Origin of the sequence: Kribbia dieselivorans NBRC 106261 (assembly GCF_001552435.1) — a bacterium.
Lineage (GTDB): Bacteria > Actinomycetota > Actinomycetes > Actinomycetales > Dermatophilaceae > Kribbia > Kribbia dieselivorans.
Window position 1 is genome coordinate 1 of the sequence record NZ_BCRE01000047.1, and the last position, 40430, is coordinate 40430.

Sequence of the window (40430 nt, forward strand, 5' to 3'; positions counted from 1 at the left end):
GCGAGGGGGTTCGAGCCGGAGGGGTGCAAGATGGGGCCCATGAGTCTTGAGGACATGACCGGCGCCGCGTTCGCCGGGCCCGATGTGGTCGTCGAAGAGGGCTGGGGCCAGGGGCGCGCCACGTTCGGCGGCGTCGTCGCCGGTCTCCTGGTGGCCCGCATGCGCGGAGAACTGGCCGACCCGACCACGCCCCTGCGCACGATCTCGGTTGTGTTCGTCGCTCCGGTCGCGCCCGGCCCCGCCCGCATCGAGGTCGACGTGCTGCGCACGGGCAAGTCGGCCACCCTGCTGCGCGGCTCGCTCATCCAGAACGATGTCGTCGCCGCCACGGCCCAGGCGGCGTTCGCGTCGAACCGCACCAGTGCGGTCCGACTCGATGCGGGAGCCCGGACCCCGCACCCCGAAGCACCCGCGGTCGAGTCCGTCATGCGGTTGCCGTACATGCCCGGCGCGACCCCGGACTTCTTCGCCAAGGTGGCGCTGCACCCCACCCAGGGCGGTTTCCCGTATTCCGGGTCGGCCGAGCCCGACTTCTCCGGATGGATGCGCCTGGACGAGACCGTCGCCGAGTTCGAGGTCGAACACCTCGTCGCGCTCATCGACGCCTGGCCTCCGGCGATCACGCCGATGCTCACCGAGCGCGTGCCGGCGAGCACGCTGGCGTGGACGGTCGACCTGCTCGAGACCCCGGCGCCCACGGCCGGCGGCGACCACTGGTTCTACCAGGTGCGCACCGACGGGGCCCACGACGGGTACGGCCACACCCGGGCCCTGGTCTGGGACACCGACGGTCGGTTGGTCGCCACGAGCCAGCAGACGGTCACCGTCTTCGGATGACCGCCTCGCGGCCGAGGACCGCTCGCGCCCTGTCGACGATCTACGCGGTGGCCACGGCCGTCGCGCTGATCCTGACCCTGCTGTCGTCCGGGTTGCACGGCACGACGTGGGCCGAGCGCGCCTTCGGGTTGCTCAACGTGCCGGTCGCGCAGTCGCTGCTCTCCGTGGTCGTGCTCGCGCTGACCTCGCGCGCGCTGATCGCCCGGAAGCGGGTCGGGTTGGTGCTCGTGGCCGCCTTCCAGGTGATCGGCATCGTGCTCGGGCTGGCGGCGCTGTTGCCACGCGGCAGCACCGGGTGGTTCGAGGTGTGGCAGTCGCGCACCGGGTTCGGGCGCGCGCTGGATGTGGCCGCTGTCGTCACGGGTCTGTTCGCGCTGTGGATGCTGTGGCGCGTGCGTGGGGAGTTCCGCGGCCGGCTGCGGATCCGGCGAGCCGGTCCGGCGTTGATGATCCTCGTCGTCGGGTCGTTGGCCACCGTGGCCGTGACGATGGCGCTGATGGAGATCGCCCGGACCGAGGGACCGACCGTCGAGGACGTCGCCCGGGCCGTGCTGGCAGCGCTCGGCGGGGAGACGATGTCCGAGCACCTCGGCATCCCGGGGTGGTTGATCCACGTCACCGCGGCGATGGCCGCTCTGACGATCCTGGCGGCCGCCATCGTGCTGCTCGGACCCACTCGCCCGACCCGCACGTGGACCCAGGACCGCGAGATCGCCATCCGCGCGCTGCTGCAGCGGTACGGCGCGGCCGATTCGCTCGGCTACCTCGCGACCCGGCGTGACAAGAACGCCGTCTTTGCGCCCGACGGTCGTGCGGCCGTGACGTACCGCGTCGTTGCCGGAGTCTCGATCGCCTCGGCCGACCCGATCGGCGAGCCCACCTCGTGGGACGCCGCGGTGCGCGCCTGGCTGACCGACGCGCGTGTCCACGGTTGGGTGCCCGCCGTCATCTCGGCGAGCGAGGCGGGGGCGCAGGCCTACGCCGCGGCGGGGCTGCGGGTGGGGCGCATGGGCGACGAGGCGGTCCTGACGCCCTCCACCTGGGACCTGGGCAAGGCCTCGATGCAACCGGTCGTGCGCGCGATCCGGCACGCACGGCGCTCCGGTCTGGTCGTGTCGTTCGCCCGTCAGGAGGAACTGTCGCCAGACGAGCTGACCGAGGTGACGCGCAGCGCCGACGCGTGGCGCGGGACCGAACCCGACCGCGGGTTCTCGATGGCGCTCAACCGCGCCGGTGACGCCGCCGACGGGCGCATCCTGCACGTGCTCACCCGTGACACCCACGGCACCCTCATGGGGCTGCTCTCGTTCGTGCCGTGGGGCCACAGCGCAGTCTCGCTCGACGTCATGCGCCGCAACCCCGACGCGCCCAACGGGGTCACCGAGTTGATGATCGGCGATCTGATGACCCACGCCCGCACCCTGGGGGTCCAACGCGTCTCGCTGAACTTCTGCATGTTCCGCGACACGTTCGAGGCCGCCGGGCAGGTCGGGGCCGGGTCATTCGTCAATGGCCTCGCGGTCGTGCTCGGGCAACTCGACCGCTTCTGGCAACTGGAGCGGCTCTACGAGTTCAACCGGCGCTTCGACCCCGCGTGGGTCACGCGGTTCTATGCGTACGACGATCCGGCGTCATTGCCGCAGGCAGCGTGGGCCGCCGGGGTGGCCGAGGGGTTTCTGCCGAGCCTGACCGCGCCGGTGAGCAGCGGTGAACTCGACGCGCCCCACGTGGCCCAGGCGCGGGCGCTCGATGACCTGCCGGCGCTCGACTCCGTCGTGACACGCGCGGCGACGCAGCAGGAGCGGGAGCGTCGTCGCCGGTGGCAGGCGATGGGGCAGGCCGGGCTCGACCCGAATCCGGTCGGTGGGGGCGAGCCGGCCGACACGCTCGCCGACCTGGCGCGGGTGTGGGCGGCGGGGCGGAGCGTCGAGGTGGTCGCCCGGGTGCGATGGATCCGCGATCACGGCGGCGTCGTCTTCGTCACGCTGACCGACGCCGGGGTCGAGGTGCAGGCGCTGCTTGAGTCCGGCAGTGGCGCGCAGCCGCTCGACCGGGTCCGCCGGTTCGTCGACTCCGGTGACCTCGTGCGCGTGGCGGGGGTCTTGGGGGAGTCTCGCAACGGGACTCCGAGCATCATCGTCACCGGGTGGCGGATGGAGGCCAAGGCGCTGCGGCCCGTGCCGTTCACCGGGCTCGAATCGGCGCAGGCGCGGCTGCGGGATCGTTCGGCCGACCTGCTGGTGCACCCCGATCAGGCCGCGCTGCTGCGGCAACGGTCGGCCGTGGTGGCGGCGGTGCGACAGGTGCTGCTCGAGGACGGGTATCTCGAGGTCGACACTCCCGTGCTGCAGGCGGTGCACGGTGGGGCGACCGCGCGCCCGTTCCAGACGTGGAGCAACGCGTACGGGTTGGAGTTGTCGCTGCGCATCGCGCCGGAGTTGTACCTCAAGCGTCTGCTCGTCGGGGGGCTCGGGCCTGTGTTCGAGATGGGCCGCAACTTCCGCAACGAGGGGGCCGACGCCACCCACAACCCGGAATTCACCGCGCTGGAGGCCTACCACCCCAACGCGGATTACATGGCCATGGCCGCGGTGACCGAACGACTCGTCAAGGCGGCCGCGCAGGCCGTGCACGGCGCTCCGGTACTGCCGTTGCCGACCGCCGCGCAGGCCCGGGTCGGGCTCGTGGGCGTGGAGTTGCGTGATGTCAGCGCGCCGTGGCCGGTCGTGCGGGTGCTCGACGCCGTCGGCGAGGCGCTCGGCGCTGCGGTGACGATCGACATGGCACCGGCGGAGTTGCGTGGTCTCGCCGCCGCGAGTGGAGTCCGGTTGCACCCGCGCTGGGGGACCGGCGAGATGATCGAGGAGTTGTACTCCGAACTCGTCGAACCGGCGACGACCTATCCGACGTTCTTTGTGGACTTTCCACAAGCGACGTCTCCGTTGACGCGCCCGCATCGGTCGGTTCCGGGGCTGGTCGAGCGTTGGGACCTTGTCGCGGCGGGGATGGAGGTGGCCACGGCGTACAGCGAACTCACCGACCCGGTCGACCAGCGGGCGCGCCTCATGGAGCAATCCCACAAGGCGGCCGCCGGCGACCCGGAGGCGATGGAGGTCGATGAGGACTTCCTGCGCGCGCTCGAACTGGGCATGCCGCCCAGCGGTGGCCTGGGGATGGGCATCGACCGGCTCGTCATGCTGGTGACGAACACGCCGATCCGGTCGGTGCTGGCGTTCCCGTTCGTGCGCCCCACGGGTCAGGAGACCTCGGTCAGCGACCCATTCGAGACGTCGTAGACGAACCCGCGCACGACGTCCTTGTGCGGGACGAAGGGGTTGGCGGCGATGCGGGCCAGGGACTGGCGCACGTCGGCGGCCGGGTCACGGAACGACTCGGGAGCCCACGGCGGGCGGATGCCGGTGTCGGACTCGATCTGCGCCTTGAACTCGTCGTCGGTGAACGTGAGCATGCCGCAGTCGGTGTGGTGGATGAGCATGATCTCGCGGGTGCCGAGCAGGCGCTGGCTGATCGCCAGGGAGCGGATCTCGTCCTCGGTGATGACACCGCCGGCGTTGCGGATGACGTGCGCCTCACCCTCGGACAGGCCGAGCAGGCCGTAGGGGTTCAGGCGCGCATCCATGCAGGCGACGATGGCGACGTGCCGGCCGGGAGGCATGGGCAGGTCGCCCTTGTCGAAGGAGGCGGCGTACGCGCGGGCGCTGTCGAGCAGTTCGTCGATGACGGTCATGTCGGGTGCCTTTCGTCGTGCTGGGGAGGGAGTCTCACGCTACTCCCACCCGCCGAGTGATGGTTTCGGGCCGCCCCACGCGTCGGGAAGCGGCCCGAAACCATCACTCGGCGAGGGTGGGCATCACTCGAGGCGCTGGCGCAGCTCGGCCTTGAGGATCTTGCCCGCCGCGTTGCTCGGCAGCGCCTCGACGACGTGCACCTGCCGCACCTTCTGATAGGGCAACACGCGGGCGGCGACGTGCGCCATGAGGCCGTCAGGGTCGATCGTGGCACCGGGCACCCCCACGACGAAAGCGACCGGCTCCTGCCCGACGGCACCGGCGGGGCGACCGACCACCGCCGCGGCGTCGACGTCCGCGTGCTCCAGCAGCACGGCCTCGAGTTCCCGGGGGTACACGTTGTAGCCCTTGTAGATGAGCATGTCCTTCGAGCGGTCGGAGATGTGAACGAAGCCCTCGTCGTCGACGTACCCGATGTCGCCCGTGTTGACCCAGCCGTCGACGTACTGCTCCGCGGTCTCCGCCGGTCGGTTGAGGTATCCATCCGTCACCTGGGGGCCGCGCACCCAGAGTTCGCCGCGCTCACCCGGCGCCACGGCGATCCCCCCGACGCGTGCCTCCACCTCCGTGTCGCACACCGGCAGCCCGGCGCTACCAGGTTGATTCCGCCCGCCGCGCACGACGACACCCGCACTCACCAGGCACGTGCATTCGGTGAGCCCGCAACTCTCCACCGTCACGGCACGTGGAAACAGTTTCGCCAGCGCGGCGAGCGTGGGTGCGTCGGTCGGGGCCGCGCCCGTCGCCACCACCCGCAGCGATCCGAAGTCGTGGTCGCGCCCGGCGGCCGCCGCGACGAGGCCGTGCCACATCGTGGGGCTGCCCGTGACGTAGGTGGTCTGGTGTCGATCCATGAGGTCGAGCATGAGCGGAGCGTCGAAGCGCCCGAGGAGCACGTGCGTTGCGCCGCACAGGTGCAGCCACGTCATGTTGACGAGCGCATGCGTGTGGAACAGCGGTGAGACCACGACCGTCGAACACGCGCCCGGGGCCACCGGCGGGTCGTCGACACCCGGCAGTGGGGTGAGCGCCACCTGCCCGCCTCGGCCACCGAGCGTGTGCCCTGACCGCCACGCCACCATCTGGGCGACGTTCGCGACGATGTTGCGATGCAACATCCGCACGGCCTTCGGCACTCCTGTGGTGCCGCCGGTGAAGGCCAGGTGGGCAATGTCGCCGTCGGTGGTGGGTACCTGCGGGCGGGTGACGGGTTGACCCTCGATGAGGTCGTCGATCGAGATCACGCCGTCCGGTAGGTCGGCCCTCCCGGGTGCCGCCGTGGTTGCGGGGACCACAGCGAGGGTGCCGATCGAGGTGCCCACGGCCGTCTCCGCCAGCGCGTGGGCGTGCGCCGGGTGGGAGATCGCAGCGGTGGCACCGGTCAGGGCGATCTGATGACGCAGGACGGCCTCGGGCTGGAGCGGGTTGGTCGGCACCACGATCGCGCCGGCCAGGTGGATCCCGAAGTATGTGGGCAGGAACCACATCGAGTTGGGCTGGTGGAGGAGCACGGCATCGCCCGGCTGCACGCCCTGTCCACGCAGCCCGTGGGCGATCCGGCAGGCCAAGGCGTGGAGCTGCGCAAAGGTGAGCGACTGCGCTCCGTCAACCACGGCGAGCCGATCGCCATACCGGGCCGAGGCCCAGGTGTGCAGGTCAGCGACCGTGTGGTCGGGGTATTCGAGGTGGCGCGGGACCCCCGTGGGCCAGTACCCCGTGGTGTGCTCGGGGCCGTGTGCAAGGTCATCGCTGATCATGGTGGGCATCGCTCTCTCCGGAATCGAGGTCAGTGCGTGGCGCCGAGCAGGCGGGTGCGGTCACGGTCGGGGTCGATCAGCGCCATGGCGGCCACGGCGCCGAGCACGGCCAGCACCCCGAACAGCTGGAAGGACCGCCCGTACCCCTCCGCGGCACTGGCGGAGGCGGCGACGATCAGGCCCGTCACGTAGGGCGACACGAGACCTCCGATCGACTGAATCGCCAGGAAGATCCCCAGCGTGCCGGCGAGTTGACGCGGCCCGACGATCTGGGAGAGCCCGGCGTTGATGAGCGGGAAGATACTGGCCCCGAACCCATAGCCGATCGTGATGACGGCGACCGCGATGACCGGGGTCGAGATGTAGGGCAACAAAGCCATGGCGAGGCCACACACCAGCAGCAAGACGCCCGGCACGACGCCCCGGACCAATCGCGCAGACGTGCCGCGCCCGATCAGCCGGTCAGCCACCGGGGTGAGCAGCGCCATCACGACCAGCGCCGCGATGCTGGGGAAACCGAAGATGACCCCGGCCCGCACCCGGCTGTAGCCCAGCCCGAGTTCCAGGTACGACGGCAGCCACGTGAGGATGACCGACACCAGCGCGTACATGGGCATGACGGCCAGGGACGCCGCGACGAACGTCTTCGACGTGAGCACCTTGACCCACGGCACCTGGGGCTGGTCGACCTCGCTGCCGACGCTGGTTGCGGTCGACTTGTCGGACCCGTACGGGCCCACCCGCCAGGTGGGCAGCCACACGAGGGTCCACAGCAGACCCACCGCGGCGAGCAGAACGAAGGCCGACTGCCAGCCGTGACGAACCATCAGCAGCGCCAGCAACGGGGCGATCGCGAACTTGGAGACCGAGGCGCAGGCGGTGATGCAGGCGGAGGGGACGGCTCGCTTGGCCGGCGGGTGCCACGAATAGACGGCGGTGTGGACCAACGCGCTCGAGGGCCCCTCGAGGAAGCCGAGCAGCATCCGCGAGAGCAGGAGCACGGTGAAGGTGCCGGAGATCACGAGCGGGAACATGGCCACCGCCCATCCGATGGCGAGGAGGGCCAGGGACCAGCGCAACGCGAACCAACGGTTGAGCAGCCCGGCCAGGAATCCGCCGATGGTGAAGGCGAGGAAGAAGGCGCTCCCCACCAACCCGATCTGCGAGGCGCTCAAGCCCAGATCCTCGGCCAGCGGTTGCGCGGCCAATCCGAAGACCGCCTTGTCGGCCCAGTTGATGACGTAGAGGCCGACCAGAAGTCCGGTGAAACCCCACGCGGTGACCCGCGAGGAGTCCCGTGGGGCGTGCGGTGTGACGTCGGGCGGCGCGGTGGTGGTGAGAGCCATGTTTGCCTCCTTGCAAACTCGGTGCCTGGCTCGGCGGGCACGGCGCCCGGCGGTGGCAGATCCACTCTGGGGTGGATCGGCGGGGTAGGACAAAGACCCGTCGGCGCACGCGCCGTTAGGCAGAGGGCATGGCCCCCAGCCGCACCAGTGCGAGCTGAGATGCCGAGGCCACGTGCCGACCGTCACCATCGAAGAGCTCGCCGGTCCCGTGTGCACGTCCGTGGGCGACCGTGGCGACACGGCAGTCGTACTGGTGCCACGCGTCGAGGTGCACGTCCGCGTGGAAGGTCAGGGCATGGGTGAGGCTGAGAATGCGCGAGCCGGGCGCATGCCGGATCGCCTTCGCCGTCGTAAACGCCGGCTCGATCAGACACATGTCGCTGACGTAGGCGACGACGGCGGCCCGAAGCACGCGGTCGTCGGGAAGTGGCCCCTTCGTGCGCAGGTGTGCGGTGACGCGGTCCGTCCGGGGACCGAGCTCCGTGTAGGGCGGGGTCACCGCGTGCCGCACCCGCACCGGCCTGGACATGCGCCACCACAACGGCACGCGAATATCCCCCGGGAAGCGATCCTCGAGGTCGAGCAGGTCCTCGGGCGGCGGGCTGGGCCAATGCTGCGCGCTGGACGACGAGGGCAGGTCGTCGCGCACTTCTCCCCACAGGGTCATGGCGGAGAAGAGTTCACGTCCGTCGTCGTCGAGAAGCCGGGCTCGGCGGGTCGAGAGTGAGGTGGCGTCGGAGACGTGAGTCACCTCCCACCGCAGTGGCCGTTCGGGCGGCACGGCCCGCACGAAGTCGGCCTGCAGGCTCAGCGCCTGCTGTCCGACGGGGACCGTCCGTCCGCCGGCCACGATCGCCTGGGCGAGCAGCAGCCCCCCGAACATGCGGTCGGACGGGTGCGGTTGCGGTCGACCCTCCCACCGACTCGTGGGCGCTGCTGGGTCGCCCACACAGGCCAGGTCCAGACAGTCCAGGAGCTCGGGCATGGTCATCTCGGGGGTGTGCGTGCGTAGGTCCACCACGCCCATGGTGCCGCTGTCGGAGCGCCGTGGGCAGTCTTGGATTGATATCCATCCACACAGAGCGACTACGGTGATCGGTATTGGCCATGACCGTGAGCGGTGCGCGAGGCTGGGTTCCTTCCCCAGAATCTGTGACCCGGAGGCCACGTGGACATCCACCACCTGCGCTACTTCTTGGCCGTTGCCGATCACGGCGGGGTGTCCGGGGCCGCGGCGGCGCTCGACGCCGCGATTCCCACCGTCTCGGGCGCGCTGCGGAGTCTCGAGCGTCAACTTGGCCAGCCACTCTTCGAACGTCTCGGCGGTGGGATGGTGCTCACCGCTGCCGGGCATGCGTTGGTCCCGGCAGCGCGGCGAACGCTGCGGGCCGTGGACGCTGCCGCGGTGACCGTGCCCAGCGCCGACGGTTCGCTGCACGGGCGACTCGAGATCCATGTGTTGCCGGCGCTCGCCATGGGTGCCGTGCCTGAACTCGTCGCCCGCTTCCGGCGGCGCCACCCGCACGTCCAAGTGGACCTCGCACGTCTGGCGGACGAGCGGAAGACGCGCTCTCTGCTCATGGACGGCCGAGCCGAACTCGTCGTCGCCCCGTTGCCCTTCGTGGACGGTCACCGCAGGACCCCGACCGACCGCCAACTCGACACCGTCACCGTTGGCACCCAGGAGTTCTGGCTGGCCTACCCGGGGGACACACCCCTGCCGGCGCATGATCCGATCGGGTGGGAGGAGGTTCCCGACGTGCCCCTGGTGGTCGTGCCGGCCGGTGACACCCTCGCCAACGAGGTGACCAGGACCCTGGCCGCGGCGGGGCGGACACCCCCGACCTCGGCCGTGCTGACCAACCGCGAGGCTCGGCTGTCCTTCGTCCTGGGTGGAGTGGGCGGCACGTTCCTCGAGCGTGGGCTGGCCGGTTTGGCGCGGGCTCGGGGCGCGCAGGTCCGGGCACTCACGCCACCGCTGCTGCGTCCCTTCGGCCTGGTCCTCGACCCGGCCAGGCTCTCCCCGGCGGCAGCCGCCTTCGTCGCTCTTGCTCGGGAGGCGGGTCAGTCGGCCTCGGCCAGCGCGAGCCTGGTGAACGCGGAGGCCGCCGGCGAGAGCTGACCGGGTCGGTGAATGACCCCGACCGGGTACGTGGGGTCGGGGTCGAGCCGCCGGTGCGGGACGTGCGTCAACAGCCGCTGTGCGAGCCGCTCGGGGACCAGGGTCGCACCCGCTCCTCGGCCCACGAGATCCCAGACCGCGGCTCGGTGGACACAACGCACGGCGACCTCACCGATGGCCGTGGTCAGGACGGGGTCGGACACGACCGGGGCGAGGTGGTCATCGACCTCGAGCACGAGTGGGAGGGCCCGCACCGCTTCGATGGGAATCGGGTCGGGCAGGTCCGTGGCAATGGCCTCGGGGACCACGAGGACGGTCCGCTCGGTCCACAGTCGGTGTTGCACCAGACGTCCGGTATCGGCGGTCAGCGGGAGCAGACCCACCTCCGCGTGGCCCCTGAGCACGGCGTCGACGACGCCGCCGGCGCCGCCGGGGTCCTCGACCGACAGGGTCACCCCGGGGTGGCGGGAGCGCAGCGCCCCGGCCTGTTCGGGAAGCCTGGTCACCGTCAGGGTCGGATCCGCCGCGATGGTGAGCCGACCGCGCTCCAGCCGTTGTACCTCGTCCACGGCTCGGCGGGCACCCTCCGCCTCGCGGAGCGCGGTACGAGCCGGCCCCAGCAGGGCCTCACCGGCGGCGGTGAGCTGGACTCCTCGAGGGGTTCGCTCGAACAGGTCGGCGCCCACCTCCGCCTCAAGGCCGTGGATGGCCCGGGAGAGGGACGGCTGCGCGATGAACAGTGCCTTGGCCGCCCGGGTGACCCCACCGTGCTCCGCCACGGCGACGAAGTACGACAGGGTTCGCAGGTCCATGAACCCTCACTGGGGGGCGAGGAGCGCGTCGATCTCGGCGTCGTCGTACCCGATCTCGGCGAGGATCTCCCGGCTGTGCTGCCCCAGGGTCGGCGGGGCAGTGCGCAGTTCCGGCCGCTCACCGCGGAACATCACCGGGAAACGAATCTGCTCCAGATCGCCGGCCTGCGGGTGCTCGACCGTCCCGATCATCCCCAGGGCTGCGGTCTGCTCGGAGGCGTAGATCTCGTCCAACGACCGAATCGGTGTGGTCGGCACCGACGCCTCACCCAGCACCCGACACCAGTGCTCGACGGTCTGCGTCGCGAGCGTGGCCTCGAGCTCGGCATTGAGGGCCTTGCGGTTGACGACCCGGTCGGCGTTGCGCGTGAAGCGGGGGTCCTCGAGCAGGTCGGCCCGGTCGATGGTCGTGCACAGACTGCGCCACATGACCTCGTTGCCCACGGCGATGACGAAGTAGCCATCGGAGGCCGGATAGGCCTGGTACGGCACGAGATTGGGGTGTCCGGAGCCCAGTCGACGCGGCCGTTCGCGGGTCGCGAAGTAGCCCGTGCCCCAGTTGATGTGCAACGCGAGCTGCGTCTCGTACAACGAGGTCGTCACGTACTGACCGCGACCGGTACGCCCCCGCTCGACGAGGGCGGCGAGCAGGCCGATGGTGCCGAACAGCGCCGCGCTGAGGTCGGCCATGGCGAACCCGGCCTTGAGCGGCGGGCCGTCCGGCTCACCGGTCAACGACATCAGCCCGGCCGAGGCCTGGGCGACCATGTCGTACCCCGGCTCGAGCCGCATCGGGCCCGACTCTCCGAAGGCGGAGATGTGCAGCACGACCAGCGAGGGGTACTGCTCGGAGAGCTTCTCGAAGCTGTAGTCGCGGTGCAGCGAGCTCCCGGGCCGGAAGTTCTCGACGACGACGTCGGCCTGGGCGATGAGCCGGTGCACGGCCTCCTTGCCCTCGGGCGACTTCAGATCGAGGGTCACCGACCGCTTGTTCCGGTTCGTCGACAGGTAGTACGTCGCATCCGGGCCGTTGAACGGCGGACCCCATTGGCGGGTCGGGTCGCCGCCGTCGGGGTGCTCGACCTTGATGACATCGGCGCCCATGTCGGCCAGCGACATGGTCACGTACGGCCCGGCGAGGATCTTCGAGAGGTCGACGACCCGGATCCCCGCCAGCGGGCCGACAGGCTGGTCGGCCGACGGTGACGGAGCCGTCGTGTGAGGACTCGTCTGCTCAGACACCCGCGCTCACCTCCGCCCGAGTGGCGAAGGCGAAGGCCTCCGCGGCGGTGTCGGCGTCCACCGACCCGCCGTCGGCGACCACCTCGAGGTGGTGCAGGGCCGGAGCGCCGAGGAGGGTGCCGGTGAGGAGTCGCTGCAGGTACGTGTGGGCGACGAGCAGCTTGCGGTGCCCTAGGCCCGCGGCGATCTCGCGCTGCGCCTGCTCGAGCAGCAGGGTGGCCATGACGGTGTGGCTCAGGTCGTCGGTGTGCGCCCCGGCCGCTGCCTCCTGGTCGAAGGCGGACGCCGCGAGGATCTCCTGGCTGCGCTCCAGCAGGTCCTCCCACCGGCGCCGCAGGACGTCGGCCGCGGGTCGCACGGCCGGGTCGGTGAGCGCGTCGAGTCGGGTCACGAACGTGTCGACGAGGGTGACGTGCGCCTGCTTGCGGTTCATGGAGCGCAGCACGTCGAGGGCGATGACGTTGGATGACCCCTCCCAGATCGAACCCAGGTGGGAGTCGCGGACCAGACGGGCATTGACCCAGTCCTCGATGTAGCCGTTGCCGCCCCGGACCTCCATCGCCTCACCGGTCACGGTCCGGGCACGCTTGCAGATCGTGTGCTTGGCCATGGGGGTCAGGATACGGATGAGCGTGCGGGCGGTCTCGTCGCCGGCGTCGGAGGCCTCCAACTGGAGCGCTGCCTCGAAGACCATGCCGAGCGCGGCCTCCGCGTCCACCATGAGCGGCAGCAGCGTGGCTCGCATCAGCGGCTGGTCGAACAGCGGTTTGCCGAACACGACGCGCTCGCGGGTGTGGTCGATCGATTCGCGCACCGCGCGGCGCATGAGCCCGCTCGCGCGCATCGCGTTGGACAGGCGCGAGACGTTGAGCATCTCGGCCATCTGGAGGAACCCGCGGGTCAGGTCGCCGACCGGGCGAGCCCAGGCGCCCTCGAGGGTCACCTCACCGCTGGCCATCGACTTCGTGCCGAGCTTCTCCTTGAGTCGGTTGATCCGGTAGGCGTTGCGGCTGCCGTCGGGGCGGTGCTTGGGCACGAGGAACATGCCCAGGCCGCGGGTGCCCTCGCCCTGCCCGGGAACGCGAGCCAGGGTGAGGATGACGTCGGCCGAGACGTTGGAGCAGAACCACTTGTCACCGGCGAGGGTCCAGTGGTCGCCGTGGTCGGTGGCGATGGTGTCGGTCAGGCCGACGTCGGTGCCGCCCTGCCGCTCGGTCATGAACATCGCTCCGGTGGCCAGGGTGTCCATGTCGGTGCTGCTCAGCGCGGCGATCTCGTCGGGGAAGTTCTCCGGGTCGAACAGGCGCAGCACGCGGGCGGCGGAGTCGGTCATCGAGACCGGGCACATGAGGCCGAACTCCGACTGGACGAACAGGTACGACAGGGCGTACTTGATGATGGCCGGCGTCTTGGTCTCCCAGCCGTGCACGCCTCCGTGGTGGGACATCGCGGCCAGACCGTAGCGACCGTAGGCCAGGTCGCACATGCGCTCGTACGAGGGGTGGTAGTCGATCTCGTCGATGCGCTGACCGTCACGGTCGAATTGGCGGAGCTGCGGTTGGTTGCGGTCGGCGGTCGCGGCCAGGGCGTCGATCTCGTCGGCAGCCACCGCGCCCAGTTCAGCGATGACGGGCTCGATGCGGGCACGGTCGGCTGGTGAGAGGAGGGAGTCGAGCAGGGGACGCAGGGCGGGGTCGCGGTCGGCGAAGTTCATGGTGGGTCCTTTCAGAGGGCGGTGCTGGTGGTGGGCGGAATGACATTGGCCGTGCTGGCGGTGGTGCTGTCGCTGACCTCGGCGGGCTGCCCGTGGCGGGCCCGTCCGGAGGTGCGGGCGATGAGCGCGAGCACGCTGACGATGGAGATGAGCACGTAGGCGAGGCCGAGGATGACGACGCTGACGATCGAGCCGGTCTGGGTGAGGAGGAACTGCGAGACCAGCGGCGCGGTGCCGGCGAAGATCGTCGTGCTGAGCTGGTAGCTGAGCGAGATGCCGGTGTAGCGCACGTCGGGCGGGAACACCTGGGAGAGGATCCCGGCGACGGCGGAGTAGCACATCGCGTGGGGGAAGGTGGCCAGGCCCATTCCGACGATGGCCCAGAACATCGATCCGGTGTTGATGAGCACGAACATCAGCGGCAGGAGGATGAGCTCGGGCAGCAGCATGAGCAGAACGGCCTTGCGCAGGTCGACCTTGGTGGCGAGCACTGCGCCGAAGGGCTGGACGATGACCTGGATGACCAGCGCGATGGAGATCACGGCGAGGAAGTCGGATCGCCCGAAGTCGAGTTCCGTGGTTGCCCAGGACAGCGCGAACGTCGTCTTGACGTACGTGACGGCGACACCGGCCGTGACCGCGCCGCAGCCCAGCAGAACGATCGTGCGGTGGTTCTTGAGGATCTCGGTGATCGGCAGGGCGGCGGTGCGCTTGCTTTCGAGCAACTGGGTCATCTCCGGGGTCTCCTTGAGACGCAACCGGATGAACAGGCCGACGAGGATCAGCAGCGCCGAGGCGAGGAAGGGCAGGCGCCAGCCCCAGGAACCGAACGCGGCGTCGGAGAGCTGGGTGACGGCGAGGAACGAGAGCGTGGCGAGGAGGTTGCCGACCGGCGATCCCTGCTGGGCGAACGCGCCGTAGAGGATCTTCTTGCCGGGCGGGGCGTACTCGGTGGCGATGAGCACCGCTCCGCCCCATTCGCCGCCGACGGCGACGCCCTGGAGCATGCGCAACAGGATGAGCAGGATGGGTGCGGCGGCACCGATCGTGGCGTAGCTGGGAAGGAGTCCGATGCCGATCGTCGAGACACCCATGATGAGCAGGGTCGCGACGAGGGACTTCTTGCGCCCGTACTTGTCGCCGAAGTGGCCGAAGATGATGCCGCCCAACGGCCGGGCCAGGAAACCGACCCAGAAGGTGCCGAAGGCGGCGAGGGTGCCGATGGCGGCGTTGTCGGTGGGGAAGAAGACCTTGCCCAGCACGAGTGCGGCGGCGGAGCCGTAGATGTAGAAGTCGAACCATTCGACGGTCGTGCCGACGAACGCGGTGATGCCGGCCTTGCGCGCCTCCGCCGGGGACGGCGTTGGCGGATCGTCGAGGGGAGCCGGTGAGGTGTTGCTGCTGGACATGATGGGGGAGCTCCTTTGCTCTGGTCGAAGATCCCCGACGTGATCGGACGATCACCGTCGTTCGGGAACATGCACCACCATGGCCGCCGTCATTGATTCCTGTCCAACACTAAATGTCGTGGTCGGAATGACGGATATAGTCTCAATCTGGAGTGGGGAGCACCTCTTCGGCCACCTCGAGGACGCGCTGCAGGGCCGTTGATGCCGCGTTGGCTCGCCAGGCCAAGGCGATGGGCAGGATGATGGCGGGGCCGTGCAGCCGACGAAAGGCGACGTGTTCGAGTTGGATGTGGCGCGCGGAGTCGACCACGAGGGCGACACCGACACCCGCGCCGACGAGGGTGAGCAGGTTGTAGGCATCGGGTGCCTCCTGCGCGACGCGTGGGGCGAAGCCGGCGGTCAGGCAATGGCGCAGCGTCGCCTCGTGGATCGCGGAGCCATGCGCGGCGGGGAACGTCACGAACGGTTCTCCGGCCAGTTCGGCGAGGTCGATGGTTTCGTGGAGCGCCAGGCGATGGCTGCTGGGCAGCGCGACGACCAACTCCTCCCGACTGATGACGCGCATCGAGACGTCCGGGCGTTCGACGTACGAGACGAATCCAAGGTCGAGATCACCAGAGGCGATCTGGCCGAGGGCCTCGCCGGAATAGGTCTGGCTCCGCAGGACCAGGTCGATGCCCGGCAGTTGGGCCGTGATCTCTCGGGTCAGCCGGGGGAGGGCGTCGTAACTGCTCGCGCCGGCGAAGCCGATGGTCACGCGACCGACCTCGCCGGCCACCGCGGCGCGCACCGACCGACGCGCGACCCCGGCCGCGGCGAGGACGTCACGGGCCGGGCCGAGCAGCGCCTCACCGGCCGGAGTGAGCCGGACCGAGCGGGTGCTCCGCTCGAAGAGCACCGCGCCGAGGTCGCGTTCGAGCAACTTGATCTGCTGGCTCAGCGGCGGTTGGGCCATGTGCAGGCGAGCCGCGGCGCGACCGAAGTGCAGTTCCTCGGCGACGGCGATGAACCCCTCGAGATGACGAAGCTCCATGGGGTCAGCGTGGCATGGCTGGTGCGGGATGGGGCGCGGCCCGTTCCACGGGTGTAGTATCTGCGTATGGATGCAGATACGCAATCGATCACCCCGCCACCGGAGCAGGTCGAGTTTGCGGTCGAGGTCTTTCGCATGCTCGCCGACGGCACGCGTATCCGGCTGCTGTGGGCCCTGCGTGATGACGAGCTGCCCGTGAACGAACTCGCGGAGCGAGTAGGGAAGCCCGGTCCGGCGGTGTCGCAGCATCTGGCCAAGCTGCGCATGGCGCGCATGGTGCGTACGCGGCGCCAGGGCAACCAGGTGTTCTACCGCGTCGAGAACGATCACGTCGCCCGGCTCGTGGCCGACGCGATCCAGAACGCCGAGCATGCCGCCGATGAGGTGCCCGCGCACCACCGCCAGCAGGGGGAGCGATGAGCACCGACCAGCACGACGTCCACCACCACCACGATCACGAGCCTGACCACGGCGATCCCCATGACCACGGAGACGCGCACGATCACCCGCACGAGCACGCCTCCGGTCTGTGGGGTCGATTGACCCACGCGCTGCGCCCGCACTCCCACGACGCCGCCGACTCGATCGACGACGCCCTCACCTCGAGCGAGCGCGGCATTCGAGCTGTCAAGATCTCGCTCGTCATGCTGGGCATCACCGCACTGGTGCAGCTCGTCATCGTGTACTTCTCCGGGTCGGTCTCGCTGCTGGCGGACACGATCCACAACTTCTCCGACGCGTTGACCGCGATCCCGCTGTGGATCGCCTTCGTCCTCGGCCGGCGCGCCGCGACGAAGCGCTACACCTACGGATTCGGCCGGGCCGAGGACCTGGCGGGGCTGTTCGTCATCGCGATGATCGCCCTCTCCGCGGTGTTGGCCGGGTGGCAGGCGATCGACCGGTTGCTCCACCCGGCGCCCATGGACCACGTCGGTTGGGTGGCGCTCGCCGGCCTGTTCGGATTCCTCGGCAACGAGGCGGTGGCGTTGTTCCGGATCCGTGAGGGCAAGGCGATCGGGTCGGCGGCGCTCGTGGCCGATGGCTACCACGCGCGCACCGACGGGTTCACCTCACTCGCGGTGTTGGTCAGCGCGGGCGGAGTCGCGATCGGCTGGGATTGGGCGGACCCGGCGATTGGTCTGGTCATCACCGCAGCGATTCTCATGGTGCTGCGGACGGCGGCGCGCGAGGTGTTCCGGCGACTGATGGACGGCGTTGAGCCGAGTCTGCTGGAGACGGCCGAGACCACGCTGGCGGCGGTGCCGGGAGTCAGCGAGGTGCGCCGCGTGCGGATGCGCTGGATCGGTCACGAGCTGCACGCCGATGCCGAGCTCGACGTCGATCCGGCGATGCCGTTGCAGGAGGCGCATGAGTTGGCGCACCGCGCGGAGGATGACCTGCGCGGGGCCGTGCCCAACCTCGTCGCCGCGACCGTGCACGCCTATCCGATCCACGAGCCCGGGAGCCACGGCTCCTAGTCGGCAGTTCAGGATGGTTTCATGACGCTGCGCGACCGGACATGGGGGAAGGGCGCGCCACCGGTCGTCCAGCGTGCCCTGACCCTGCTGCGGCAAGTCGGTCGGGTGGCGTTGCAGATCCTTCTCGCCGTGGCGGTGATCGCGCTGATCGGCGTCGGCGTCGATATGTGGCTGTCCCGCGCGGACGGCCCGGGCGAGGGCAAGACCCCACTTCCAGCCGAAGCCCTCTGGGTTCCCTGGGCGGCGGCCGTGGGCGCGGCCGTGTTCCTGTGGTGGAAGCGACGTCAGTGGCGACGCGAGCGTGACGACCGCGACTCGAACCCCACCGCCAGGCCCACGGCAACGGCCTCGGGTCGGGTGACCTTCTTCATCATCACAGGACTGCTGTTCGCGTGGTTCGCCGGCAACGGGGTCGTCTTCTGGGTGCAGCGCGACGCTCCAGTGGTCTGGGGAACCTTCACCCAGACGTCGTCCATGTGCGGCACGGTCGGCCGCGCTGCCCTGCCTCGACGATGCGGGCCCGGCCCCACCGGGCGATGGGTCAGCGATGACCGGAGCGTCGTGCGCAACGGCATCCGACTCGGTGGCCTCGTCGAACCGTGGAGCGCGGTGGGTGAGGGTTCGACGGTGCGCGCCGGGTGGCGGCCTCAGCCGCTGTCGCTGCCGGCCTCCGAGGACTCGGTGGCGACCAGTCTGTGGATTCACACCAGGGTGTGGCAGGCGTGGGCGGCGGCCGGGGCGGTCGTCGCGCTCGCCTGCGTTGGCACATGGCGGGCCATGAAGGGCTCACGCGCGGGCTATCGAGGGAGACACGGCCCCGCCTCCGATGTGTGAGTTCGGTCGAGCGTCACAGGAAGCGGGCCAAGGTGGCACGTAATAACCTGTGACGCTGCCGCCTTAGGTGTGACGCTGCCGTTCTCGCGGGGCGCAGGAGGCCCGGATCGGCCTACTTCGGCGGCAACGACGACGCGTACGTCACGCCGACGCCGACCCAGCGGGCCAACTCGTCGTCGCCGGCGACGGCCGCGGGCGCGATGTCCAGCCAGCCGTCCATCGCTCGACCGCGCATGACCATCTTCTCGACGCCCGGTGCCTCTACCAAGGCATCACTCCGAGCGGGATCGACGCGCAGCATCATCCCGCCGTTCGACCCGGCCGCCACCGCCATGTTGCCGCCGACCATGAACCCGAGCCCGCCGAACATCCTCTTCTCGGTGTACTCCACCTCGGAAAGCGCGGTCCGAATCCGATTGGCCAGTTCCTCGTCGTACGCCACGAACTCAGTATGCCGACGTCACTGCCAGAATCGACGTCCATGGACATCCTGCGCTCCGTGCCGCTCTTCATCCTCGCCGCCATCGCGGAGATCGGTGGGGCCTGGCTGGTCTGGCAGGGCGTGCGCGAACACCGCGGCTGGCTGTGGATCGGCGCCGGCGTGATCGCCCTGGGCCTGTACGGCTTCGTCGCCACCCTCCAGCCGGACGCCAACTTCGGGCGGATCCTCGCGGCCTACGGCGGCGTCTTCGTCGCCGGATCGCTGCTGTGGGGCATGGTCGTCGACGGCTTCCGCCCGGACCGGTGGGACGTCACCGGCGCGCTCATCTGCCTCGTCGGGGTGGCCCTGATCATGTACGCCCCGCGCAGCGCGTGATGCGACTCAACGACCTCGGCCAGCCCATCGGCGATCCGGTCGCGTGGTTGGGCGCGCGGACCCCCGAGGGCGAGACCCTCGAGGGCCGCTTCGTGCGCCTCGAGCCGCTGGCCGCCGAGCATGCCTCGGCGCTGCTCGACCTCGCTCGCCACCGCGAGTTGTGGACCTACCTCGGCGACGACGCTCCGACCACGTTCGACGAGGCGCTCGCCAAGACCGGCCCGCGCGACGGCTGGATCACGTACGCGATCATCGATCGGACCACCGGGCGGTTCCTCGGCCGTGCCGGGTACCTGCGCATCCAGCCCCAGGTCGGGTCGATCGAGGTCGGCGGCATCGTCTACGACCCGGCTCTGCAGCGGACCCGCGCCTCCACCGAGGTGCAGTACCTCCTGGCCAGGCACGTCTTCGAGGACCTCGGCTACCGCCGCTACGAGTGGCGCTGCGACGCCCTCAACGCGCCGTCGCGCCGCGCGGCCGAGCGGCTGGGCTTCGTCGACGAGGGCACGTTCCGCAACGGGCTGGTGAACAAGGGGCACAGCCGTGACACGGTCTGGTTCTCCATCACCGACCTCGAGTGGCCGCGGATCGCGGCCGCGTTCAGGGCGTGGCTCGACGACGCCAACGTCGACGCGCGCGGTCGTCAACGACACAGACTGGCGGAGCTTCGTGCGGCCGGGTCTCGCATGGATGCCGAGGTGGGGCAGCACACCACACCCGCGCCCACGGCGCTCCGTCAAGCGACGCGGGTCATCGAGACGAACGCCCTCGGCCAACCCGTCGGCCCCAGCGTGGACTGGCACGGTGCCCGCGCCCCGACCGGCGACCCGCTCCAGGGGCGATTCGTGCGCCTGGAGCCACTGCGCTCCGCCCATGCCCCGGCGCTGCTCGAGTTGGGTCGCGAGCGGGCGGTGTGGACCTACCTCGGTGACGAACCACCCGCCGATCTTGCCGCCGCGACCGCCCTGACGCAGCCCGCGCCCGGCACCGTTGCCTACGCGATCCTCGATGTCGCGAGCGGGGAGTTTCTCGGCCGGGTGAGCTACCTGCGCATCCAGCCCGAACTCGGCTCCCTCGAGGTGGGCTATGTGCTCTATTCGCCCCGGCTGCAGCGCACCTGTGCGGCGACCGAGGTGCAGTATCTGCTGGCCCGGCACGCGTTCGACCTCGGCTACCGCCGGTACGAGTGGAAGTGCGACAGTCTCAACGCCCCGTCACGTCGGGCGGCGCTGCGCCTCGGGTTCGTCGAGGAGTGCACGATGCGGCAGGCGCTCGTCACCAAGGGGCGTAACCGGGACACGACCTGGTTCTCGATCACCGATGCCGAGTGGCCACGGGTCGCGGGTGCCCTGGAGGAATGGCTCGACGATGCCAACATCGACGCCACCGGCAGGCAGGTCCGCTCGCTGGTCCAGGTACGCGCCGAGCTGCGTTGAACCCGGTCAGGTCCGAACGGCGCGGATGATCGCCGACGAGGCCGACGCGTGCACCCGGTGCGTGGGGCGGGCCTCGAGGTCGGCCGGCAACTGCTTGAGGTAGCCCTTGCGGAACTCGACGTTCTCGACGCACGCCGTCGCCCACTTATCGATGAGTGTCAATGTACGGAGGCGGAAGCTCAAGCGCCCGAGAGTTGCCCGGAAAGTCGGGCTGTCCGCCCTGTTGCCCGGGACGCCGGGCGCAGCACTGTCGTGGTTGTCGGGAAACACCCCTTCAGGACGGGCCGGAGACACCGGTCCCCGAACCCAAGGACACCACCATGACCAACACACTCGACCACACGCAGTCCGGCTACTCTCGGATCGCCGACGATGCTCCGCGCCAGCCGCGTGGACGGGCCTGGGCCCTGACCGGGGCGGTCGCCGGGGTCGCTGGTGCCATCGGCATCATCGCCTCGATGAGCATCGACGCGGTGTATTCCCCGAGTTCTCAGGGCGACCCCGCCGCGATCGTGACGCGACTGGGCGAGCTCACGACGAACATGCTCGTCTTCCACACGGCCATGATGGTTGCGACCGTGCTGCTGATTGTGTTCGCGGCCGGGTTGCGACACCGGCTGTCCACGTCCTCAGCCCCGGGCAGCCTCTTGCCCGACGTCGCGGCCGGCGGTCTCATGCTGACCGCCGTGGCCGGACTCATGGGCACCGGCCTGAACACCGAGTTCATCTTTGCGGTCGCCGACCCGGGCACCGCGCTCGTTCCCGAGGCCGCGGTGATGTACGGCCACTGGGTCGGCACCATCCCGTGGCTCTGGGTCGGTTCCGGGATCACCGGCGTGGCCCTGGCCTTCGCCGGGCTGCGGCAGGGCGCCGTTCCCCTGTGGCTCGGGTGGGTCGGAGCCGTGCTCGGTGGGCTGACCCTGCTGTTCGGCCTCTCCCCGCTGCAGTACATGGCCGGGTTCACCGGTCCGGTGCTGGTGGCCGTCGTCGGGCTGGGATTCCTGTTCGGTGACCGCGTCGTCCGTGCCTGAGCGACCTTCCTGCGCGAGGTGCCCACCCAGATCCGGCAATCGGAGGGACAACCAGATGTCCGAGTCCTACGCTGCCCCGAGGATGGACACGACACTGACGCCGCACCCGGCCACCGGGCTGCCCCGAGCGGCGACCGCCATCGCGGTCGCCGCTTGGGCGTTGGCGGTCGTCGCGACCGGTTTGGTCGTGACCGCTCGCGCACCGATCGACCTCGGCACGTGGTTCTTCGCCGTGGACGTCACGGTGGCCGCGGTGTACGGGACGGTCGCCGCGGTGACGTTGTCGCGACGCCGACACCCCGTGCCGTGGCTGCTCGCGCTGGCCGCGATCGGTGGCGGGCTGGCTGCCCTGGGCTACGCCTGGATGGTGTTCACGAGTCGCCACCCCGGGCTGCCGGAACTGCCGCTCGTCGTCCAGTTGCAGAACACCGCGTGGGTGCCGGGCACCCTCGCGCTGTTCCTCGTCGTGCCGTGGCTCGTCCGCGACCACGTGCTCCGCTGGGAGGCCATCGGGTTGGTCGCCGGCGTCGGACTCGTGGTCGCCATGGAGGCGCAGCGCATCCTCCTCGGCGGCCGGTGGGATCCGCAGTTGTACATCGCCGTCTGTGTCTTCGGTGTCATCACGGCCGCCGTCGTCGCCTGGCGCCACCGCTACGGTCCGGTCGAGGAACGCAACGGGCTGGCCTGGCTGGCCCTCGGCACGCTGATCCTCGCCGTGTCCTTCCTGCCGCTGGCCGTGCCACCCGGTGTCTGGTCCGTGCCGATCGCGACCATGCCCGCCCTGCATCTCGCCTCGCAGGCGGTATTCCCCGCGGCCGTTCTCGTGGCGGTTCTGCGCGGGCGCATGTGGGGGCTGGGCCTGGTCGTCAGCCGGGCCACCCTCTCGGCGCTGCTGGCGGTGGGTCTGCTCGTGCTGTACCTCGTCGTGACCCTGGTGCTGGCCACGATCCTGCCCGGCCAGGGCGCGGCTCACCTCATCGGCGCCGGCATCGTCGTCATCGCCGTTCAGCCGGCACGTATCTGGCTCGGTGGGCGCGTGCACCGACTCGTCTACGGGGCCGCGGCCAGCGACCCATCGGGGCTGGTGCAGCGGTGGGGTAACCGCATGGGCGGGGCCGGCAGCGCCGACGACCTGTTCACCGGGCTGGCCCGCGATCTGGGGACGGGATTGCGGCTCGAATCGGTCACGCTCCGCGCCCCCAAAGTGGCCCCGGCCCGTTGGGGCGAACCCACCTCGACACCGACCTCGGTGCCGTTGATCCACCGCGGCGAACGCGTCGGCACCCTCGAGGTCACCGCCCCCGCCGGTGAGTCCCTGGGATCGCGTGGGGAACGGATGCTCGCCGAGTTCGGCGCGGTCGCGGCGGCGGCGTTGGCGGTGCGGCAGCAGGCCCGCCAGGTCGAGCAGGCTCGCGCCAGACTGACGCGGGCACGACTCGAGGAGCGTCGTGTCATCCGCCGGGAGATCCACGATGGGCTCGGGCCGTCGCTGGCCGGACTCCGACTCGGTCTTCAGGGCGCACGGAACCTGCTTGGTCGCGACGATGCCACCGCCGGCGAACTCCTGACCGCCTTGCAGACCCAACTGGACGATCTGGTTCAGCAGACCCGCGAACTGTCCCACCACCTGCTACCGCCGGTGCTCGACGAGCTCGGCCTCGCCGCAGCCCTGCATGAACTGGCCGCGCGGCACGACGAGACGGAGCTGACCGTCGAGGTCGTCACCGAGCTTCCGCCGGAACTGGACGCAGCTCTCGCGGCGGCGCTCTACGGCATCGCCAGCGAGGCGTTGACGAACGTCCACCGCCACAGCGGCGCGCGGCATGCCTGGATCGAGGGTCGTCTGGAAGCCGGCGGCAGCCTCGTATTGGAGGTGCGCGACGATGGTTGCGGCATCCCGTCCACCGCGGTGCCCGGTGTCGGCACCCGCTCGATGCGTGAGCGGGCCCAGGAGCAGCGTGGCACCCTGACCGTCTCGCCAAGGGCCGGTGGCGGCACGGTGGTGCGTGCCGTGATCCCGGACAGGAGCAGCGATGAGTGAGGATTCCAGCGTCACCCGCGCCACGGCGATCCGGGTGGTCGTGGTCGACGATCACCCTGTCTTTCGGCTGGGCATGGCCGCGCTGCTCGGCTCCCTGCCCGGTGTAGAGGTGGTCGGTCAGGCGGCTGATGAGGCAGAAGCAGTCGCGGTCGTGGCCGGTGCCGCCGTCGACGTCGTGCTCATGGACCTCCATCTCGGCGAGGACTCGGGCATCGAGGCGACCCGCCGCATCGTCCACGACGATCCCGCGGTACGCGTGCTCGTCATCACGATGCAGGAGGATGACGAGTCGGTGGTCGCGGCCTTGCGGGCGGGTGCTCGCGGCTACTTGCTGAAAGGGGCGTCGCCGGAGGAGATCGAGCGGGCCTTGCGCGCGGTGGCCAATGACGAGGTCATTCTCGGGCCCAAGATCGCGGCCCGGGCGCTGTCGACGGTCACGGCGGGTCGGAGCGCCGTTCGCGTCCCATTCCCCGATCTCACCGCTCGTGAGCGTGAAGTGCTCGACCTCGTGGCGCGCGGCTACGACAACCCGACCATCGCGCGGCGGCTCGTGCTCAGCCCGAAGACGGTGCGCAATGTCGTGGCCAACGTCCTGACCAAGATCGGGGCTGCGGACCGCTCGGCTGCGATCGTCGCGGCTCGCGACCAGGGCCTCGGCTGTGCCCCGGAGTGACTCGTCGTCGGCTGAACCCGGTCAGGCCTTGCCCACCTCCGCAGCCGCCTGCCACAGCCGCTCGCGCTCGCGCGGGTGAGCAGCCTGCTCGATGAGGTTGTGCGCCTGCTCGCGCTCGTCGTGACCCCACATCCGAGCCACACCCTGCTCCGTGATGACCGCGGAGTGTTGGTAACTCGTGACCGGAGCGGGGATGAGCGGCACGATCGTCGAGACGTCGGCGCGGGGGTGCCAGGAGCGCAGCGCCATGAGCGCCTGCCCACCCCTGGAGTGGATCGCGCCGACGGTGAAGTCGGTCTGCCCGCCGAACCCGGAGTAGATCCGGCCGTGGACGCGGCTGGCGTTGGCCTGATCGAACAGGTCGACCTGGAGCGCGGTGTTGATGCTCGTCATCCGTGGCTGCTTGGCGATCTCGGCCGGTGCGTTGGTCGTCTCGGTGCGCGTCATCCGCACCCGGGGATTGTCGTTGAGCCAGTCGTAGAGTCGCTGGCTGCCGAAGACGAATGACGTCACCAGCGGGTGGTCGCGGTCGAGTGCTCCGGCCTCCTCGAGCGCGATGGCGCCGTCGCTGAACATCTCGGTCCAGAGGCGTAGGCCGCGGCGATCGGCGAGTCCGGCCAGGGAGGCGTCGGGGATCTCGCCGATGCCGGCCTGCAACGTCGCTCCGTCACCGACGAGTGAGGCGACCGAGTCACCGATCTCCGCGGCGTCGGCGCCCGGGGGCGTGGGGTCGTGCGTGGTCAGCGGTGAGTCGACCTCGACGGCGACGTCGATGAGTTCGGTCGAGATCTCGGCGTCGCCGAAGGTCCACGGCATGCGCGGGTTCATCATGGCGATGACGAGGCCACCACGCTCGCGGCACGCCTCGATCGCGCCGGGCAGGATGTTGACCTCCAGCCCGAGGCTGACGTGGCCGTGGCTGGGCGTGGTCGTGTGGATGAGCACGATGTCCGGCGGCAACTGTTCGGTGAACAGGTGAGGCACCTGCGACAGGCGGCAGGGCACGTAGGACAGTCTCGGGTGACGTCGGAAGCCCGGCCCCACGAAGGTCGTCTCCGGGATGACACCGTCATGCAGGTCCATGCCCGGTTGGGCGTTGAGCGCGTGCAGGTGGCAGTTCGGCAGCGCCGAGACGACCGCGTCGACGAGCTCGACGGGGCTCGCGAAGTTGCCGCTGACGACGATCCGGGGTGTGGTGTCGGCGAACCGCGCAGCCTCGCGGGCCGCGCCGTCCAAGGTGGTGATCCGCATGCCGAAAGCCTCTCAAACCTCGGTCTCCTACGCGCCAGTGGCCCCAGCGAGTCCGAGCGGTTGAAATCTCTCCATGTTGACGACTCGCGACTGCAACACGAGGGGATCAGCGGTCGAGCCGATGCTGCCAATAGCCGGGTTTCCGGCGTTCATGCGCGTACGCGAGGATGACGAAATCCGACTCGGTGAGGTAATAGAGCAGACGGTAGGGGAACACCCCGACCGCCATGCTCCGCACGGTCGGAGTGTCCGCCCAGCCGGCGAACACGGGCGCTGAGCGGGGCCAATCGCGTATGCGGGCTATCGCGTCGTCAATCGCGTCGTAGAAACTGTCGCCCAACCCTGGCTCTCGGTCGTCGTACCAGAACGCGGCTTCGCGGAGTTCATCGCGAGCTTCAGGGTGCTCTCGCTTTTCCAGCCTCACGCGCGGCGAGCTGCCAACTCGGCTCGCAACTGCGCGTGGGACTCATCAACATCCAGCAACTCGGACTTGCCGCTTTCGATGTCGGCGATGCGACGGCGAAGTTCGGCCCGCCATGACGCATCGACCTCAGCCTGATCGGTACTCGCATCGCCCGCGTCGAGGCTCCGCAGGCCGCGATGGATCACCGCAGCGCGATCCTGCTCTCCGAGAGCGAGGAGCGCCTGCTCGACCTCCGAAACGGTCATGGACATGACGTCAGTGTAGGCCGACGCACGGACACAAGCCGTGAGTTCCTGGCCCGCCGCCACGAGGGACGGTGCCTCGCTGCGTGATCAGCGCCGGCAGTCGGCGGCGAACGTGATGTCCGTGTTGACGACCTTCTGACCCTGGTCCTTGAAGGTGTGATCCATATCCAGCTCGAAGGTGTTCAGCAGCTTGTTGGAGTTGAGGTCGATCTGGAGACGCTGAATGTCGGTGGTGAAACTGAAGTTGCCATAGCGCCCATCGGCGACCTGCACCTCGCGCACGTCGTTGATGTACTCACGGCCGGTGCGCGAGGCCATCGTGTAGCTCCGGTCGAGCACGGTCCCGTCAGCGGTGCTGATCACCACGTCGGTGCGGGGATCCTTCGACGGCATGATGTAGTGCAGGCCCGAGGTCTTCGCACGTAGCCGACCGTCATCCATGGTGAACAGCGCGTCCATGAAGAATGGCTCGGAGCCACCGCCTGGCTTGAGGATCTCGTACGAACCGCCCGACATACGCACCCGCAGCCCGTCGCGGCGTGCCGCGACGATGACGTCCTCGATCTGGTGCTCGGCCGGGTCGAGGATCGGGTACAACAAGGGCACCAACGAGCCCCAGAACTCGCCTTCCATGACACCGCAGCCTGTGTCAGGTGCGATACCGGGGAAACGCCGGTCGTCGAGTTGGTCGTCGTAGTCGATGTGCAACGCGGCACCGGCCTCGTGGCGCGCAATCATGCTGTTGCTCTTGCGGTCGATCTCGATCTTCCACGGTGAACGCGCCTCGCGCGAGTAGGTCAACGTTGCGGGGTCGGTGTCGAGCGTGACCGGGTGGGGCACGACCGCGGTCGGCGGGACCGCCACGCGGTTGCCCGGCTCGGCGTCGGCGGTCGGCGCAGCAGCGAGCATGAAGGCGCTGGCCATCAGCCCGAATGTTGACGCAACAGCGACTCGGGATACGTGGCGGTGGGACATGAGGGTTCGAGGAGGCATGGGAAGACTCCAGTTCGAGAATGTGCGGAGTCTCCAACGTAGGGGCGGAGATCAGCCTCCAAGTGGTCGCCGGGTGAACCCTTGGTGAAACCTCACACCGTGCGGGTCAACCACCAGCGCCCCGCAGAGCCGGCGATCGTCGCAGGACGCCCTGCCGTGGCGTCGTTATGTACGGGTGGCGTCGTTATGCAGGCGTGGCCCACGACCCCGGTCGCCGGCCAGGCGGGAACAACGACGCCAGGCGGAAACAATGACGCCAAGCCGGAACAACCACGCCGGGCTGAAACAATGACGCCATGCGCCACCTCATCATCGGAGCCGGGATCGTGGGCCTGGCGATCGCCCGTGAACTGCAGCGCACCCGCCCCGGCAGCGAGGTCGTCGTGCTCGACAAGGAGCCGCGCGTCGCCGCCCACCAGACCGGCCACAACTCCGGGGTCGTCCACGCCGGCGTCTACTACCCACCCGGCTCGCTCAAGGCGACGCTGTGCCGCCGCGGCGTCGGACTCCTGCGCGACTACACCGCCCAGAAGAACCTGCCCTACGACGAGGTCGGCAAGGTCGTCGTCGCCGTCGACGCGCCGGACCAGGACCGCCTGGTCGAGGTCCACCGCCGCGCCGTGGCCAACGGCGTCCCGGGCGCGCGACTCATTGGCCCATCCGAGCTCCGTGAGCTTGAGCCCCACGTCGTCGGCGTCGCGGCGCTGCACTCACCGACCACGGCGATCGTCGACTTCGTCGCGGTGACCCAGGCGCTCGCCGACGATGTGACCACCGGCGGGGGACAGGTCCTGCTGGCCCACGAGGTCGTCGGTGTGCGCCGCACCCACGACCGTGTCGAGGCGCTGGTCGACACACCCGACGAACAGATCCGGATCGGCGCAGATCGCCTCATCATCGCCGGCGGTCTGTACGTCGATCGGCTGGCCCGGATGGTCGGCGGCTCGCCGGACCCGCAGATCGTCCCGTTCCGCGGGGAGTACCACCTGCTCGCCCCGAACCGCGCCCACCTCGTGCGCGGACTCGTCTACCCCGTGCCGGACCCGCGCTACCCCTTCCTCGGCGTGCACCTGACCCGCCGCATCGACGGCACCGTCGACGTCGGCCCGAACGCGGTGTTCGCCACCGCTCGCGAGGGCTACACGCACTGGGACGTCAACGCGCGCGACCTCGGCGAGGCGATCGCGTGGCCGGGCATGCGATCGCTGGCCCGGCAGCATTGGCGCACGGGGATCGCCGAAATGGCCGGATCGCTGTCCCCTCGCCGATTCGCCGACGCGGCCCGGCGCTATGTTCCCGAGCTGTCCGACGACGACCTGCGCCCGGGCAGCGCGGGCGTGCGCGCGCAGGCCGTCGGGCGCGACGGGAGTCTCGTGGACGACTTCGTCATCGAACAGATCGGTCCGGTCACGGCGATCCGGAATGCCCCGTCACCGGCCGCGACGTCGAGCCTGGCGATCGCCGAACACGTGGTGGCGCACCTGCCCGCGTGAGTCGCCACCCGGCGATCTGTAGCGCGCCGACGCAGGCGGTGCACACCGGAGCGACGATGGCCAGGACTCCTGCCGTGGTGGCAGACATCTGGCCCGGGTCGGGTGGGGTGGCGGCCCCGGCGGCGGTCGCGACGACCAGCGCGTCGATCAGCGCCAGGGCTTGGGCGCCGGCCCCGACGGCCGCCACCGCACGCCACGGCCGGTCGACGCCGCGCAGCGCCAGCTGCCACAGACCCCAATCCCGCAGCATCCACGCGAGCCCGAACACCGTCAGGGGCAGCCACGCGGCCGCGAACACCCCATGCACCGTGGCCGGCAGGGCCGCGTGGACCAGGCCGAGCAGGGCGACGACCCACACCTCGGAGAGCAGGAAGGTCCAGCCGACGGGGGTGGTGACCCGGTTCGGCAGTGCCCCGGCGACCACCGATCGCGTGATGGTTCGGCCCTCGAGCCACGTCGCTCCGAGGGTCAGCACGACAACGGTCGCCAGCACGATGCCGGAGCTCAGAGCGGCCATGTGCCCACCTCCGAGGCCCGCGGTGCAGCGACCATCGGTGGCCCCGACACCACCGCCGCCGGCCGCCCCAACTCGCGCACCATCAGTCGCCACGCGAACACCACGACGGCGGCGCCGAGCGCGACGAAGGCGGTGCTCGTCACCACGAGGGCCGGCGCGCTCGTCGCGGACAGTGCCTCGGTCACCCGAACCTCACCGACGATGAACCACGGCTGGCGAGCCTCCTCGCGGTAGACCCAACCCAGGATCGTCGTCGCCAGCGGGAACCACGGCGCGATCACCAGGAGCCAGAGCACCGGCGGCACCCGAGGCAGCGCCCGCCCCAGCAGCAGGGGCACCAACACGACCCAGGCCAGCAGCAGGAACAGCAGCCCGTTGAGCATCATCAACGCCAGGGCAATGCCCTCGGGCCCGTTGCGGGTGAACGCCTGATCACGCACGACGGCGAACTGGGCGAAACCCGTGCCGAGGGTCCAGACACTGGCGATGGCGACGAGCCACACGCCGATCCGCAGCAACACCGTGGCCGGCGCCGGCGACCCCGCCGACGGTCGCAGCGTGAGCCGCGCTCCCGCCGCCAGCAGCCACGACCCGGCGACCAGACCCGCCGCGCCGAGGATGTGCATGAGCGGCACCACCGCGGCCGGTTGGGTGAGGACGACCCAGAAGTCGGTGAACCGCGCTCCGGCCGTGCCGATGCCCTCGACACCGATCGGGTGGTGGAGGAACGCGTTGGCCGCGACCACCACCCAGGCCGAGATCCACGCGGTCAGGGCCACACCCCACAGCATGACTGCGCGCCACCCCTCGCCCACTCGCCCGGGCGTGAGCAGGTACAGGCCCAACAGTGTCGACTCGAGGAAGAACGCGCCGAGGGTCTCCACGGCCAGCGCCGTCGCGATCGGGTCGTACAGCGCGGACGCGTGCCCGGACCAGTTCAGGCCCATCTGCACCTCCATGACGATGCCGGTGATGATCCCGGCTCCGTAGTTGATGAGGTACAGGCGGATGACCCGATCGCGGGCCTCGACCAGGGCAGCCGAAGGGCTGAGGCCGCCAGGTCTGCGGGTGCGACGCGCGCGTCGCCACACCGCGGTCTGCAAGGCCGCGGCGATCGGCGCCAGGCCCAACGTCGTGGCGACCACGACGAAGTGCAGGCTCGCCGTGAGCGCGAACTCCCAGCGCGCCAAGGTCAGCACGACATCTCCAGTCATGCCGTTGACGCTAGGCAAACGCGAGGTGGGGGCACATCGGGCAGATCCCCGACGTGCCCCCACCGGGCCCCTGAAAGCCCTCGGGGATCAGCCCATCTTGTGGCCGCGCAGCACCGGGCTCAGGTCGTCGAGCACCGAGGCGTCCTCGATGGTGCCCGGCACGGTGAACGGCTTGCCGTCGGCGATCTCGCGCATCGTCTTGCGCAGGATCTTGCCCGAACGCGTCTTCGGCAGGGCCGTGACGATGTCAACGCGCTTGAGCGAGGCGACCGCGCCAACCTCGTTGCGCACGCGCTGCACGAGCTCCTTGGTGATGCGCTCACCGTCGGCGAACGGATCCACGCCGGCCTTGAGCACGACGAACCCGCGCGGCTCCTGACCCTTGAAGTCGTCGTGCACGCCGATGACGCAGCACTCGGCCACGTCCGGGTGGCCGGCGAGCGCCGCCTCGATCGCGCCGGTCGAGAGGCGGTGACCGGCGACGTTGAGGACGTCGTCGGTGCGGCCCATGACGTAGATGTAGCCGTCCTCGTCGATCATCCCGCCGTCGCCGGTGAGGTAGTAGCCCTCGAACGCCGACAGGTACGACTCGACGTAACGCTCGTCGTCGCCCCACAGGGTCGGCAACGTGCCCGGCGGCATCGGCAGCTTGATGACGATGGCACCCTCGTTGCCGGGGTCGCACTGGTTGCCGACCTCGTCGACGACCTGGACGTCGAACCCGGGGACGGCCACCGACGGCGATCCGGCCTTGATCGGCATGGGCTCCAGGCCGCGCAGGTTCGCCGCGATCGGCCAGCCGGTCTCGGTCTGCCACCAGTTGTCGACGACCGGGATCCCCAGGATCGAGCTGGCCCACTCGTAGGTGTCGGGATCGAGGCGCTCGCCGGCGAGGAAGAGGTTGCGCAGCGAGGAGACGTCGTGCTCCGCGAGCAGCTCGGCGTTCGCGTCCTCCTTCTTGATCGCGCGGAAGGCCGTCGGTGCGGTGAACAGGGCGACCGCCTGATACTCGTCGACGATGCGCCAGAACGCCCCGGCGTCCGGAGTCCCGACGGGCTTGCCCTCGTAGAGCACCGTCGTCGCGCCGGTGAGCAGGGGCGCGTACACGATGTACGAGTGGCCGACGACCCAGCCCACGTCGGAGGCGGTGAACATGACCTCACCGGGCTTGACGTCGTAGATGTTCTCCATCGACCAGCGCAGCGCGACGGCGTAGCCACCGTTGTCGCGCACGATGCCCTTGGGTCGGCCGGTCGTGCCGGAGGTGTAGAGCACGTACAGCGGGTCGGTCGCGGCGACCTCGACACAGTCGGCCGGCTGCGAGGCGGCGACGAACTCGGCCCAGTCGAGGTCGCGGCCCTGCGTGAGCTCGGCGGGTGCCTGCTCGCGTTGGAGGATCACGACCTTCTCCGGCGTGTGGGAGGAGCGTTCGATCCCGGCGTCGAGGAACGGCTTGTACTCGATGACGCGGGTGGGTTCGATGCCGCACGACGCCGACAGGATGACCTTGGGGGCGGCGTCCTCGATGCGCGCGGAGAGTTCGGCCGGGGCGAAGCCGCCGAACACGACCGAGTGCACGGCACCGATGCGGGCGCAGGCGAGCATGCCGATGACCGCCTCGGGGATCATCGGCATGTAGATGACGACGCGGTCGCCCTTGGTCACGCCGAGGTCGGTCAGGCCGCCGGCCAGCCGGGCGACCTGGTCCTGCAGTTCGGCGTAGGTGATCCGGCGCTTGGTGCCGGTGACGGGGGAGTCGTAGAGGATCGCGTCCTGGTCGCCGCGGCCGTCGCGCACGTGCCGGTCGACGGCGTTGAAGCAGGTGTTCAGCGTGCCGTCGGTGAACCACCGGTAGAACGGGACGTGGCTGTCGTCGAGCACCGTCGTCGGAGGCGTGATCCACTCGATCGCGTGGGCGGCGTTGCCCCAGAAGGTGGTCGGGTCGGTGATGGACTGCTCGTACTGGTCGCGATAAACCCCGTTGTTCATTCCTCCATGGTGTCGCCTCGGTCCGGCTCACTGCCACCGGGGGTGTCATTGCCTGCGGTCAACGGAGGGCGGGCGTCGATGAGCGGCAACCAGATGGTCGCGCGGGTGCCGGTCGGCGGTTCGGCGGCACCCGTCAGGTCGAGCCGACCCCCGCACCCGGCCAGGGCTCGCTCGGTGATCGCCAGACCCAGACCGGAGCCCGGTACGGACTGGTCGGCCTCCCGGTGGAACGGCGCGAGCACGGCGTGCGGGTCGGTGATGCCCGGCCCGTCGTCCACGACATCGACGCGCACCTCCTGCTCGTCGGCGGTGGCCGTGACGCGGATGTGCCCACCGGCCGGCGTGTAGCGGACCGCGTTGGTCAGCACGTTGCGCAGCGCCAGGGTCGCCGGCAGCTCGGGCACCCGCAGGTCCCGGTCGATGGCCAGATCCACGTCGAGGTCGAGGTGCTTGGCGCTGATGGCCGGCTCGAGGTCGACGCACAGGCCACTGATGGTGTCCCACGCCGACGCCACGCGGGTGTCGGTGCCCTCGCTGCGGGCCAGGTCGATGAGCTGCTCGCACAGGTGCCGCACCCTGGCCAGACCGTGTTGCAGCGTGGCCAGCCGGTGGAGGCGTTCCTCGTCGGTGCGCGCCAGTTCCAGGTGCTCGGCCTGGAGGCTGACCGCGGCGATGGGGGTGCGCAGCTCGTGCGCGGCCTCGGCGGCGAACCGTCGCTGACCGTCGAGCACGTCCGCGCTCCGGCTCAACAGACGATTCAGGGCGGTGAGGAAACCGACCAACTCCGACGGGACTCCCGCGGTGGCGACCGGACGAAGATCCGCATCGCCGCGCCCGGCCAGCTCGGCGGCCAACCGCTGGATCGGGGAGAGGAGCACGCCCGTGATGAGGACGATGACGATCAGCAGCACCGGCAGCAGCGCCAGCAGCGGCACCACGGCCGACAGCGCCGCGTCGCGGGCGATCTCGTCGCGGGCGGCCACCGACTGTGACGCCACGATGCGCTGACCCGACGGCAGCGTGCGCACCGCCACCCGCGCCTGTGCGTCGTCGACGGTGATCGTGTGCAGACCGTCGGTGAGGTCGGCGGGGAAGTCGGCGGCGTGGTCCGCATCGTCGCGCGCCCCGACGGTCTGGATGACGATGTCCGCCGCCGGGTCGGTGCTCGACCCACCCGCCAGGTCGATGGCTCCGTGGGGCGCGACCCGCACGAGGGTCGCGACCTGCTGCAGTGTGCCGTCCTGGGTCTGGTGCGCCTCGTGCAGCGCGCGTCGGAACGCGACGGTGCCCGCAACGGCGGTCCAGACGACGACGGTCAGGCAGATCAGCACGGCCAGCCGCACCGTCAGCGACCGGCTCACCCGCGCCGTGGGACGAACCATCCGACACCCCTGACGTTCTTGATCGTGTCCGCGCCCAGTTTGCTGCGCAGTTTGTGGATGACGAACTCGACGGCGTTGCTCTCGACCTGATCGTCCGGGCCGTAGACCTGCGCCTCGAGGTCACTGCGGGAGCGGATCGTGCCGGGCCGGGTCAGCAGCGCACGCAACACGGCGAACTCGCGGCGGGTCAGCGCGACGCCCTCGTGGTCGGGCGCGCTCGCCTCGTGGGTCTCCTGATCGAGCACGATGATCCCGTTGCTCAGGGTGGCGGAGGTCTGATCGGTGCCTCGGCGCATCACCGCACGCAGGCGCGCCAACAGTTCGTCGAAGGCGAACGGCTTGACGAGGTAGTCGTCCGCGCCCAAGTCGAGTCCGGCGATCCGATCATCGATCTCGGAACGTGCCGTGATGACGACGACCGGCACGGCGGAGTCTCGTCGGATCGCCGCGAGGACCTCGAGCCCGTCACGGCCGGGCAGGCCGAGGTCGAGCAGGATCGCGCCGTACTCCTCGGTGAACGTGTACCCCAGCGCGGTCGTGCCGTCGCGCGCCCAGTCCACGGCGTAGGCCGCGTCGGTGAGTTGCTGGACCAGGACGTCCCCGATCATCGGGTCGTCCTCGACAACAAGGATGCGCACGAGGTGAATCCTGTCGTGTTTTCACGGTTCGAGGTGCCAGGGGCCCAGGTCGGGCCCGCCGACACCTCGAACCGTGGTGTTGAGCAGTGTGGGGGAGGGGTTACCTGTGCTGCAGCGACGCGATCACGTGTTGCAGGGTGGCGATCGAGTGGGCGCTGTCGGCCTGGGTCGGGGTGGGCGCCCGCAGGCTGGTCAGCACACCGTCGATGGCGACGTCCATGGTGTGCCAGTCGTGGGGCGACTTCGGCTTGAGCCCGGCCTCGGAGCTGTCCCAGGCGACCTCGAGGTCCTTGACCCGGGTCGTGGCGCCGGCCAGGTCACCGGCCTTCACCTTGGTGCCCAGGTCGTTGACGATCGTGCTGTACGAGGTCAGGTCGCCCAGAGGGCCCTGCGCCGCGCTCGCGCTCGCGGCCACCGAGGCGGTCGGAGCCGCGACGGCGGTCGCACCGACGACGGCCGCGGCGGCCAGGGCCGCCCACGAGAAGTCCCGCGCCCGACCGCCGTGGGGGCCCGAACCCTTCTCCGCCACGCCGTACTGGTTGACCAGCCACTGCTCGCGAACGACGAGCACGACGATGACGGCGAAGAAGATCAGGCTCGTCAGCTGCGCTCCGAGGCCGAAGCCACCGAGGGACCGCTCCTGCGTGAGGAGGTCACCGATCGACGCGCCCAGCGGGCGGGTGAGGATGTAGGCGACCCAGAAGGTGAGCACCAGGCTCGCGCCGGCCTTGCGGGCCACCCAGCACGCGAGGATGAGCCCGCCGAAGATCAGGGCGCCGTTGCGGAAGCCGAGCCCGAGCGCCTCGGTGGCGAGGTCGCCGGCGGCCGTGCCCAGCGCGAACGTCGTCAGGATCGCGCCCCAGTAGAACGCCTCCCGGCGCGGGGTGTTGATCGACGTGATCGCCAGGGTCCGCTCCTCGCGGTACCAGAGCGTGAAGACGAGGGCGAGGATGACGCTGAAGACGCCGGTGCTGACCCAGAGGCTGATGCCCAGGGTGTCGGTGAGGAAGTCGGTGATCTGCGTGCCGACGATGCTCACGCACACGACGGTGAACCAATAGATGACTGGCGTGACCTGGCGCGTGCGGAACTGCAACGTCAGCGCCACGGCCAGCACGCCGAGCATGACGAGGTCCGTCACCTGCTGGCCCAGGCCCACGTTGACGGTCAGGTAGTCGGCGAAGGTCTCACCGATCGTCGTGGAAAGGATCTTGATGACCCAGAAGGTTGCCGTGATCGCCGGCACCTTGTTGAGCCACGCACGAGTCGTGGGGGTGGCGATGGCTGTGCTCATTCTGCCTCCTGTCGGGGTGCGTACCGGTGCGGCGAGCGTCGGTACGCGAGCAGAAGACCACGGCTGACTTAGCCCAGGCTTAGCGTGCCCCTCACGCGTGCAACGGGTCTCGGCGGAGGACGAGTTTGGTCGTCTCAGCGGCATAGGCCGCCGGAGCGTCGTCGAAGTCGGCCAGCGTCGTGGTGACCCGCTCGGCGGGGAAGTCGTGCGTGGCCATCCAGTCGAGCAGTTCGGGCAGTACGGCGCGCGGGTGGGTGACGCCCAGGTGCAGCGTGATGTCGGTGGCGTACATGTGCATCAGCGGCACCGGCGTGGTCGTGCCCACGTAGTAGCCCACGGCCGTGCACTCGCCGCCCGGCGCGGTGCAGCGGATCACGTGGCGCAGCCCCGCGCCCGAACTCGTGGCCTCGACGACGATGTCGTACCCCTCGCGCACCGGTCGCGGGTAGCCCAGTCCGGGCAGCGACACCCGGGTCGAGCGCACGACCTGGACGCGGGCGCCGAACGACTCGGCGATGGCGGCTCGGTCGGCGTCGGTGTCGATGTAGTCGACCTGGCTGGCGCCGTGGGCCACGGCCAACCCGGCGGCGTAGAGGGCGATGCTCTTCGCTCCTCCGGCCATGATGAGCACGCGACCGCCGGGTCGGGCACGCAGGCCCGGCACGACCGCGCGCCACCCGTCGGCGAGGTTGTCCGAGGCGGCGGCGACACGCAGTGGGTCGAGCCCGTCGGGGAGCTTGACGAGCATGTGGTCGGCGTGCGGCACGCGAAGGAGGTCGGTGACCATGCCGCCATACGGGCCGCTCGCCGCTCCGAAACCGTAGGCGGAGAGGTAACGCAGACCGTCAGGGGCGGCCGGGTCGCGGCGGGTGGTCAGGCACTTCGACGTCAGGCCGCGCCGGCAGTTCTGGCAGGTGCCGCACGAGACCGACCACGGCACGACGACCTGGTCGCCGATGGCCAGGTGGGTCACGTCGGAGCCCAGTGCGATGACCTCGGCGATCGCCTCGTGACCGATGGGGGCCGGGCCCTGGAACGGGGGGTGCCCGGCGATGTGGCCGACGGAGGGGTCGATGACGCCGGTGCGCAGGCCCGCGGCCAGCATCGTGGTCACGCCCTTCCAGTGGATGGGGAGGGTGTCGCCGTCACAGCGGCTGACGACGAAGGGGCGCACGATCGCGTCGGTCGGGCCGTGGAGCTCGGGCTCGGGGCGGTCGAACCACTCCAGCCGGCCGGTGCTTACGTAGTTGAGTTCGCGCATGGTCTGCCTGCTTTCGTCCGGTCGGCCACTCTCGGACCCAAGCCAATCACGGCACAGTCGTCAACAGCCGAGCGCTAGCGTGCGTCAGTGATGCACCGAGAACGCATCCGTGATGCTACCTTGGTCTCATGAGGACCACGGTTCGGCTTGATCCAGAGGTTGCCGTTGCGGCTGAACGGCTGCGGCGGGAGCGCCACATCGGCTTGGGTGAGGCCGTGAACGAGTTGGCCCGGGCAGGCTTGGCCCGCCAGGTGGTTCCGACGCCACCTTTTCAGCAGCGCACGGCCAGTGTTGGCCTGAAGGTTGACGTCACCGACGTGGCCGAGGTGTTGGAGTTCCTCGACGCACAAGATGCCGAGGGTGCCCGGTGATCGTCGACGCCAACGTGCTGCTGTATGCGGTCGACGACACATCGCACTTCCATGCACCCGCGCGGTCCTGGCTGGAAGGTGCGCTGAACGGGGTCGAACGCGTCGGTGTGCCGTGGGTGTCGCTGATGGCCTTCCAGCGCATCATCACGCACCCGCGCGTGACGGCGAGGCCATTGGCTGCCTCGGATGCCTGGGGCTACGTCACAGATTGGCTGGACGCCGACCAGGTGTGGGTCCCCACGCCTGGACCGCGCCACCGTGACGTTCTCGGTCGACTTCTGGTCGACGGGGACCTGCGCGGCAACCTGGTGCCCGACGCGCATCTGGCCGCCCTGGCCATCGAGCACGGGACCGGTGTGTGCTCCTTCGACAGTGACTTCGCCCGCTTCCCGGGCCTCCTCTGGATCCATCCCGAACATGGGTCGAGCTAGGGCGGCAGGATCGGCTCGCGCGGCGGGACGCGCGGGGATTTGAGGCAGTGAATGTCGGTTGGCGCTGCGGGTGGACCGCGAGAATCCGGGGCAGTCGCCGTGGGCTGATGCACTTTCACTACCTCAAATGCACACGCCGACGGTGGGCGAAGGTCTCGGTGAACGACAACAGGGCGAGCCCGGTGGGGCTCGCCCTGTTCGATGTCGGCAGACACCACGTGGCGGAGGATGGGGGATTTGAACCCCCGAGGGTTTTATCCCAACACGATTTCCAATCGTGCGCACTAGGCCACTATGCGAATCCTCCAACGGAGGACCCTACAACACTCAGTGCGCCGACCTGAAATCAGGGCACCCGCGGCGTCGTTTGGCGGTGAGGTGGGCTGGTGGCTTATGGTTGGGGGCAGACCCCTCGTGTGGTGGTACCTCACCCAACTCCCCCAGGGCAGGAATGCAGCAAGGGTAAGTGAGCTCTTCCAGGTGCGCGAGGGGTCCTCTGCTGCCCGGGCGGAGGCGCGCGGGGTTCAGACCGCGCAGGCCTCACCGTCGGTCTCGGGGAGCCCGGCCGCCTCGGGCGCCGTGCCGCCGCAGTTGCAGGACCCGCAGTCGCCACCGCAGCCACCGCCGGTGCGCGGGGTCGGAGCCACGTCGCGCTGCTCCCACATCTGCTCCAGCGCCCCGACCATGACGTCGACCGGCTGCGCACCCCGCAGCGCGGCCTTCTGGTCGAAGACGAACATCGGCACGGCCTCGACGCCGATCATCTTGGCGGTCGCCTCGTCGGTGCGCACGTTGATCCCGTAGTCCTCGGAACCGAGCATCTCGCGCACGGCGTCGGCGTCCAGACCGCCCTCGCCGGCCAGTCGCACGAGGGTGTCGTGGTCACCGAGCGCCTCGCCCTCGGTGTACCAGCCGCGCATGAGCCGCTGCGTGACGGGCTCCTCGACGCCGAACTCGCGGGCCATGTGGATGACCCGGTGGGCGTCGAAGGAGTTGCCGGAGCGCAGCTTCTCCCACTGGAAGTCGAGCCCGACGGCAGCGGCGTCCGCGGCCATGCTCCGGTGCTGGGCCTCGATCGCCTCGCGGCTCGTGCCGTACTTCTCGGCGACGAGGTCGACGAGCGATTCCGGCTGGACGGCCGGCGCATTGCGGTCGAGCAGGTAGCTGTGCCACGTCACGGTGACCTCGTCACCGTGCTCGAACCGCTCCAGGGCGAGTTCGAGGTGGCGGCGACCCAGGTGGCAGAAGGGGCAGTGGAGATCGGACCAGACATCGATGTGCACAGGTGAAGGGTACGCGCGGTCCGTTGTCGGTGATCGCGTCTAGGGTTGGGGACCGTGAGCACCGCCCTCTATCGCCGCTACCGCCCGGAGCGCTTCGCCGACGTCATCGGGCAGGAGCATGTCACCGAGCCGCTGATGCAGGCGCTGCGCACCGGCCGGGTCAATCACGCCTACCTCTTCTCCGGCCCACGCGGCTGCGGCAAGACGACCTCGGCCCGCATCCTGGCGCGCTGCCTCAACTGCGAACAGGGCCCGACGGATGACCCGTGCGGCGAGTGTGACTCGTGCGTCGCGTTGTCGCGTGGCGGGGCCGGCACGGTCGACGTCATCGAGATCGACGCGGCCAGCCACGGCGGTGTCAACGACGCCCGAGACCTGCGCGAGAAGGCCAGCTTCGGCCCGGCGCAGAGCCGGTACAAGGTCTACATCATCGATGAGGCCCACATGGTCACCAAGGAGGGCTTCAACGCCCTCCTGAAGATCGTCGAGGAACCGCCCGAGCACGTGAAGTTCATCTTCGCGACCACCGAGCCGGAGAAGGTCATCGGCACGATCCGCTCGCGCACCCACCACTATCCGTTCCGGCTGGTGCCGCCGGCCCGACTGACCGAGTACCTCGAGCAGTTGTGCACCAGCGAGGGTGTGACCGTCGAGCCGGGCGTGTTGTCATTCGTCGTGCGCGCCGGTGGGGGATCGGTGCGTGATTCTCTCTCCGTGCTCGATCAGCTCATCGCCGGCTCCGGCGATGAGGGCTTGACCTACGAGAATGCGGCTGCGCTGCTGGGCTTCACTGACTCCGAGTTGCTCGACGCGGTCGTGACCGCCTTCGCGGCGCGCGACTCCGCGGGGGTGTTCACCCAGATCGACCGCGTCGTCGAGACCGGCCTGGACCCGCGCCGCTTCGTCGAGGATCTGCTCGACCGGTTCCGCGACCTCATCGTCGTGGCCGCCCTGCCGGAGGGGGCCTCCTCGATCCTGCGCGGTGTCCCGGCGGATCAGTTGGACCGGATGCGGGTTCAGGCGAGCCAGTTCGGGCCGGGGGCGTTGTCGCGAGCGGCCGACGTCCTCGCGCAGGGCATGGCCGAGATGACCGGCGCCACCGCGCCGCGTCTGCAGTTGGAGCTCATGGCCGCCCGCGTGCTATTGCCCGAGGCGGCCGGCGAAGCGGGGTACGCGGCGCGGCTCGATCGACTTGAGCGCCGGGTCGAGGTGGGCGGAGTGCCGTCCGCGGCCCAGCCCCCGGCGGCTCCGGC

General features: G+C 70.0%; 38 protein-coding genes, 1 tRNA gene and 1 other RNA gene. 16 read left to right on the top strand and 24 right to left on the bottom strand.

Annotation, left to right across the window (positions count from 1 at the left end; genetic code table 11):
• Positions 1-39: 39 nt before the first annotated feature.
• Complete coding sequence (locus tag KD1_RS04590) at positions 40-837, top strand: thioesterase family protein (RefSeq protein ID WP_169795336.1); 798 nt, start codon at positions 40-42, stop codon at positions 835-837.
• Positions 834-4133, top strand: coding sequence for a bifunctional lysylphosphatidylglycerol synthetase/lysine--tRNA ligase LysX (gene lysX / locus KD1_RS04595; protein ID WP_068398207.1), 3300 nt, complete (start codon positions 834-836; stop codon positions 4131-4133). Before KD1_RS04590 ends, lysX begins: the two co-directional genes overlap by 4 nt.
• Here lysX and KD1_RS04600 read toward each other — a convergent pair.
• From KD1_RS04600 to KD1_RS04615, 4 genes are all read right to left on the bottom strand, one after another.
• Complete coding sequence (locus tag KD1_RS04600; protein WP_068398210.1) at positions 4094-4585, bottom strand: beta-class carbonic anhydrase; 492 nt, start codon at positions 4583-4585, stop codon at positions 4094-4096. The two genes, lysX and KD1_RS04600, sit on opposite strands and share 40 nt — an antisense overlap.
• Positions 4586-4708: 123 nt before the next feature.
• Positions 4709-6412, bottom strand: coding sequence for a class I adenylate-forming enzyme family protein (locus tag KD1_RS04605; RefSeq protein WP_217995797.1), 1704 nt, complete (start codon positions 6410-6412; stop codon positions 4709-4711).
• Positions 6413-6432: 20 nt separating this feature from the next.
• Positions 6433-7749 (bottom strand): MFS transporter, encoded by a 1317-nt coding sequence (locus KD1_RS04610; RefSeq protein WP_068398213.1) that lies wholly within the window; start codon positions 7747-7749, stop codon positions 6433-6435.
• A 115-nt stretch (positions 7750-7864) separates the two neighbouring features.
• Entirely contained in the window at positions 7865-8767 is a 903-nt protein-coding gene (locus KD1_RS04615) for an acyl-CoA thioesterase (RefSeq protein WP_169795337.1), read from the bottom strand.
• A 150-nt stretch (positions 8768-8917) separates the two neighbouring features.
• On the opposite strand from KD1_RS04615, the gene KD1_RS04620 reads away from it, so the two are divergent.
• The gene (locus KD1_RS04620; RefSeq protein ID WP_068398219.1) at positions 8918-9871 is read left to right on the top strand and encodes a LysR family transcriptional regulator; all 954 of its coding nucleotides are present in this window, start codon (positions 8918-8920) and stop codon (positions 9869-9871) included.
• Here the strand turns inward: KD1_RS04620 and KD1_RS04625 are convergent.
• The 5 genes from KD1_RS04625 to KD1_RS04645 all read right to left on the bottom strand — a co-directional run bounded on the left by KD1_RS04625 (position 9814) and on the right by KD1_RS04645 (position 16081).
• The gene (locus tag KD1_RS04625; protein ID WP_068398222.1) at positions 9814-10683 is read right to left on the bottom strand and encodes a LysR family transcriptional regulator; all 870 of its coding nucleotides are present in this window, start codon (positions 10681-10683) and stop codon (positions 9814-9816) included. The genes KD1_RS04620 and KD1_RS04625 overlap by 58 nt on opposite strands.
• Positions 10684-10689: 6 nt before the next feature.
• Positions 10690-11925 (bottom strand): CaiB/BaiF CoA transferase family protein, encoded by a 1236-nt coding sequence (locus KD1_RS04630; RefSeq protein ID WP_083542089.1) that lies wholly within the window; start codon positions 11923-11925, stop codon positions 10690-10692.
• Positions 11918-13639 (bottom strand): acyl-CoA dehydrogenase family protein, encoded by a 1722-nt coding sequence (locus KD1_RS04635; RefSeq protein WP_068398225.1) that lies wholly within the window; start codon positions 13637-13639, stop codon positions 11918-11920. The genes KD1_RS04630 and KD1_RS04635 overlap by 8 nt, the downstream gene beginning before the upstream one ends.
• An 11-nt stretch (positions 13640-13650) precedes the next feature.
• Positions 13651-15048: an MFS transporter gene (locus tag KD1_RS04640; protein WP_068398227.1), complete on the bottom strand. Its 1398-nt coding sequence runs from the start codon at positions 15046-15048 to the stop codon at positions 13651-13653.
• 142 nt (positions 15049-15190) lie between these two features.
• The gene (locus tag KD1_RS04645; protein WP_068398230.1) at positions 15191-16081 is read right to left on the bottom strand and encodes a LysR family transcriptional regulator; all 891 of its coding nucleotides are present in this window, start codon (positions 16079-16081) and stop codon (positions 15191-15193) included.
• Positions 16082-16147: 66 nt separating this feature from the next.
• Here KD1_RS04645 and KD1_RS04650 point away from each other — a divergent pair, with 66 nt between their 5' ends.
• The 3 genes from KD1_RS04650 to KD1_RS04660 are packed head-to-tail and all read left to right on the top strand — an operon-like array spanning position 16148 to position 18393.
• Positions 16148-16501: an ArsR/SmtB family transcription factor gene (locus KD1_RS04650; RefSeq protein WP_068398234.1), complete on the top strand. Its 354-nt coding sequence runs from the start codon at positions 16148-16150 to the stop codon at positions 16499-16501.
• Entirely contained in the window at positions 16498-17559 is a 1062-nt protein-coding gene (locus tag KD1_RS04655) for a cation diffusion facilitator family transporter (protein ID WP_068398237.1), read from the top strand. The genes KD1_RS04650 and KD1_RS04655 overlap by 4 nt, the downstream gene beginning before the upstream one ends.
• A gap of 21 nt (positions 17560-17580) precedes the next feature.
• Positions 17581-18393 carry a hypothetical protein gene (locus KD1_RS04660; RefSeq protein WP_068398240.1) on the top strand — a complete coding sequence of 271 codons (813 nt, stop codon included), beginning with the start codon at positions 17581-17583 and terminating at the stop codon, positions 18391-18393.
• 112 nt (positions 18394-18505) lie between these two features.
• Here KD1_RS04660 and KD1_RS04665 read toward each other — a convergent pair whose 3' ends face one another.
• Positions 18506-18835, bottom strand: coding sequence for a TfoX/Sxy family protein (locus tag KD1_RS04665; RefSeq protein ID WP_068398243.1), 330 nt, complete (start codon positions 18833-18835; stop codon positions 18506-18508).
• 39 nt (positions 18836-18874) lie between these two features.
• On the opposite strand from KD1_RS04665, the gene KD1_RS04670 reads away from it, so the two are divergent.
• A complete protein-coding gene (locus tag KD1_RS04670) occupies positions 18875-19210 on the top strand; it encodes a YnfA family protein (protein WP_068398247.1) in 336 nt (111 codons plus the stop codon).
• Positions 19210-20646, top strand: a complete 1437-nt coding sequence (locus KD1_RS17310) for a GNAT family N-acetyltransferase (RefSeq protein WP_245627280.1) — start codon at positions 19210-19212, stop codon at positions 20644-20646. Before KD1_RS04670 ends, KD1_RS17310 begins: the two co-directional genes overlap by 1 nt.
• Before the next feature lie 6 nt (positions 20647-20652).
• Here the strand turns inward: KD1_RS17310 and KD1_RS16495 are convergent, their stop codons facing one another.
• Positions 20653-20808: a hypothetical protein gene (locus KD1_RS16495; RefSeq protein WP_157073173.1), complete on the bottom strand. Its 156-nt coding sequence runs from the start codon at positions 20806-20808 to the stop codon at positions 20653-20655.
• Positions 20809-20966: 158 nt separating this feature from the next.
• Here KD1_RS16495 and KD1_RS04685 point away from each other — a divergent pair, with 158 nt between their 5' ends.
• Genes KD1_RS04685 through KD1_RS04695 form a run of 3 tightly spaced genes read left to right on the top strand, consistent with a single transcriptional unit; the run spans position 20967 to position 24391 of the window.
• A complete protein-coding gene (locus KD1_RS04685) occupies positions 20967-21677 on the top strand; it encodes a hypothetical protein (protein WP_068398250.1) in 711 nt (236 codons plus the stop codon).
• 55 nt (positions 21678-21732) lie between these two features.
• On the top strand, positions 21733-23718 hold the full coding sequence (locus KD1_RS04690) for a histidine kinase (protein ID WP_217995798.1): 1986 nt from the start codon (positions 21733-21735) through the stop codon (positions 23716-23718).
• Positions 23711-24391, top strand: coding sequence for a response regulator transcription factor (locus KD1_RS04695; RefSeq protein ID WP_068398256.1), 681 nt, complete (start codon positions 23711-23713; stop codon positions 24389-24391). The genes KD1_RS04690 and KD1_RS04695 overlap by 8 nt, the downstream gene beginning before the upstream one ends.
• Before the next feature lie 21 nt (positions 24392-24412).
• On the opposite strand, the gene KD1_RS04700 is transcribed toward KD1_RS04695, so the two are convergent.
• The 4 genes from KD1_RS04700 to KD1_RS04715 form a co-directional block, all read right to left on the bottom strand.
• Positions 24413-25642 (bottom strand): acetyl-CoA hydrolase/transferase family protein, encoded by a 1230-nt coding sequence (locus tag KD1_RS04700; protein ID WP_068398260.1) that lies wholly within the window; start codon positions 25640-25642, stop codon positions 24413-24415.
• A gap of 106 nt (positions 25643-25748) precedes the next feature.
• Positions 25749-26066, bottom strand: a complete 318-nt coding sequence (locus KD1_RS17615; RefSeq protein ID WP_068398263.1) for a type II toxin-antitoxin system RelE/ParE family toxin — start codon at positions 26064-26066, stop codon at positions 25749-25751.
• Positions 26063-26317, bottom strand: coding sequence for an addiction module protein (locus tag KD1_RS04710; protein ID WP_157073174.1), 255 nt, complete (start codon positions 26315-26317; stop codon positions 26063-26065). The genes KD1_RS17615 and KD1_RS04710 overlap by 4 nt, the downstream gene beginning before the upstream one ends.
• A gap of 81 nt (positions 26318-26398) precedes the next feature.
• Positions 26399-27235: a hypothetical protein gene (locus tag KD1_RS04715; RefSeq protein WP_068398269.1), complete on the bottom strand. Its 837-nt coding sequence runs from the start codon at positions 27233-27235 to the stop codon at positions 26399-26401.
• A gap of 365 nt (positions 27236-27600) precedes the next feature.
• Between KD1_RS04715 and lhgD the strand changes: the two genes are divergently transcribed.
• Positions 27601-28797 (top strand): L-2-hydroxyglutarate dehydrogenase, encoded by a 1197-nt coding sequence (lhgD, locus tag KD1_RS04720; RefSeq protein WP_068398272.1) that lies wholly within the window; start codon positions 27601-27603, stop codon positions 28795-28797.
• Here the strand turns inward: lhgD and KD1_RS04725 are convergent.
• From KD1_RS04725 to KD1_RS04755, 7 genes are all read right to left on the bottom strand, one after another.
• Entirely contained in the window at positions 28712-29314 is a 603-nt protein-coding gene (locus KD1_RS04725) for a hypothetical protein (RefSeq protein ID WP_068398275.1), read from the bottom strand. The genes lhgD and KD1_RS04725 overlap by 86 nt on opposite strands.
• The gene (locus KD1_RS04730; protein ID WP_083542091.1) at positions 29302-30528 is read right to left on the bottom strand and encodes a cytochrome ubiquinol oxidase subunit I; all 1227 of its coding nucleotides are present in this window, start codon (positions 30526-30528) and stop codon (positions 29302-29304) included. Before KD1_RS04730 ends, KD1_RS04725 begins: the two co-directional genes overlap by 13 nt.
• An 87-nt stretch (positions 30529-30615) precedes the next feature.
• Positions 30616-32517, bottom strand: coding sequence for a propionyl-CoA synthetase (locus KD1_RS04735; RefSeq protein WP_068398283.1), 1902 nt, complete (start codon positions 32515-32517; stop codon positions 30616-30618).
• Complete coding sequence (locus KD1_RS04740) at positions 32514-33899, bottom strand: ATP-binding protein (RefSeq protein WP_068398286.1); 1386 nt, start codon at positions 33897-33899, stop codon at positions 32514-32516. The genes KD1_RS04735 and KD1_RS04740 overlap by 4 nt, the downstream gene beginning before the upstream one ends.
• Positions 33875-34537: a response regulator transcription factor gene (locus tag KD1_RS04745; RefSeq protein ID WP_068398289.1), complete on the bottom strand. Its 663-nt coding sequence runs from the start codon at positions 34535-34537 to the stop codon at positions 33875-33877. Before KD1_RS04745 ends, KD1_RS04740 begins: the two co-directional genes overlap by 25 nt.
• Before the next feature lie 100 nt (positions 34538-34637).
• Positions 34638-35831 carry a COG4705 family protein gene (locus KD1_RS04750; RefSeq protein ID WP_068398292.1) on the bottom strand — a complete coding sequence of 398 codons (1194 nt, stop codon included), beginning with the start codon at positions 35829-35831 and terminating at the stop codon, positions 34638-34640.
• Between the two features lie 91 nt (positions 35832-35922).
• Entirely contained in the window at positions 35923-37092 is a 1170-nt protein-coding gene (locus tag KD1_RS04755) for a zinc-dependent alcohol dehydrogenase (RefSeq protein WP_068398295.1), read from the bottom strand.
• A gap of 128 nt (positions 37093-37220) precedes the next feature.
• On the opposite strand from KD1_RS04755, the gene KD1_RS04760 reads away from it, so the two are divergent.
• A complete protein-coding gene (locus tag KD1_RS04760; protein WP_068398298.1) occupies positions 37221-37463 on the top strand; it encodes a CopG family transcriptional regulator in 243 nt (80 codons plus the stop codon).
• Positions 37460-37894, top strand: coding sequence for a type II toxin-antitoxin system VapC family toxin (locus tag KD1_RS04765; RefSeq protein WP_068398301.1), 435 nt, complete (start codon positions 37460-37462; stop codon positions 37892-37894). Before KD1_RS04760 ends, KD1_RS04765 begins: the two co-directional genes overlap by 4 nt.
• A gap of 219 nt (positions 37895-38113) precedes the next feature.
• Here the strand turns inward: KD1_RS04765 and KD1_RS04770 are convergent.
• Positions 38114-38201: transfer RNA gene (locus KD1_RS04770), tRNA-Ser, on the bottom strand.
• Between the two features lie 96 nt (positions 38202-38297).
• Here KD1_RS04770 and ffs point away from each other — a divergent pair.
• Positions 38298-38394: signal recognition particle sRNA small type (gene ffs, locus KD1_RS04775), an RNA gene on the top strand.
• Between the two features lie 24 nt (positions 38395-38418).
• Here ffs and KD1_RS04780 read toward each other — a convergent pair.
• Positions 38419-39177 carry a DsbA family oxidoreductase gene (locus tag KD1_RS04780; RefSeq protein WP_068398304.1) on the bottom strand — a complete coding sequence of 253 codons (759 nt, stop codon included), beginning with the start codon at positions 39175-39177 and terminating at the stop codon, positions 38419-38421.
• Between the two features lie 54 nt (positions 39178-39231).
• Here KD1_RS04780 and KD1_RS04785 point away from each other — a divergent pair.
• Positions 39232-40430 (top strand): DNA polymerase III subunit gamma and tau (locus tag KD1_RS04785; RefSeq protein WP_157073175.1); only part of this gene is annotated, 1199 nt, incomplete at its 3' end.

Coding starts and splice junctions, on each gene's coding strand:
- KD1_RS04590 (WP_169795336.1), top strand. CDS start 40: ATGAGTCTTGAGGACATGACCGGCGCCGCGTTCGCCGGGCCCGATGTG.
- lysX (WP_068398207.1), top strand. CDS start 834: ATGACCGCCTCGCGGCCGAGGACCGCTCGCGCCCTGTCGACGATCTAC.
- KD1_RS04600 (WP_068398210.1), bottom strand. CDS start 4,585: ATGACCGTCATCGACGAACTGCTCGACAGCGCCCGCGCGTACGCCGCC.
- KD1_RS04605 (WP_217995797.1), bottom strand. CDS start 6,412: ATGCCCACCATGATCAGCGATGACCTTGCACACGGCCCCGAGCACACC.
- KD1_RS04610 (WP_068398213.1), bottom strand. CDS start 7,749: ATGGCTCTCACCACCACCGCGCCGCCCGACGTCACACCGCACGCCCCA.
- KD1_RS04625 (WP_068398222.1), bottom strand. CDS start 10,683: ATGGACCTGCGAACCCTGTCGTACTTCGTCGCCGTGGCGGAGCACGGT.
- KD1_RS04635 (WP_068398225.1), bottom strand. CDS start 13,639: ATGAACTTCGCCGACCGCGACCCCGCCCTGCGTCCCCTGCTCGACTCC.
- KD1_RS04640 (WP_068398227.1), bottom strand. CDS start 15,048: ATGTCCAGCAGCAACACCTCACCGGCTCCCCTCGACGATCCGCCAACG.
- KD1_RS04645 (WP_068398230.1), bottom strand. CDS start 16,081: ATGGAGCTTCGTCATCTCGAGGGGTTCATCGCCGTCGCCGAGGAACTG.
- KD1_RS04650 (WP_068398234.1), top strand. CDS start 16,148: ATGGATGCAGATACGCAATCGATCACCCCGCCACCGGAGCAGGTCGAG.
- KD1_RS04655 (WP_068398237.1), top strand. CDS start 16,498: ATGAGCACCGACCAGCACGACGTCCACCACCACCACGATCACGAGCCT.
- KD1_RS04660 (WP_068398240.1), top strand. CDS start 17,581: ATGACGCTGCGCGACCGGACATGGGGGAAGGGCGCGCCACCGGTCGTC.
- KD1_RS04670 (WP_068398247.1), top strand. CDS start 18,875: ATGGACATCCTGCGCTCCGTGCCGCTCTTCATCCTCGCCGCCATCGCG.
- KD1_RS17310 (WP_245627280.1), top strand. CDS start 19,210: ATGCGACTCAACGACCTCGGCCAGCCCATCGGCGATCCGGTCGCGTGG.
- KD1_RS04685 (WP_068398250.1), top strand. CDS start 20,967: ATGACCAACACACTCGACCACACGCAGTCCGGCTACTCTCGGATCGCC.
- KD1_RS04690 (WP_217995798.1), top strand. CDS start 21,733: ATGTCCGAGTCCTACGCTGCCCCGAGGATGGACACGACACTGACGCCG.
- KD1_RS04695 (WP_068398256.1), top strand. CDS start 23,711: ATGAGTGAGGATTCCAGCGTCACCCGCGCCACGGCGATCCGGGTGGTC.
- KD1_RS04700 (WP_068398260.1), bottom strand. CDS start 25,642: ATGCGGATCACCACCTTGGACGGCGCGGCCCGCGAGGCTGCGCGGTTC.
- KD1_RS04710 (WP_157073174.1), bottom strand. CDS start 26,317: ATGTCCATGACCGTTTCGGAGGTCGAGCAGGCGCTCCTCGCTCTCGGA.
- KD1_RS04715 (WP_068398269.1), bottom strand. CDS start 27,235: ATGGCCAGCGCCTTCATGCTCGCTGCTGCGCCGACCGCCGACGCCGAG.
- lhgD (WP_068398272.1), top strand. CDS start 27,601: ATGCGCCACCTCATCATCGGAGCCGGGATCGTGGGCCTGGCGATCGCC.
- KD1_RS04725 (WP_068398275.1), bottom strand. CDS start 29,314: ATGGCCGCTCTGAGCTCCGGCATCGTGCTGGCGACCGTTGTCGTGCTG.
- KD1_RS04730 (WP_083542091.1), bottom strand. CDS start 30,528: ATGACTGGAGATGTCGTGCTGACCTTGGCGCGCTGGGAGTTCGCGCTC.
- KD1_RS04735 (WP_068398283.1), bottom strand. CDS start 32,517: ATGAACAACGGGGTTTATCGCGACCAGTACGAGCAGTCCATCACCGAC.
- KD1_RS04740 (WP_068398286.1), bottom strand. CDS start 33,899: ATGGTTCGTCCCACGGCGCGGGTGAGCCGGTCGCTGACGGTGCGGCTG.
- KD1_RS04750 (WP_068398292.1), bottom strand. CDS start 35,831: ATGAGCACAGCCATCGCCACCCCCACGACTCGTGCGTGGCTCAACAAG.
- KD1_RS04755 (WP_068398295.1), bottom strand. CDS start 37,092: ATGCGCGAACTCAACTACGTAAGCACCGGCCGGCTGGAGTGGTTCGAC.
- KD1_RS04760 (WP_068398298.1), top strand. CDS start 37,221: ATGAGGACCACGGTTCGGCTTGATCCAGAGGTTGCCGTTGCGGCTGAA.